55 protein-coding genes, 2 tRNA genes and 1 other RNA gene (1 of these 58 only partly in view) are annotated in these 56,382 nt (G+C 60.3%); 4 read left to right on the top strand and 54 right to left on the bottom strand.

From position 1 onward, the window contains the following. Positions 1-599, top strand: the 3' portion of a protein-coding gene (locus MHM88_RS11445) for an endonuclease/exonuclease/phosphatase family protein (protein WP_239364724.1). It extends 301 nt beyond the left edge of the window; only the last 599 of its 900 coding nucleotides appear in the window; its start codon lies beyond the left edge, outside the window; it ends in the stop codon at positions 597-599. Between the two features lie 10 nt (positions 600-609). On the opposite strand, the gene dddP is transcribed toward MHM88_RS11445, so the two are convergent. After that, positions 610-1,953: a dimethylsulfonioproprionate lyase DddP gene (gene dddP / locus MHM88_RS11440; protein ID WP_239364721.1), complete on the bottom strand. Its 1,344-nt coding sequence runs from the start codon at positions 1,951-1,953 to the stop codon at positions 610-612. Positions 1,954-2,134: 181 nt separating this feature from the next. Between dddP and MHM88_RS11435 the strand changes: the two genes are divergently transcribed. Then, positions 2,135-2,902 carry a DUF3445 domain-containing protein gene (locus MHM88_RS11435; RefSeq protein ID WP_239364718.1) on the top strand — a complete coding sequence of 256 codons (768 nt, stop codon included), beginning with the start codon at positions 2,135-2,137 and terminating at the stop codon, positions 2,900-2,902. Between the two features lie 57 nt (positions 2,903-2,959). Here MHM88_RS11435 and MHM88_RS11430 read toward each other — a convergent pair whose 3' ends face one another. The 5 genes from MHM88_RS11430 to MHM88_RS11410 form a co-directional block, all read right to left on the bottom strand. Further along, entirely contained in the window at positions 2,960-3,964 is a 1,005-nt protein-coding gene (locus MHM88_RS11430; protein WP_239364715.1) for a hypothetical protein, read from the bottom strand. 263 nt (positions 3,965-4,227) lie between these two features. Further along, positions 4,228-5,037 carry a lytic transglycosylase domain-containing protein gene (locus MHM88_RS11425; protein ID WP_239364712.1) on the bottom strand — a complete coding sequence of 270 codons (810 nt, stop codon included), beginning with the start codon at positions 5,035-5,037 and terminating at the stop codon, positions 4,228-4,230. Between the two features lie 88 nt (positions 5,038-5,125). Further along, positions 5,126-6,388 carry an Hsp70 family protein gene (locus MHM88_RS11420; RefSeq protein ID WP_239364708.1) on the bottom strand — a complete coding sequence of 421 codons (1,263 nt, stop codon included), beginning with the start codon at positions 6,386-6,388 and terminating at the stop codon, positions 5,126-5,128. Between the two features lie 354 nt (positions 6,389-6,742). Then, complete coding sequence (glnA, locus tag MHM88_RS11415; protein WP_239319635.1) at positions 6,743-8,149, bottom strand: type I glutamate--ammonia ligase; 1,407 nt, start codon at positions 8,147-8,149, stop codon at positions 6,743-6,745. A gap of 87 nt (positions 8,150-8,236) precedes the next feature. Further along, positions 8,237-8,575, bottom strand: a complete 339-nt coding sequence (locus MHM88_RS11410; protein WP_239319636.1) for a P-II family nitrogen regulator — start codon at positions 8,573-8,575, stop codon at positions 8,237-8,239. 169 nt (positions 8,576-8,744) lie between these two features. Between MHM88_RS11410 and MHM88_RS11405 the strand changes: the two genes are divergently transcribed. Beyond that, on the top strand, positions 8,745-10,406 hold the full coding sequence (locus MHM88_RS11405) for an NAD(P)H-hydrate dehydratase (RefSeq protein WP_239364704.1): 1,662 nt from the start codon (positions 8,745-8,747) through the stop codon (positions 10,404-10,406). Between the two features lie 309 nt (positions 10,407-10,715). Here MHM88_RS11405 and MHM88_RS11400 read toward each other — a convergent pair. The 47 genes from MHM88_RS11400 to MHM88_RS11170 form a co-directional block, all read right to left on the bottom strand. After that, positions 10,716-10,799: transfer RNA gene (locus MHM88_RS11400), tRNA-Leu, on the bottom strand. Positions 10,800-10,859: 60 nt separating this feature from the next. Beyond that, positions 10,860-11,087: a hypothetical protein gene (locus MHM88_RS11395; RefSeq protein ID WP_239364702.1), complete on the bottom strand. Its 228-nt coding sequence runs from the start codon at positions 11,085-11,087 to the stop codon at positions 10,860-10,862. After that, positions 11,084-11,260, bottom strand: coding sequence for a hypothetical protein (locus tag MHM88_RS11390; protein ID WP_239364700.1), 177 nt, complete (start codon positions 11,258-11,260; stop codon positions 11,084-11,086). The genes MHM88_RS11395 and MHM88_RS11390 overlap by 4 nt, the downstream gene beginning before the upstream one ends. Beyond that, a complete protein-coding gene (locus MHM88_RS11385) occupies positions 11,260-11,445 on the bottom strand; it encodes a hypothetical protein (protein WP_239364698.1) in 186 nt (61 codons plus the stop codon). The genes MHM88_RS11390 and MHM88_RS11385 overlap by 1 nt, the downstream gene beginning before the upstream one ends. 1 nt (position 11,446) lies before the next feature. Further along, positions 11,447-11,653 (bottom strand): hypothetical protein, encoded by a 207-nt coding sequence (locus MHM88_RS11380; protein WP_239364696.1) that lies wholly within the window; start codon positions 11,651-11,653, stop codon positions 11,447-11,449. Continuing rightward, the gene (locus tag MHM88_RS11375) at positions 11,653-12,696 is read right to left on the bottom strand and encodes a site-specific integrase (protein ID WP_239364693.1); all 1,044 of its coding nucleotides are present in this window, start codon (positions 12,694-12,696) and stop codon (positions 11,653-11,655) included. Before MHM88_RS11375 ends, MHM88_RS11380 begins: the two co-directional genes overlap by 1 nt. A 74-nt stretch (positions 12,697-12,770) precedes the next feature. Beyond that, positions 12,771-13,109, bottom strand: coding sequence for a MarR family winged helix-turn-helix transcriptional regulator (locus MHM88_RS11370; protein WP_239364690.1), 339 nt, complete (start codon positions 13,107-13,109; stop codon positions 12,771-12,773). Positions 13,110-13,558: 449 nt separating this feature from the next. Further along, the gene (locus tag MHM88_RS11365; protein WP_239364687.1) at positions 13,559-13,951 is read right to left on the bottom strand and encodes a hypothetical protein; all 393 of its coding nucleotides are present in this window, start codon (positions 13,949-13,951) and stop codon (positions 13,559-13,561) included. 10 nt (positions 13,952-13,961) lie between these two features. Beyond that, complete coding sequence (locus MHM88_RS11360) at positions 13,962-14,180, bottom strand: hypothetical protein (protein ID WP_239364684.1); 219 nt, start codon at positions 14,178-14,180, stop codon at positions 13,962-13,964. Positions 14,181-14,296: 116 nt separating this feature from the next. After that, positions 14,297-14,671: a hypothetical protein gene (locus MHM88_RS11355; protein WP_239364681.1), complete on the bottom strand. Its 375-nt coding sequence runs from the start codon at positions 14,669-14,671 to the stop codon at positions 14,297-14,299. Positions 14,672-14,739: 68 nt separating this feature from the next. Next, entirely contained in the window at positions 14,740-14,997 is a 258-nt protein-coding gene (locus MHM88_RS11350) for a hypothetical protein (protein WP_239364678.1), read from the bottom strand. Positions 14,998-15,014: 17 nt separating this feature from the next. After that, positions 15,015-15,092, bottom strand: an RNA gene (locus MHM88_RS11345) — hammerhead ribozyme type II. Positions 15,093-15,101: 9 nt separating this feature from the next. Beyond that, a complete protein-coding gene (locus MHM88_RS11340) occupies positions 15,102-15,914 on the bottom strand; it encodes a hypothetical protein (RefSeq protein WP_239364675.1) in 813 nt (270 codons plus the stop codon). Positions 15,915-15,989: 75 nt separating this feature from the next. After that, entirely contained in the window at positions 15,990-16,166 is a 177-nt protein-coding gene (locus MHM88_RS11335; protein ID WP_239364672.1) for a hypothetical protein, read from the bottom strand. A 1,503-nt stretch (positions 16,167-17,669) separates the two neighbouring features. Beyond that, positions 17,670-19,430 (bottom strand): phage terminase large subunit, encoded by a 1,761-nt coding sequence (gene terL, locus MHM88_RS11330; protein ID WP_239364669.1) that lies wholly within the window; start codon positions 19,428-19,430, stop codon positions 17,670-17,672. Between the two features lie 118 nt (positions 19,431-19,548). Beyond that, positions 19,549-19,791, bottom strand: coding sequence for a hypothetical protein (locus MHM88_RS11325; RefSeq protein WP_239364641.1), 243 nt, complete (start codon positions 19,789-19,791; stop codon positions 19,549-19,551). Beyond that, entirely contained in the window at positions 19,788-19,997 is a 210-nt protein-coding gene (locus tag MHM88_RS11320) for a hypothetical protein (RefSeq protein ID WP_239364638.1), read from the bottom strand. The genes MHM88_RS11325 and MHM88_RS11320 overlap by 4 nt, the downstream gene beginning before the upstream one ends. Before the next feature lie 149 nt (positions 19,998-20,146). After that, positions 20,147-23,449, bottom strand: coding sequence for a phage tail fiber protein (locus tag MHM88_RS11315; protein ID WP_239364635.1), 3,303 nt, complete (start codon positions 23,447-23,449; stop codon positions 20,147-20,149). Positions 23,450-23,509: 60 nt separating this feature from the next. Then, complete coding sequence (locus MHM88_RS11310; RefSeq protein ID WP_239364632.1) at positions 23,510-27,178, bottom strand: hypothetical protein; 3,669 nt, start codon at positions 27,176-27,178, stop codon at positions 23,510-23,512. A 12-nt stretch (positions 27,179-27,190) separates the two neighbouring features. Continuing rightward, on the bottom strand, positions 27,191-29,374 hold the full coding sequence (locus MHM88_RS11305) for a hypothetical protein (RefSeq protein ID WP_239364629.1): 2,184 nt from the start codon (positions 29,372-29,374) through the stop codon (positions 27,191-27,193). Positions 29,375-29,389: 15 nt separating this feature from the next. Beyond that, positions 29,390-29,968, bottom strand: coding sequence for a hypothetical protein (locus tag MHM88_RS11300; protein ID WP_239364615.1), 579 nt, complete (start codon positions 29,966-29,968; stop codon positions 29,390-29,392). Continuing rightward, the gene (locus MHM88_RS11295; protein WP_239364613.1) at positions 29,961-30,416 is read right to left on the bottom strand and encodes a hypothetical protein; all 456 of its coding nucleotides are present in this window, start codon (positions 30,414-30,416) and stop codon (positions 29,961-29,963) included. Before MHM88_RS11295 ends, MHM88_RS11300 begins: the two co-directional genes overlap by 8 nt. Continuing rightward, positions 30,416-32,872: a hypothetical protein gene (locus MHM88_RS11290; protein ID WP_239364610.1), complete on the bottom strand. Its 2,457-nt coding sequence runs from the start codon at positions 32,870-32,872 to the stop codon at positions 30,416-30,418. The genes MHM88_RS11295 and MHM88_RS11290 overlap by 1 nt, the downstream gene beginning before the upstream one ends. Before the next feature lie 13 nt (positions 32,873-32,885). Then, complete coding sequence (locus MHM88_RS11285; protein ID WP_239364608.1) at positions 32,886-33,470, bottom strand: hypothetical protein; 585 nt, start codon at positions 33,468-33,470, stop codon at positions 32,886-32,888. Between the two features lie 76 nt (positions 33,471-33,546). Then, positions 33,547-34,518, bottom strand: a complete 972-nt coding sequence (locus MHM88_RS11280) for a phage capsid protein (RefSeq protein ID WP_239364605.1) — start codon at positions 34,516-34,518, stop codon at positions 33,547-33,549. A 307-nt stretch (positions 34,519-34,825) separates the two neighbouring features. Further along, positions 34,826-35,239 carry a 3TM-type holin gene (locus tag MHM88_RS11275; protein WP_239364603.1) on the bottom strand — a complete coding sequence of 138 codons (414 nt, stop codon included), beginning with the start codon at positions 35,237-35,239 and terminating at the stop codon, positions 34,826-34,828. Between the two features lie 4 nt (positions 35,240-35,243). Then, positions 35,244-36,116 carry a hypothetical protein gene (locus tag MHM88_RS11270; protein WP_239364600.1) on the bottom strand — a complete coding sequence of 291 codons (873 nt, stop codon included), beginning with the start codon at positions 36,114-36,116 and terminating at the stop codon, positions 35,244-35,246. Between the two features lie 2 nt (positions 36,117-36,118). Then, positions 36,119-36,304: a hypothetical protein gene (locus MHM88_RS11265; protein WP_239364597.1), complete on the bottom strand. Its 186-nt coding sequence runs from the start codon at positions 36,302-36,304 to the stop codon at positions 36,119-36,121. Beyond that, a complete protein-coding gene (locus tag MHM88_RS11260) occupies positions 36,304-37,881 on the bottom strand; it encodes a portal protein (protein WP_239364594.1) in 1,578 nt (525 codons plus the stop codon). The genes MHM88_RS11265 and MHM88_RS11260 overlap by 1 nt, the downstream gene beginning before the upstream one ends. An 18-nt stretch (positions 37,882-37,899) precedes the next feature. Next, positions 37,900-38,130 (bottom strand): hypothetical protein, encoded by a 231-nt coding sequence (locus MHM88_RS11255; protein ID WP_239364584.1) that lies wholly within the window; start codon positions 38,128-38,130, stop codon positions 37,900-37,902. Positions 38,131-38,364: 234 nt separating this feature from the next. After that, positions 38,365-40,152: an adenosylcobalamin-dependent ribonucleoside-diphosphate reductase gene (locus tag MHM88_RS11250; RefSeq protein ID WP_239364581.1), complete on the bottom strand. Its 1,788-nt coding sequence runs from the start codon at positions 40,150-40,152 to the stop codon at positions 38,365-38,367. 84 nt (positions 40,153-40,236) lie between these two features. Next, the gene (locus MHM88_RS11245; protein WP_239364567.1) at positions 40,237-40,950 is read right to left on the bottom strand and encodes a DUF3310 domain-containing protein; all 714 of its coding nucleotides are present in this window, start codon (positions 40,948-40,950) and stop codon (positions 40,237-40,239) included. After that, positions 40,932-41,792: a hypothetical protein gene (locus MHM88_RS11240; protein WP_239364565.1), complete on the bottom strand. Its 861-nt coding sequence runs from the start codon at positions 41,790-41,792 to the stop codon at positions 40,932-40,934. Before MHM88_RS11240 ends, MHM88_RS11245 begins: the two co-directional genes overlap by 19 nt. Next, positions 41,782-41,964 carry a hypothetical protein gene (locus tag MHM88_RS11235; protein WP_239364563.1) on the bottom strand — a complete coding sequence of 61 codons (183 nt, stop codon included), beginning with the start codon at positions 41,962-41,964 and terminating at the stop codon, positions 41,782-41,784. The genes MHM88_RS11240 and MHM88_RS11235 overlap by 11 nt, the downstream gene beginning before the upstream one ends. A gap of 409 nt (positions 41,965-42,373) precedes the next feature. Beyond that, entirely contained in the window at positions 42,374-44,362 is a 1,989-nt protein-coding gene (locus MHM88_RS11230; RefSeq protein WP_239364561.1) for a DNA polymerase, read from the bottom strand. A 39-nt stretch (positions 44,363-44,401) separates the two neighbouring features. Next, positions 44,402-44,761 carry a hypothetical protein gene (locus tag MHM88_RS11225; RefSeq protein WP_239364560.1) on the bottom strand — a complete coding sequence of 120 codons (360 nt, stop codon included), beginning with the start codon at positions 44,759-44,761 and terminating at the stop codon, positions 44,402-44,404. 27 nt (positions 44,762-44,788) lie between these two features. After that, on the bottom strand, positions 44,789-46,279 hold the full coding sequence (locus tag MHM88_RS11220) for a toprim domain-containing protein (RefSeq protein ID WP_239364559.1): 1,491 nt from the start codon (positions 46,277-46,279) through the stop codon (positions 44,789-44,791). 167 nt (positions 46,280-46,446) lie between these two features. Continuing rightward, on the bottom strand, positions 46,447-46,698 hold the full coding sequence (locus tag MHM88_RS11215) for a hypothetical protein (protein WP_239364558.1): 252 nt from the start codon (positions 46,696-46,698) through the stop codon (positions 46,447-46,449). A gap of 13 nt (positions 46,699-46,711) precedes the next feature. Further along, positions 46,712-46,975 (bottom strand): hypothetical protein, encoded by a 264-nt coding sequence (locus MHM88_RS11210; protein WP_239364557.1) that lies wholly within the window; start codon positions 46,973-46,975, stop codon positions 46,712-46,714. A gap of 46 nt (positions 46,976-47,021) precedes the next feature. Continuing rightward, entirely contained in the window at positions 47,022-47,504 is a 483-nt protein-coding gene (locus tag MHM88_RS11205) for a helix-turn-helix domain-containing protein (RefSeq protein WP_239364556.1), read from the bottom strand. A 116-nt stretch (positions 47,505-47,620) separates the two neighbouring features. Then, positions 47,621-48,340 (bottom strand): LysM peptidoglycan-binding domain-containing protein, encoded by a 720-nt coding sequence (locus tag MHM88_RS11200; RefSeq protein ID WP_239364555.1) that lies wholly within the window; start codon positions 48,338-48,340, stop codon positions 47,621-47,623. Continuing rightward, positions 48,337-48,789, bottom strand: coding sequence for a hypothetical protein (locus MHM88_RS11195; RefSeq protein WP_239364549.1), 453 nt, complete (start codon positions 48,787-48,789; stop codon positions 48,337-48,339). Before MHM88_RS11195 ends, MHM88_RS11200 begins: the two co-directional genes overlap by 4 nt. An 83-nt stretch (positions 48,790-48,872) precedes the next feature. Next, on the bottom strand, positions 48,873-49,616 hold the full coding sequence (locus MHM88_RS11190; RefSeq protein WP_239364546.1) for a hypothetical protein: 744 nt from the start codon (positions 49,614-49,616) through the stop codon (positions 48,873-48,875). After that, positions 49,603-49,770, bottom strand: coding sequence for a hypothetical protein (locus tag MHM88_RS11185; RefSeq protein ID WP_239364544.1), 168 nt, complete (start codon positions 49,768-49,770; stop codon positions 49,603-49,605). Before MHM88_RS11185 ends, MHM88_RS11190 begins: the two co-directional genes overlap by 14 nt. Next, on the bottom strand, positions 49,767-50,009 hold the full coding sequence (locus MHM88_RS11180) for a hypothetical protein (RefSeq protein WP_239364542.1): 243 nt from the start codon (positions 50,007-50,009) through the stop codon (positions 49,767-49,769). The genes MHM88_RS11185 and MHM88_RS11180 overlap by 4 nt, the downstream gene beginning before the upstream one ends. Then, on the bottom strand, positions 50,006-50,272 hold the full coding sequence (locus MHM88_RS11175) for a hypothetical protein (protein WP_239364540.1): 267 nt from the start codon (positions 50,270-50,272) through the stop codon (positions 50,006-50,008). The genes MHM88_RS11180 and MHM88_RS11175 overlap by 4 nt, the downstream gene beginning before the upstream one ends. Positions 50,273-50,363: 91 nt before the next feature. Beyond that, a complete protein-coding gene (locus MHM88_RS11170) occupies positions 50,364-53,072 on the bottom strand; it encodes a DNA-directed RNA polymerase (protein ID WP_239364539.1) in 2,709 nt (902 codons plus the stop codon). A gap of 572 nt (positions 53,073-53,644) precedes the next feature. On the opposite strand from MHM88_RS11170, the gene MHM88_RS11165 reads away from it, so the two are divergent. After that, positions 53,645-53,721: transfer RNA gene (locus tag MHM88_RS11165), tRNA-Arg, on the top strand. 776 nt (positions 53,722-54,497) lie between these two features. On the opposite strand, the gene MHM88_RS11160 is transcribed toward MHM88_RS11165, so the two are convergent. After that, positions 54,498-56,382 (bottom strand): ATP-binding protein (locus MHM88_RS11160; RefSeq protein WP_239364538.1); only part of this gene is annotated, 1,885 nt, incomplete at its 5' end.

The raw sequence follows: 56,382 nt of genomic DNA, 5'->3' as shown, positions 1-56,382 counted from the left end.
ACGGCAACGAGACCCTGATAGAGGCCATTCGCATCTCAGGCGCGGATATCGTCACGCTGGAGGAAATCTCTCGTGAAAACATGCCGATCCTTGATGATTTGCGGGCCGACTATCCAGTACAGCAGTTCTGCCCGTTTCGCCGGGTCGGAGGTGTCGCGGTGCTGGCGCGCGGTGTCACGGCGACCAACAGGCTTGCCTGTGCAGAGGACCTCGGGCTGGCCGCGATGGAGATCGAGGGGCCAACGGGGCGGTTCTGGGTGGCGGCGCTGCACCTGCCGTGGCCCTGGCCGCATGAGCAGGCAGAGCATGTGGACAGGGTGGTAAAGCGGCTGGAGACCCTCGACGGGCCGGTGATCCTCGCCGGGGATTTCAACGCCGTGGGCTGGTCCCATGCGGTGGCGCAGATCGGTGCGGCAGGCGGCATGGCGCGGGTCGGCCCCTATGCGGCGACATTTGATCTGCCGCCGCTCGATTACCCAATCGGTATTGATCATGTGCTGGCCCCGGGCGGCAAAGGCGAGATCGAGATACAGCCGAAACTCGCCTCTGACCATCACGGGGTTCTGGCCCATCTGCCCTGGCCAAACCCGCCGCAGTGAGGGGCAGACATTATATCTGCCCCATGAGCGCGGGATCAAAGGGGTAGGTGGTCAGGTTCTCATATCCATCCTCGGTTATCAGAACCTGATCTTCGAGCTTGATAGAGAAATCGCCGCCGACCTCGCCCACCAAGGCCTCCACACAGAGCACCATCCCCGGCTCCAGCGCATAGTCAAACGCACCTGCCACCGCCTGATCCGGGTAGGCCACCAAGGGCCATTCGTCACAAAGCCCCACACCATGCATCAGGCAGCCGTATTTCTGCGCCTGATATTTTGCGTCCAGAACATGGGTGCCTGCGGTCAGCTCCGGGATCATCACGCCCGGTTTCAGCATTTCCATATTGGTCATGATGTGTTCATGCGCATGCTGCATCGCATAGATCATGTCCGGGCGCGGCTTTTGATCGCCGATCCACCAACTGCGGGAAATATCGACGCAAATCCCGTAGCTGCCCACCAGATCGGTATCAAAGGAGATGATCTCGTTGCGCTGCGTGATGCGCGGGCCGCATTCCTGAAACCACGGGTTCGTGCGCGGACCGGAGGCCAGCAGCCGCGTCTCGATCCATTCGCCCCCCCGGCGGATGTTCTCCGCATGTAGAACCGCCCAGATGTCATCCTCCGAGGTCTTGCCATCGCCGACATTGGCGCGGGCAAAATCTTCCATCGCCTGCACGGCGGTCTCGCAGGCATGGGACGCACAGCGCATGGCAAGGATCTCGTCCTTGCCCTTGATTGCGCGGGCCTTTTCGGTGACTTCCTCACCTTCCATGACCTCGAACCCTTGCGCCTCAAGTGCGCGCAGCCCGTGCAGCATGACCTTGTCCACCGCGAGGCGCATATTGCCGCCGCCATGTTCGCCGATCAGCACGCGGATCTCATTCGAGAGCGCATCGGCGGCGACATCCACCTTGTCGCCCCGATCAAAGTAGAACAGGTCCGCGCCGGAGCGCTGTTCGCGCACCAATGGGTTGAACGTCGACAGAAACGGCGAGTTCTTGTAGTCCCAAAGCACCATGTAGCCATCCGCGCACAGCAGCAGCGCGCGAAACGGGTTATGGGTGTTCCACAGCTGCATATTGGTGCTGTCGGTGGCGTAGCGGATGTTGAGCGGATCAAACATCAGCAGTCCGCCATAGCCGCGCTCCACGATCGCCTGCGTCAGCCGCTGCCAGCGGTAGTGGCGCATCGCCTCCAGATTGGGCAGCTCCAGCCCTGCCGCCGTCCATTCCGAAAACGCCAGCTGCGTCGGACCAATCTCGATCCGGTCGTTGTCATTGGGGCTGCCGTCGCCCAACACGGACCCGCGGCTGGGGTCGATCTTTCGACGATCCCGAAAGTGTTCGTTCATCTCCGCCTCCCTGGCTCTTTGGCCTCAGCCTGCCGGGGCTTGCGCGGCGTGGCGTTCCCAAATGCGACCCGGAGCATGTCCGTTTTGGCCGAATTGGCGGGACTGGCGTGTTTGAAACAGTGGCTGCGGCCAGAAACTGTACAGTCGTGCACAGTTTCGACAGCGGTGCTATGGCTTGCACATGACAGAGATTCTCCAGACCTCCATTCCCTATAATCCGCTTGCCCCGCGCCCATTGCCCGGCATTCAGCCGCTCAAGCCGGAGGATTGGCTGCGCTTTGACGCCGGGTTTGCCGCGCAAGTGGCAGAGCGGGAGCGGTTGCTGCGCGATCACCCCGATGCGGTATTGGCGATGGATGCGGGGGCCGCACCAGCCGCGCAAGAGTTGCTCGATCATGTGCTGGCGGTGCGCTATGGCGCAGACACTGATGTAGACCACGTCACCCGGCCAGATGGTGTGAAGGTTGCGATCAATCGCGCCCAGCCGATGGAGACCCTTGGCCGGATCGCACAGCAGGATTTCTGTATCCTGGAGAGGCCCGAAGATGGCGATGAACATGTGCTGACGGCGGCTGTATTGTGTTTCCCCGCCAGTTGGACGCTTGCGGAAAAGTTCATGAAACCGCTGCTGGCGATCCACGAGCCAGTCAAAGACTATGACGCGGGGATTGCACGCCGCGTGCAGCGGTTGTTTGACGGGGTGCAGGTGGGGCGGCCGCTCTGGCGTTTCAACGCGCTGTGGTATGCGGACCCAAGCCTGCATCAACCCAGGCTGGAGCGCGATCCACGCGCCACCTCGACGCCGGAGACCGAGCACTACATGCGCAGCGAATTGCAGTCGATCTACCGCCTGCCGCAGAGCCGTGCAGTGGTGTTTTCGATCCACACCACCGTGATGCGTCGCGCCGATGTGCTGCAACAGTGGCAGGCGGTGGCGGGCGCCACATAATATAAAACCCCGCAACACGAATGTGTTACGGGGCGTATCTCAGGTGTGTGCAACCGGTCAGTATAGCGCGGCGTGCACCAGGCCGGAGGATTGCAGGAACATCAACAGGGCCATGACCGCCAGCATCTGCACGCTGAATCGCATGTCGCCGCCGCGCACCAGATTGACCGCAGCCGCAGTGATGCCAAGCGGCAGGGCGAGCAGGGTCATCACCAGCGTCAGCACCCAGGCCGACGTGGTATTGGCGGTCCATCCGCGCTTTGACAGCGAGGTGCCCAGCTTGCGACAGGCGTTGCCCAGATGCCGGGCCGGGCGGGGACCATCGCGGCGCTCGATGATCCGGTCGCAGGCTTCGGTCAGGCTGCCAAAGGTTTCCTCCACCGGGGCAAACCGCTGCGGGCTTCCGGGCTGGGCCGTCGTATGGGGCGCGGCCGGTGCGGCGGTACTCTCCGACGTCCCTTGGCGTGCGGCGTAGGTGTCATAGGCGCGGATCGGCTGTGCCAGATCGGTCTCCTCGGGCGTTGGCTGAGGCACGGCTGTGGCGTTTGGATCGGTGATCGGCAGCTGAATGTCCCGCACAGACACATCCTCCGCGGGCTCAGCGGTCTCGGCGGCAAAGGCCGAGAGAAACGCGTCGCGGTCCAGAATGACCGCCGTATCCAGCCATTCGACAGAGCTGGCGTCCAGCTGCGACAACAGCGCTTGCAGGCTGCGGGCCAGCAGCATTTCGGTCAGTTCGGCATCGGTGCGCTCCGGGAACCGGGGCGTGAAGGTCACATCAAGCTGGCAGCGACAGGCCACGCCATCGCTCTGACGCATGGGCGCAGGGCTGCGGCGGTGTCGCAGGTCGACGATATAGTGATCGCATTCCAGCGTGACGCGATGGGCGCGTTTGGCGTGGAACTGATCGACCTCGTGACCAAATTCCTCAAGCGTTTGCACGACCAGAGTGCAGGCGGTGGACAGGGCCGTCTCATCCCGTTCGGAAAAGCCCAGCTTGCCGCGAAAGGCCGTGGCGGACACATTCTGTGTAATCTGATCCAGCACCGTGAAATCCTCCATCGGTTGTGTTCCCAACCAATGTAGAGGCCGAACACGCAGAAAATTGGGCGTATCCGCCGGTTTTTGAATATTTCCCGGGGCTTCGGTCGCGATATTTCGTCAATCAAAAAGTTTTAATAAAAACAGAGGGATATGGATTTAGCGGCGCGATGCGGGCTGAAAATGCGTCGAAATACTGGCGGCGCACGGCCATATTGATGCCGCAGCTTTTACAATCCCGCGACCGGCGCGTTGATTGTTTTTAACCCTTTGCGGAGACTCGATCAGCCGTCGATCTGCCGCCCCATGATCGCCAGCGATTGCTGATAGACCGTGGCGGCGTTCCATTGTTTCAGGACTTTGTAGTTGGGCTCGCCCGGCTGATAGCCACGGCCCGGACGCCAGCCTTTCTTGCGCAGGAAATAAGCGGTGGAGGCCAGGGCGTCCCCCATGTCATAGAAATCCACCCGCCCGTCGCGGTTCCAGTCCTGACCGTAGTTCAGCGCGTTGCCGGGCAGGAACTGCGTATGCCCCAGCTCTCCGTGTTTGGCGCCCTTGGTCGCCATGGTGATCGCACCCTGATCCACCAGCTTTAGCGCGCCAATGGCGTGGGGCTCAAAAAACTCCGAACGGCGGCAATCATAGGTCAGGGTCACGATGGACGAGACCACCTGACTGTCGCCCATATAATTGCCAAAGGCGGTTTCCATGCCGTGAATGGCAATAAGCAACCCTGCGGGCACGCCATATTTGCGCTCCAGAGATGCAAAAAACGCGGCATTGCGGGCCTTGTGCTTGCGCCCCTGTGCGACGATGGTCGTGGCCCCGCGCACCTGCATGAATTTTTCCAGACTGTATTTAAAGCTCTTCTGGTTGCGATCCGCTGCGATGGTGCCGGTGGCATAACGCGTCTGCGCCAGTGCATTGAGCCCCGCCTGACGGACGCCCGCGCGTTTGGCGGTGCGGGCAAACTCCGCTTTCCACGCCTCAAACCCCGCAGAGGTATTACCGCAACTGGCCGCAAGACCGGTGATTGGGGTTGCGATGGTAAGGCTGGCGGCAAGGCCCAGGGCCGCAAAACGGGAAAACAGCATGAAAGAACCCTCTGAAACTGGCGGATGTCCAAGGGAAACTTACGCGGCAGAGGCCGGGCTTTCACCCCCTTTTTACGGGGAGCTTTGCTCAGAAGGCGGCATCCTGCGCAGCCAGCGCCAGCCCATCGGCCACAGCCGTCATTGCGCGCTCTGTCTCGATCTCTGCGGTGGGGCAGAGATCCTGAAGCGCGGCACGCACCGCCATCAGCAACGCAGACCCGCCCACCATGACGCAGCGGTTGACGTCGCCGGGGGACACGCCGGCCAGGCGCAGGGTCTCGGTTGCCTCATCCTGAATGGCCTGCACCATCTGCGTCAGCGACTGTTCAAGCGCGGCGCGGGGCAGGGCGGCGGAGAGGCCAGGCTCGACAATGCGCAGATCGATCTGCGCGGTCTCCTCGGTGGCGCAATTGGCGCGGATCTTCCCGGCCTCAGTCGCAAAGGCCAGATCATGGCCCAGCTCATCCTCCAGCACTTGCAGCAGACGGTTCAGCCCGCTGGAATCTTCGGCGTTCTGCGCCAGATCGCGCGCCGCGCGGCGGGTGTCGGGCCCATAGAGGAAGGGGATCATCTGCCATGTGGCGAGATCATTGAAGATCCGATTGGGCGCCGGCAGGCTGCCCCCGCCAAAGCTGTTACGGATCATCGCACCACGCCCCAGATGCGGCATCACATGGTCAATGCTGATCTGGCGGTCAAAATCGGTGCCGCCCAGACGCAGGCCGTGGCTTGCGAGGATACGCGTGCCGCCGCTGTCGTCCTGCTCAAAGCAGGTGAAGTCCGATGTACCACCGCCGATATCCACCACAAGACCGATGCCCGGATGCGGACGGGCGGCACGAAGGGCGGCTTCGGGTTCATACATGAACTGCACATCCTGAAACCCGGCCTTTTGATAACAATGGCGCAGGTCTTCTTCGGCGCGGGCATTGCGGGCCTCGTCCCTGGAGTGAAATTTTACCGGCCGCCCCGAAAGCGCATGGGTGAACTCCAGTCGTGTTGCCGTCTCGGCGCGGGTTTTCACTTCGCGCAGGAAATGCGCAATGACATCGGAGAAATCCATCATCTCACCGCCCAAGCGGCGCTTTTCATAAAGGAGCGAGGTGCCCAGCAGGCTCTTGAGTGCACGCATGAACCGGCCCTCGTCGCCCTCAATCAGGGCGCGGGTGGCGCTGCGTCCGATCCGGCGTGCCTTGGTATCGCTGTCAAAGAATACGGCGGTGGGCAGCGTGGTTTCGCCCGGCTCCAGTTCCACGAGCCAGGGGCGGCCCGCCACCGTCACCCCGGCGGCGGAATTCGAGGTGCCAAAGTCGATGCCAAGCGTGGTCGGGGCGGGGGAGATCTGTGTCATGGGGCGGCTCTCATGCGGCTCAAGGCGGGCAGACCTACAGGACCGGGAGCAGGGGCTCAACAGGAAATACCGGGGGACCAACAGGAAGATATGCGCGGAAAAGAAAGGGCGCCCCCTGGGAGGGTAAGGCGCCCCTGCCACAACAACTGGCCCATATGCGGGACACATCCGTGACGTATGAGTCGTCGAGCCACCCCCAACAGGTGCGGCTCGTCCTCAGACTGGCGTATATTAACTGACCAGTCAATAAACAAACCTGCGACACAGCGACAGATACGGCGCTCAGTGGTGGCATCGACGAAAAAAGGCGCCCCCGAAGGGACGCCCTGATAACACGCTGCTTCGAACCGCGGATCAGCAGCTGTAGTACAGCTGGTATTCCACCGGGTGCGGGGTGTGCTCGTAGGCTTCGACTTCTTCCATCTTGAGGTCGATGTAGCCTTCGATCTGGTCCTTGGTGAACACGTCGCCCTGGAGCAGGAAGTCGTGATCGGAGGCCAGTGCTTCCAGCGCTTCGCGCAGGGAGCCGCAAACGGTCGGGATGTCGGCCAGTTCCTCTGCGGGCAGATCGTAGAGGTTTTTGTCCATGGCTTCGCCCGGATCGATCTTGTTCTTGATGCCGTCCAGGCCGGCCATCAGCAGGGCTGCAAACGCCAGGTAGGGGTTTGCGGCCGGATCGGGGAAGCGGGCCTCGACGCGCTTTGCCTTCGGGGATTCGGTCCACGGGATACGCACGCAGCCGGAGCGGTTACGGGCGGAATAGGCGCGCAGAACCGGAGCTTCGAAGCCGGGGATCAGGCGCTTGTAGGAGTTGGTGGCCGGGTTGGTGAAGGCATTCAGCGTCTTGGCATGCTTCAGGATGCCGCCGATGAAGTACAGCGCCTCGTCGGAGAGATCCGCGTATTTGTCACCTGCAAAGAGCGGCTTGCCGTCTTTCCAGATCGACATGTTCACATGCATGCCGGTGCCGTTGTCGCCGGCGATCGGCTTGGGCATGAAGGTGGCGGATTTGCCGTAGGCGTGGGCCACATTGTGGATCACGTATTTGTACTTTTGCAGCTCGTCGGCCTGTTTGGTCAGGCTGTCGAAGATCAGGCCCAGCTCGTGCTGGCAGGACGCCACCTCGTGGTGGTGCTTGTCGACTTTCATGCCCAGACGCTTCATGGTGGAGAGCATCTCGGAGCGCAGGTCTTGTGCTTCGTCGATCGGGTTCACCGGGAAGTAGCCGCCCTTGACGCCCGGACGGTGGCCCATGTTGCCGGTCTCGAATTCCGCATCGGAGTTCCAGGAGGCGTCGGTTGCGTCGACCTCATAGGACACTTTGTTGATGGTGTTGGAGAACCGCACATCATCAAAGAGGAAGAATTCCGCTTCCGGGCCCATGTAGGCCACATCGCCGATGCCGGAGGCCTTCAGATAGGCTTCGGCTTTTTCGGCGGTGCCGCGCGGGTCGCGCTCATAGGCTTCGCCGGTGTCGGGCTCGACCACGGAGCAGTGAATGCAGATGGTTTTTTCCGCGTAGAAGGGATCCACATAGGCGGAGTTGGTGTCCGGGATCAGCTTCATGTCGGAGGCTTCGATGGATTTCCAGCCTGCGATGGAGGAACCGTCGAACATGAAGCCTTCTTCGAGGAAGTCTTCGTCGACCTGATCCGACATCAGGGTCACGTGCTGAAGCTTGCCACGCGGGTCGGTGAAGCGGATGTCGACATAATCTGCCTCTTCATCCTTGATCAGCTTGAGAACTGCGTCCTTGCTCATTTGAAGTTCTTCCTCCGTCAGAAAACTTGGGTATTTCGGGTGTTGGGTGATCTGCGGTGCGGGATATTGCGCCGCATTGGTGTTCGGTTAGAGGGCGTCGGAGCCGGATTCGCCGGTCCGGATGCGAACCGCCTGTTCGATCGGGCTGACAAAGATCTTGCCGTCACCGATCTTGTCGGTCTTGGCCGCGGCGACGATGGCCTCGATGGCGGCGTCGACCTGATCGTCGTCCAGCACCACTTCGATCTTCACCTTGGGCAGAAAGTCGACCACATATTCCGCACCGCGATAGAGTTCCGTATGACCTTTCTGGCGGCCAAAACCCTTGACCTCGATGACAGAGAGACCCTGAACGCCAACGTCCTGTAGCGCTTCCTTCACCTCGTCCAGCTTGAACGGCTTGATGATGGCTTCGATCTTTTTCATGTCCGGGCTCCTCGCAACCTTGTCGACTGTGGTCAGATCATTTTCAACTGATCGCCACAATGTGTAAGCTGAAGCGCCTGCTGCCGAAATGTGCAGTTTTCCGATGGTGTGATGAAAATTTGGGCCATGCGATTAATTATTGGGCATTCGTGAATCGAAGGGGTGCGGAATGACCGAATTGCTGACCGCAGCGCAGATGCGTGAGATCGAAAAAAGCGCCATCGACAGCGGCGCGGTGACCGGGCTGGCGCTGATGGAGCGCGCCGGTGCGGGCGTGGTAGAGGCGATTTTCGAGACCTGGCCGGAGCTGGGCGATGAGGCTGCGCCGGATGGGGGCGCTGCCCCCCGGCCTGCGGCCGTCCCCCGAGATATTTCGGAAAAGCTGAAGCGGGCTGTGGTGCTCTGTGGTCCGGGCAACAATGGTGGCGATGGTTTTGTGGTGGCGCGGCTGCTGAAGGCACGCGGTTGGGACGTCACGGTGTTTCTCTATGGCGATGCTGCGGTGCTGCCACCGGATGCACGGGCGAATTATGCGCGCTGGCTGGAGATGGGGGAGGTCATGGCGTTATCCGCGGAAACGTTTGAGGGGGATCAGATCTGGCCCTCGACAGATCTGGTGGTGGATGCGCTCTTTGGCACCGGGTTGACGCGTGCTGTGGATCTGCCGCTGGTCGCGTTGGACGCAGTGCCTGCGGTGGGACAGGCGCCTCAGGTGGTGGCAGTCGATCTGCCCTCGGGGCTTTGCGGTGACAGCGGGCGCGTGATCGGAGAGGCTGCGGTGCCGGCCGGTCTCACGGTTACATTTCATTCACGGAAGCTGGGACATGTGTTGGCGGAGGGGCCGCAGCACTGTGGGAGCGTGGTGGTCAAGGACATCGGGCTGGCGCCCGTTTCGGAGGTCGGAGGCCAATCGCGTCAGGCCTTGGTCGCGCTGCACGGGGACAAGCGGATTGGCCGATATCTGTGTCGCGCGGCGGAGGCTTCTTCACCCTATCTGCAAAAACAGGCTGACGAGCATAAGTATCACCATGGTCATGCGTTGATCCTGTCCGGTGGCGCGGGACAAACCGGCGCGGCGCGGTTGGCGGCGCGGGGCGCGCTGCGGATCGGCGCGGGGCTGGTCACGCTGGGTGTTCCGCCTGCGGCACAGATGGAGGTCGCGTGTCAGATCACATCCCTGATGCTCACCCGGATTGACGGGGCAGGGGCGCTGACGGCGGTTCTGGAAGACAGCCGCATCTCCGCGCTGTGCCTGGGGCCGGGGCTTGGGCTGGACCGGGCGCGTCGCCTTGTGCCGGCGGCACTTGCGGCAGGGCGCGCGACGGTACTGGATGCCGATGCGCTAACGGCCTTTGCCGAGGCGCCTGAAGCGCTGTTCGAGGCACTTCATCCGGCCTGCGTTCTGACCCCGCATGGGGGAGAGTTTTCGAGGCTCTTTCCCGATATCGCCGAAAAGCTTGCCCAGCCCGCCACAGTCGGTCCGGCCTATTCAAAGGTGGACGCCACCCGGGAAGCCGCCCGTCGCGCCGGCTGCACGGTTCTGTTCAAAGGGGCCGACACCGTGATTGCGAATGAAACCGGCATGTGTTCGGTCAATGTCGCCAGTGGGGATCGCGCAGCACCCTGGCTTGCGACGGCCGGTGCGGGGGATGTGCTGGCGGGGTTCATCGCGGGGCTTTTGGCGCGCAGCTTCGACCCGCATGATGCAGCCGCGACAGCCGCGCGGCTACATGTGGACTGCGCGCGCAGCTTTGGCCCCGGGCTCATCGCCGAGGATCTGCCGGACCAATTGCCCCAGGTGCTGCGGGGCCTTCAGGCCCAGCCGGGGTGACGCCTGTGTCTCTCCCCGGTGCGCGCGGGGCTGCAATGGTGAGGCTCGCTCCCTGACGGCCCAGGTCCCGATGCCAGCCCGCAGAAGGACACAAAGCGCGGTCTGATTATGCGGAGTTTGAATGGGGGAATGGTGCGGGTGAAGGGACTTGAACCCCCACGCCTTGCGGCGCCAGAACCTAAATCTGGCGGGTGAAAGCTAACCCATTGAAAAACAAAGGTTCCACTGTCAGTGTTGCGGGGAATTTGGGCCTGTTGCCGCAACATCTGCAACAGCTCCGCAACAAACTTGGGAAGGTAGAGTGGGTACTGGTGCGGGTGGAGGGACTCGAACCCCCACGCCATGGGCGCTTGGACCTAAACCAAGTGCGTCTACCAATTCCGCCACACCCGCACTGGGCTGCTGATACTCGACCAAAACAGGCAGTGCAAGAGCGACGTGTAATGGTGGCACTTAATAGGGCCATCCACATTTCCGGCACTGACGCCCGCGCTCCATCAATGCGGCGCAGGACCAGCAGGACATGGTTGTACGCCCCGCCCCCGGCAGGTACTCGGCCTGCTTGCGAGCTTCCCAGCCCGCGTTGAAGGCCCGCAGTGTAGAGGCATCCTCGGTCGTGGTGGCGAACTTGTGGAACGCTCTGTCCCGCGCCTCGTACTGCTTGGCGGTGGTGGTGGTCACCCCTTGTCTCCTTTCGCATTTCCAAAGTGCTGCATGAGCGCAGCGTGTAGCTCGTCAGCCTTGATCAGCAGGAGCGGGTTGCCGTCTGGCCCGTAGACCTTGAGGTATCCTTCCTCATCGACGCCCTCGATCTCGCCGCCGAAGGTCTCGACCAGTTTCCATGGGTTGTTCATCAGCCTTCTCCTTTGCGGCTTCCCGTGTCCTCCACGGCGGCGATCAGTTCCCTCAAGTCACTGACCTTGACGTGCTTGTTGTAGTAGGGGTCTGAGGTCTTTTCATCGGAAAGCTCGACCCACAGCTCCCCGTCCTCGGTGTACACGTCAGCGTGGGCAGTGCCGAACGACATTTCCAGATCCATGTCAGTCTTCTCCTTCCAGCTTCGCCAGCTTGCGGTTCACGGCCTTCATCTTCTGCCGTGTTGCGGTCAAGGCCTTACGCAGGCTCTCGTGCTGCGCCTGCAGGACCATCCGGTCCCATGCCTTGGTCCCCTTGAGAGGCTTCAGCGCCTCGTGTTCAGCGATGATGTCGCCTAGGGCGTCCATCGTGTAGCCGTAAACTGTGGTCATTAGCCTTCTCCTTCCAGCGCTTTGGCTGCGTTCATGATGTCTTGAGGGTACAGGTGCGCGTACCGCATGGTCGTGGTGATGCTGCTGTGCCCCAGCCATTGCTGCACCGTGGGCAGGGAGACCCCGGCCTTGACCAGACGCGATGCGCAGGTGTGGCGGCACACATGCAGGACGAAGTCATTGTCGTCAGCCAGCCCGAGGTGCATCCTTGCGCGGTCCCAGAGGTGACGCACGTCGCTCACAGACAGGTCGAAGCACGTTGCGCCTGTCATGCGATCCTGCAGCGCACCCCGGCAAGCCTTGGTCATGGCGACAGACCGGATCTTGCCGTTCTTTGTGCCCTTGCCCTCGGTGCCGTACACCATGATCACCCCAGACTTGAGGTCCACGTCGACAGGGCGAAGGTTCATCAGCTCACCCCGGCGCATCCCGGTCTCGATCAAGACCATGACGAACGCGGCCATGTCGTCCCGCCCGATCTGGATGAAGAACTGGTAGAGCGCCGTCTCCTCGTCCTTGGTGATGAAGCGTATCCGGCTGACCCGCTCCTTGCGCTGCATGGGCATCTTAGGAAGGGCGTCGAGGCCCCCGTATTCAATGGCCAGCTTGAGAACCTTGGACAGGGCCGAGACCTTGCGGTTGATTGTGCTGTCGCTATTCGACCGCGCCTCGCAGTCATGCAACCACGCATCGATCAGGTCACGATTAATGGCCTCGAGCTTCACGTCAGGCCCCATGAATTTGATGGCGTCCTGCACGTTCAGTGTGGCCTGCTTCTCGTAGCTGCAGCCTCTCCAGCCCTCAGGCTTGGGCAGGGACAGCACCTTGTCCAGCGCCTGCTGCAGTGTCCACCCGGCGGCGTTGGCGCGTGTCGCCTTGATCTCCTTCCCGGTCGTCAGTGCCTCAGTCAGCTCGGACTTCTTGGCCATAGCCTCGTGCAGTGTGGCCACAGTGGCCGTCTTGCGCTTTCCTTGGTGGGTCACGTCCACAAAGTACTTGGCCCCGCGTTTGCGGATGCCTCTGGGAAGCTCGTGCGTTGCCATTGGCTGTCTCCTTTGTTCTCTCATGTCGGCTCTTGCGTCTAGGTTGTGCGCTGGGCGTTGCTGATGCCGCCGAGTCACTCCATCAGGTCTTCGAGTTCTGCGATCACGGTGCGCCCTTTGGGCGTCAGGATGCAGCGGACGCGGCGCGGGTCATCGTCGTCAGGACGCGTCTCGATCCAGTCCAGAGACCCTGCTTGTCCCCTTACCGCCTTCTTCCCCATGTGGGCCAGAGTTCGGGCAACAGTTGACTGCGTGTGGCCCGTTGCGGTCACGATTTCTTTGACCAATGCGCCCTCGGAACCTTTCCGCGACACGTGCAGCAGCACCTGCAGGCGCGTCATGTTCATTTCGAGGTCGTACTTCTTGAGGTGGCTCGCGACCCTCATAAGCTTCATCAGCGATTGCTTCGACATTAAACCGTTCCTTTTTAATACCATGCGGCGTGGTATAGTACATCTCGAAGCTCCAAGCCCCAAGCATATACTCACCCACACCCACCCTATGGGCGGTTGGCCACCCATGCAGCTTAAACGGGTAGCAGGCAACCGAAAATTCCCCTAGGTAGTTTCGTATTCGCATTTAGTCTCCTGTAATCCGCACATAGTCCTGCGGTGCTGTTCGTCGTCCTGCTCAGTGCCGGGAATCTCCCTCCCGGAGCCGTAGCGGCGCGAGGGTTTCACACGCCATTAGTGGATCACAACCCCCGCAGCCCCGCTCAATTTGGGCAATTATGAGGCAGCGTTTGCGATCTGCGCCGCACGTCTCGCGCCCCTCTGTTTCCGCCCTTCACGACGCAACCGCCGCATGTTCTTCTGCGCTTCCCGCTCTGTGATCATGACCCCCATGAGTTTGACTTTGGGCATCACACAGGCCCCCCAAGGCGCTCGCTCAGGATCTCGACCGGGTAGGCGTTCACCAGCTCGAAGCCCTCGCCGTCGAAGACTGCAGGCGCAGGCACCTTGCATACAGGCAGGCCGCGCTTGGTGCATTGGTGCTTGCACCAGAACCCGTCCCGCTGGGTGCCTTCCGCGTCCCACATGTCGAACTGCAGGGTCTCGGGGTGGTTCTTGGCGAGGTAGCCCATGACGGTGTCATAACCGGGCGGCACAGGGCTGACGTATGCGTCAATGTCGATTTCGCGGGTCAGCTCCCGGATCTTCTGGACGGCTTGCGTCTGTGTCTCAGCTCCGAGCATCCCCCATAGCTGCCGCAGTGATGCTGCGGTGATCTGGTGCGCGGTCGTGCGGTCGTGCATGGTCATCGGTTCAAACCCTCTCTCTTGCTACTTGAGCGCCAAAGGTGACGCGTGTGATTGTGTCCCGGCCTGCCCGGTGGCTGTCGCCCCAGAGCGTGGTCCCCAGCAGCTCATCGCGGCCTAGGTCTTTCTTGCAAACGGTCCTGAGAACCCCCGCCAGCAGCACAGTGTCCCCGGCGCGGAGGTGACCGAGCGTGACCTGCTCGGTCTTGTCAGGTGGTAAGTCCATGTGTGGTCTCCTTTCGTGAGGGCGTGTCAGGTGCATCAATCAGCGCACAGCAAAACGGCCCCTAGTGAGGTGCTAGAGGCCGCTTAGGCGATGGGCTGTGTTTTCAGGTGGTCGGCTTAGGTGCGGTGCAGGCGCACGTCCCCGTCAGGCCCATGCGACAGGCGGAAGCGGATTGGCTTGTCGTCTTCCTCGATCAGGCGCGGCCACGTTGCGAGGTCATTGCCTTGGATCGACCAATACCGGCCACCGTCCTCGTCAGGGGACAGCCAGCTCGCAGGGATCGACCCGAGGTCGCCGTCGAGCGGATACCCACGGCACCAGACCACATTGCCCGAAGCGTTGTTGTTGACAGTGTCAGGGCGCTCATTGCGTGTGCGCAGTTCCATCAGGCAGCCGTATGCGTTGACCTTGTCCCCGATACGCAGGGCGCTGGACGGCACCAGTTCATAGGTGTCACCGTCGATCTTGATCTGGTGGTATTTGCTGGTCATTGCTGGAACTCCGCAGGCAGTGTTTCGGGTTGATTGTCGAGTAGGTCGTCGAAGTGGTCAAGCATGGCTCACACTCCCTCGATAGCGGTGATCAGGGCCGAAAGATCGCGACCGCCCATCAGTGACAGGGTAGCTTCCCCCAAGACGTCGCTGTGCTTCTTCCTGAGGTGCCTGCGCATCACTACGCGATCTTGTGCGGCTTCAATGGCCCCTGCAGGGATCAGCAGGGCGCGGCCTGACTCGATGTCGGCGTGGTACTTGGGAAACAGCGCCTCCCGGTCATATCCGAGCGTTTCAACGGTGTGCTGGTGGTGGTGGTGTGCCATGGTGCAAACTCCTGATTTCTTGGCTTGTCTCATCAGTGACTAGGGAGCCACCCCAGCCAGACACTGCCCCGACTACGCGGGCCAGTGTTTCGACCTTGCATAGATCAGCGCACAACAAAGCCTGAGCGATCCGCCTTTGCGTCGCCTTTGGCCTTGAGTGCCACGATGCACCCCTTGGGATCTGCAGGGCGGTAGTCATGGGCGTCACCGTCGGTGGCCTGCATGATCTCACCACAGACCAGCATAGCGCCTTCCGCCAGTGCGGCCTTGTAGCGCTCCGGCGATGCGACCACGGCGACGTTCCCGCCCGCCACCAGCACCCGGCCCACATCGCCGTCGTTGTCCTCAGTCTTGCTGAATGTCAGGTGATAGTTGACCGGCATCTGACCTCGAGCGTGTGCCAATGCCCGCTTGGTGATCTTGGTGTAGTCATAGAACTGCACCCCGTCGAAGTGGTCCATCAGGTTCACGTCCTGCCCGTCGACATTGATCGTGCGGCGTTCCCATGGGAGGTCCGAGGTGGCGTTAAGGCGCACCCCGCATTCCATGCCCAGCTTTGCCGCCTTGGCAGCGTGTGCCGCGATCTCAAACGCCAGCACAGCCATGAAGGCATCCCGCGCCGTGAAATAAGCCCGCGTCTTGGCGACCCGGCTGGCCTCTTTGCCCGCCATGTAGGCAGGGTTCCCGGCGGTGTGCAGGCAGGCAGCGGCGCAGCCCTTGGAGGCTTGGGCGCATGTCTGGAAGCCCGACAGGTTGAACGGTGCGAGGTGGAGAGGCGCGGTCAGCACGTCGACCTTGCCATTCTTGGCAACCTTGGGATTGCTCTCAGGCTTTGCCAGCAGGCCAGCGGTGTTGAACCCTTGGGCTTTCAGCTCACGCAGCGCGGCGGCTTTGCTCTTGAAACCGTTGATGATCATGGGTCGCTCCTTTGGTGATCGTGTGAGGATTTATCAATGCCAGCCACCTTGCATAGTAGCAGGCACAGGAAAGCCTCAGGCCTCGTCCAGCTCCGCCGCTAGGGCGTGGCGCTGGCAATCCGCGAACCCGGCTAGGGCTTGCTCCAGCGTGTCGCAGGACTGGACCTCCAGTCCGTACCGGACGTTGAAGCAAAAATTGGTCTGGATGACGGCGATATCGTTGACCGTGTCGTGGGCAATGAATTTCAGCATGGGTTGCTCCTTTGGTTGGTGTTTCGCTGTTGCTGCAGCTCATCAGTAGACCGTGTGCGCATCGCTGTGATAGCCACTGCGCATAGGTCTAGACACCATCCAGAGGCGGCGGTATGTGCCATTGCCCGTTCCGCCCCTAACTGGACGGATAGACCCCTGTTGAGCCGATAAGGATGCACGGTGCCACGCTACGTTTCCCGCGTCGAAGATCGACCCCTCTCCCATTGTTGCGCCTGTCGGTCTGTTGCGCTTTATCGCCGGATGGGTTGAGCGTCCCGGCCCCGGTTGGCGTTGTCTTGCTGCCGTCCGATGATTTGAAACCTATCGATAGCCACCCTGCATTGCAACCCACTAAATCACAATCTGCTGCAGAAAAGTCATAAGTAGCTGTTTTAACAGTAAACTTTACCCGTCTATTGTTGCGGATGCATTGCTAAGACCAGCCATTGCGCATTGGTCCTAGGGAGGCAGGAGGCGACTGTGGCCTGCCATGGTGCCCCCGGTGATTTGCTCAGGTCGGACCCATGTGTGCAGTTCGCGTGGTGTAGCTCAGGCGGGCGCGTGTGCGAGCGTGTGCAGGCGCGTGGCGTGGCGGCTCTGGTGGTGCTTAGGTGAGCTTAGGTGAGCTTAGGTGAAAGCGCATAAAGGCAGATGTAATGAACGTGCGAAGGAGGTCGCGCAGTCGGCGCATGGTCGGCACAGGTCGGCCTAGGCGGGCGAAAGCACCCCTGCAGCACCGCGTGTTAGATCCTCAATCTGGCGCGAACACCAGTAAAACAAGGGCTTTGCGCAGGTATGTTGCAGCACCTGTTGCGCGGCGTTGCGCCGAGGCGATCTCAGGCCACCCCCCATGCCCCCCTCTACGCTATGGGGGGAAACCGCGAATAGCGCTATAGCGATAAGGCGCTCACATTTTTGACCCCTAAACATTCCTAGGTCTCCCCATCAGCCATCCCATGTCAATCACAGGACCATGCCCACAGGAGCCACACAGGGCCACTCAGGAGTCCGTAGAGGCTCTCCGAGGAGTGGTCACCGCCGGGAGACACTGAAGCCTCTCACAGGTCCACACAGAGGCTCTCAGGTGAGGGCTTGTGTTATGCCTTAGGGAGGTCATCCTCGTCAGAGGGGACCGAGCTAAGGCGGGACGGCGTGAAGTTGAAGTCGCCATGGCGTCGGCGACCCTCATTACCGCACGGGCAGCATGAGCTGCTAGAGGGTCTCCTACACCTCGTCGAGGAGGGGAGACGCCATAGCAAGTCACGATAGGGGAACAGGTCGAGGGTCTCCCCCACGAGGAGGAGGCACCACAGACCTCTTAGGCTTCCACCTAAGTGTGGACTATAGCTTTACCCATTGAGTGTGGGCTTGAGCTGTATCCATAGATGCCCCCCTTACCCCCCAAAGTGCTGGAGTAAGAGGGGCTGATGAGCGAGAGCTTGAGCTTGCAGTTGCCATCAGAGAGGCCCCACAGGAGTGTTCTTCCTGCAATGGTGGAACCTATCAGTCGAAGCCTCCCATGAGGGCTGCTTTCATGGCCTGCTCAGGTGTGCCCCCGAGGGCCAGCACGTCGATGGAGATACCATGCTCTCCGTGCCACAGGGACAGCTCCGCGTCTTGGAGTTGCTCCTGCCGCTGGTCCATCTTGTCCTCTTCATCTTGGCCCATCTGCTCGACCCAGTAGGCCACTGCCATCGCAAGGGCGTCCAGTCGGTCATCATAGGCCAGAGCGCCACGGTCTTTCGTGATGCGTGACATCTGGTACATGAGCTGGCGCTTGAGTGCCTGCTCCGGCGGGTAGTGCTTGGTGCTGTCGGCGTCCTTCTGGATGGCACCGATGTCCATGATCAGACGGTGCTGGTTCATGACAGGCTCGAGGACGTCGATGATCCGGCGCTCCTTCTGCGTGTTGTGGCGCACCTCCTCGACCGTCATCGAGTAGCCTACCTTCTTGAGGAAGGGCGTGAACAGCCGCGTGAACATGCCGTCACCGAAGTTGCTTTCGATGATGCCGTAGTTGCATTTGTTCCTCTTGGCGACCTGCGCCAGTTCCTCCATGACCGTGTCGTCGTAGCCGCCCTGCATACCTCCAGCCTCAGTGACATAGAGGAAGCCGTTGAGCATCTTGACGACTGCATAGGTCGTCTCGTCCTTGCCTCGGCCCGAGGGGTCAATGGCCAGCACCGATCCTTCGTAGGCGATCCAGTCCCCGAGCATCGCAGCGGGCCGGTGGTAGCGGTCGCCGTTCAGGCCGACGCAGGTCAGCTCCTTGAGGATGTATTGAGGATCACCAGACCACACGATGTTCTCGGGGGCTTGGGCATTGTTGATACCTGTGACGATCAAGTCCGCCAGCTTGAGCGGGTACTTGTCTTGGTCAGACAGGGAGGTGTCGAGCATGAACTGCAGGGCGAAGCCTGATCGGCCATAGGAGGCCTCGCGCTCCATGAGATCCTCGTCATCGAAGCGGGCACTGTCTGTCGGGTCACCTGCCGACAAGTGGCCCATGTCGATCTGCTCCACGATCTTGGGAGAGATCCGAGACCCGTAGGCCGTCTTCATGACCTTCACTGTGGGCACACGGGCGGGCCAGATGCGCACCTCGTAGCCGCGCTGTGGCAGCTCGTTGTACAGGCTTTCCTCTGTCTGCGGGGTGCCGAGGTATTTCACCATGCCGCCGGGCTTGAGGACAGCGTCGAACTCCTTTACGCGCTCTGCCAGCTTGTCCCGCATCGACTGGGTCTCCGAGTTGTTCGGGACTTCCACGTCATCCGCGATGATCTCGTCAGCACGCCCACCTGTGAGCTGGCCGAAGATGCCCACGGATTTCACCGAGGGGCTGTGGTCGGCGCGGGCAGGGCCAACATCGAAGGCGATCTTGGACTGACGCTGGTCGGCTTGAGGCATGAGGTGCTGGAGCAGGGGCATCTCGTTGATGAGACGCAGGGTGAACGTGGAGAACTGGTCCGCACGTTCCTTGGAGGCCGAGACCACCATGATCTTCCGCTGGGGGTTCCTAAGCAGCCGCCAGCACACATAGGCCGACGTGATCCAGCTCTTACCGACGCCCCGGAAGGCTTCGATGATCAGGCGGCGCGGGCCACCTTGCAGGTATGAGGCGATGTCGTACTGGACCCACGTAGGGTCAGGTAGCATCAGGTGCCGCCAGACGAGGATCAGGAAGTACCGGAAGTCTTCAAAGACACGCCAGTCCTTCTCTGGGTACTCGCCGCGCCACCAGCGCTTGTCGTTGTACTGTTTCATTGTGGTTTCCTTTAGCCACTGTGCATAGCTGTGAGCGTCAGGAAGCCCTCCCATGAGTGTTTACCCATGAGAGAGCATCGAGGCTCTGAGTGAAGCTCTCAGCGGCTGTGTGAGGCTATCAGCCCCTGCCGTAGATCGGGGTGATCTTGCCGTCGTCGAGATCTTCAGGGAGATCGTCAGCGAGGCTCTTGAGCTTGGGGTCCGACGCGCCGTCCGAATTGATGCCGTTGTCCTTGAGGAACTGGCGGATCACGTTGAGATCGGACGCGGTCAGGTCGTCGCTCTCGAGTCGCTTCTGCATGGCCTCCGCCATCTTGCCGTGGAGGGACGCCAGTAGTTCTTCAGTTGCCCTGCTCGTCATGAGGGGATTACTCCTGTCTTCAATAGGACACCGATCACGGCACCGCCGAGACCTGAGCCTGCGCCCACGAAGCCGACACGTTTCCACATGCCCTTCTCGAGGACACGGATGCGGGTCTCGTGGTCGTCTGTGGTTTCCTTCTGGGTGGCATTGGCTGCGAGGAGAAGGTCGATCTTGCCTTCTAGCCTCCCCAGAGATTGGGACATGTATGGCCTCCACCCAGTATCTTTCAGTGGCCCCGCTTCGACGGCGGGATCGTTGTTTCTTTGGTCATTCATTTTCAGGGTTCCAGTAGGAGTAGTGAGGGTGCCGAGCAGGCTGCGCAAGGGATCTCCCCCTGCACAGCCGCCCGCGTTCAGTGCATACGGAGGAGTTCAACAGCGGCGTAGTTCCGCACGTTGGACGACGTCGCACCGCCGGTAGCGTTCAATTTGAAAGCCATGGTCTCACCTGCTTTCGCGGTGACGAGAGTGCCGCTCCCCCCTGCGGAGGGGACGGAAAATGTGGAGTTGTCGTTGTAAGCCAGTGCCAGCCACGTCTCGACCCCACCGAAGTCGGACGTTCCGTTGCCTTCGACCAGCTTGACGTAGTTGGTCCCGTCGTTTGGCTCGTAGGACATCTGGCAAGAGACCCAGTAAACGCCGCTGACAGGGAAGGTGATCACGCCCGAGGAGTAGCTCGTGGGGGCGGACTGCATATCGACATGCGCCCATTGGATGACGCTATCGTCCCCATGGGCAGGGGTTCCCCGGAGCTTGATGCGCCACTCAGGCTCTGGGACGCTTCCCCAGGCAATCTGCTCGGCCCCGTAGAGAAGGGAGGGGTCATCCACAAAGCTGACCTTAGCGGCCATGAGCTGGGTAACCGTGTCGAATTTGTTGGGGATGTTGGAGTTGCTCTCCCGGTTCCAGAAGCAAGCCGCTGTGAGTCCGTTAGACCCCCACCGGGTGATCGACGGCACCCCGACGCCAGCGCCGCCGTTGGTCAGCGTCTGGTTGTTGTAGTCAGCGTGATCGAGTGGGATGATCTGGAATGCATTGGCACCTGCCGAGAAAGCACCAGAAACCGACGCGCGGAGGAGGGCGAGTGTACGGGAACCACGCGAACCATCGCCATTGCGGTCAAGAGTGCCAGCGGCCACCAGCTCGTCCCCGAGGCGGGCAATGGAAATTGGGCTGTCCTCGAAGACACCGAGGGGAAGGTCCGTGAGCGCGACGCTCCCGAGGTTCGTGTCGCCGTTGGGGGTTGACCAGAAGGCCGCAGGGGTCGTCTGGCCGGAGTTGTGGTCTTGGGTCCGCACAAACCCGCAGAGCTTGTCGCTGTCGGGGAAGGTTTGGACAGTCACCTCACTCAGCTGGGAGCCAGCGCCGGGGATCTCCTGCACCCACTGCACATCACCCTTGTTGTTGTTGTCCACGATGTTCCGAACCTTGGCGACTGCTGCGTTGTAGGGGCCACCCGAAACGCCAACATAGAAGTCACCTCGCGAGGCGAAGTCGGCGCTCTCATTTGCCCCCGGCCCGTCATGCCACATGGAAATGCCATGCACGAGGACCGGCTCACCGGACACGCCTGCCGCATGGGCAAGCTCATCACCTAGCGTCCGTCCGCCGTCGAAGGTGATATGGAACCAATCGGTTTCAAGCACATTCATCTCAAACGTGCCGCTGTGGTTGAACGCGCCCGTGAAGTTAGAGGGTGCACGGAACTCGAAACGGTTGGCAGAGCGGAATGAGACCCTTTCGGTTCTGTTGAGGTTATGCCCGCCGAGGTTGGAAGGCAGGCCGTGGAAGGACACTTCGACGTCCTCGTACAGCATCAGAGGGACTTTGTTCGCGAGGGCAGACGGCGTGTAGAAACGGAAGCGGTCGTCCCCAGCGCCTACGTTCTCAAGCTCGATAAGCTCAACACGCTGGGCCAGTTGGCGTCCGTACAGGCGGAACTTGCCTTGGTCTGCGCCCCCGCTCTCGTTGCGGACGATGATCATCTGGAAGCCGCCATATACGCGATGGCCCCAGACTGTGCAGGGGTAGCCCAGATCAACCACCTCGCGTGTCCACGAGATGCCGTCCCGGCTGCGCATGATGACCACACGGGCGCTGCCGTCATCGATCCCGTGATTGTTGTTCTCGGTGAAGGCCACGAAACCTTCGCGCATCCCGTCGTCCCAGCAGGCATTGTCCTGTGCCCACGTACTGTTACACATGCCGTGCGTGAGGGCGGTGGTGGTCTTGTGCATGGTCCCCTTGGCGGGGAAGCACACGTCAGCTTGGCCCATGTAGTCCACGACCTTCCAGAAGCCGTTCCGGGCCTGCATCGAAGGAAGTTCCGTGACCGGGTATGTGCGGCCTTTGAGGTCGACCTCCTTCCCTTCGAACCACCCGGCCATTGTCCCCAGCTTGGCGGAGTTGAGGGTGGCATCGGCACGGTCCTCCGAGACGCCATAGGCGGCTGCTGTGTCCAGTACCGGCTGGTACACCCCCTCGGCATTTGCTTTGGCTTTGTATTCGCCCGTCGACCAAGTCCAGTTCAGAGCGATCTCGCCGTTGAAGTAGTGGAGCTGACCGCCGCTCTCCCCGTCGGAATGGTTGTTGGCGATCAATGCCTTCCCGCCGGTCGAGCCGAAGGCTACTTCGTCATTGTCCCTCTCGAAAATAGCGCGTGTGTTCGCTGCGGATGTGCCCTTCACATGCAGCGCGGCGCGAGCTGAGAAGTTGTTCCCGCTGTCGATGTCAAGGCCAAGGCGTCCCGCCATGGTATCGCCGCTCTTTGCCACTTTATCAGCGGCCACGGCCTGATCGCGGGCTTCTTCCGCTTCTGTCTTTGCAGTCTGGGCCGCTGACTTTGCGGCGTCAGCCTCATCCGCTTTCGTGTGCGCTGTGGAAGCGCTGGCGGACGCCTTGGCCGCGTGGTGCTTGGCCGAGTATTTCCCAGACTCGACGGTGGCGTCTTCGGCCTTGTCTGCCCAGTCCTGAGCTTTGTCACGGGCGGTCTCCGCCTCTGTGCGTGCAGTCTCAGCCCCAACCCGAGCGGACCCTGCGGCGGCGGAGGAAGCACCGGCCTCAGATGCCTTTGTCGTGGCTGTCGACGCGCTGTCGGATGCCTCAACAGCTTTGGACGCGGCTGTCGACGCGCTGTCGGATGCCTCAACAGATTTCTCGGCGGCGGTTTCCTTGGCCGCCACTGCGTTATCTTTCGCGTCGATGGCCGATTGAAGTTGGGACGACATCGCGGTCTCGGCCCACTGCTTGCTCACCGCGTCCTGCGGGGCGTCAGGGTCAGACACATTCTTGATACGACGTCCTTGGGTGTCCCAAGTATTGTCGGTGTCCAACTGGAGCGTACCTGTCACGCCGTCTTCGCTCTCCTCGCTCAGGTACAAGGCCTGTGAGGTGATGCGGTCGAGACTGCCTTCGGTGAGGTTCTCGCCGTTCTGGAAATCGACCATGGGTGTGCGCTGTGTGCGCCGCTCCAGCCGGACGACAGAACCCTGAGAAGGTGCGGTGTCGAACTCGACTGAGGCATCCGTGACGAAGGTGAAGTCGGTGGCCATGCCGTCAACAAAGGCGTTGACGTGGTATCGGGCAAGGTAGGGGAAAGGGATGCTGAAGGTCCGTGTGGTACCGTCCCCTACATAGGTGGTATAGGATTGTGCCATATGAAAATAGCCCACCCGTTTGCACGGGCAGGCCTCCTTTGTCTTTGGTGTTTTTCGGTGTTAGTCGGCTAGGTCAGTGATGCCTGTGAGCATTGACCTCTGGTTTTGCTGCGCCTCTCGGGCAGCATCGCCGATCTTCGCCCGCAGTTCAGGGAACCGCTGCAACAGCTCTTGCTGGGCAAGCTGCCGATATGCAGTTGTGATCCGGCGGACGGCCTTGATGCGCGGGTCCATAGAAGGATCGCTGAAGTTGGGCGCACGTTCGCGGTTGACGTCATAGGATTTGTTCTGGAACAGCCGCCCCAGTTCCTGATACATCGTGCGCCGTGTCCCCGGTGCGCGGACCTTCCCGTGCAGCTCGAGGTAGACCTCATACTGGTCAGGGGTCAGGTCCACACCTTTGATCTTCCGGGTAGGAGCTGAGAGACCGAACTCAAGGTTGGCCAGCTCGTCTAGGACAGGGTCTTTCTTCCACTCACCTTCGTAGATCGGGTTCACGGAAGCAAAGGCTTCTCCTAATGGTGTCACCATATCCTTACCCCACCCTTTCGGGTAGGTGATGGGTTCCCCGGTGATCCACGAGCGCCGCGCCGGGAGGTCTTGCGAATGCCCCGGAACAGTGTTCTTCACCGCGTTCAGGATAGACTGCATCTCCCAGAAGGACGCATTGGGATCTCCCTTGGTGTCCCGCATGGCGTCATCTCCAAATTTCCGACCTTCCCGCGCGAGGGAGCTGTAGGGCAAGAAGCTCGTGGTGAGGCTTTGGAGATAGGACTCGCCCCGAATTTCAGGGTTGGCGAAGGCATCCACAGCATCAGTCAAGCCGCTCAGCCACGTCTTGGAAGCGAGGTTGTTTGCGATAGCTGCGAACCCGGCCACTGCCACCTTCTTCGCCTCTTCCTCGCCGACCTGTCCGCTGATGTCAGCGAAGTCAGCAGCGATGCCGAAGAACATCGCGAAGGGGTCCAGTCGCTCGTAGGAGACGTACTTGTCCCCCACCTTGACGCTGTACGGCCTCCAGCCTGTCTCCATGAGGAGGGACTTCTGCGCGGGATCGACGGGGCCGGAGCCTGTGATCTTGCCCTCGAGTGCAGCAGTGACTGCGGTGCCCCAGAGCATTGACCCTGTTGCCAGCTTGCCTTTCGCCTGCGCGACCCGTGAAGGGTCTCCGCTGTTCAGGTCATCCATCATGTTCTTGCTGGCCCGGTGGAGGAGGGGGGTCCGTTGGGCAGCGGCGACGATGAGGTTCGTCGGTGTCCTCACGAATGGCAGGATGGTCTTCAAGTACGGGTGCTTGTTGGTCATGTCCTGCACGGAGCGAGGCATACTGCCCTTGCGCAGCTCGTTGGTGAACGTGGCTTCACGGGCATAGTCGATGCTTTCTTTGGACACCGCTTGACCTTGGCTGCCCACGCCTGCCTTCATGCGGTCTGCGACCCACTTGGCGGCGTCTTTCTTTGCGACCTGACCGTTGGCGACCAGCTCAGACACCTGTGTCTGCAGGCGAGCTTGCAGGTTGGACCTGTAGTTGATCTGCTTGAAGAACTCGTCGCTTGTCAGAAGCGCCCGCGAGGGCATCCTGATCACCGAACCCAGACCGTTCACGAGGTTCCGCACATACGGGTTTTCGCTCTGTGACTGGATGGCGCGGAAGTCGGCACCATTGGCCTCAAGGATTGCAGCCTCAGGGTCTAGGATGCCCCGGCCCCTCTTGAACGCCATGCCAGCGAACTTGGTGGCGTCCTTGAGAGCCGCAGCGATCCCGACGTACTGGCGAGCGCCCTCACGCATCCGCGCAGGGTCAAGGCGCATGGCCCCGCCCAAGATCTTCTCACCGGGCAGCAGGAAGGCCTGAATGCCATTGGAGATGTTGTTGATGACGTGGGTGCGTGGGCCAGACAGGAGGCCGTTGATGCGTACCTCATTGACCACACCCCAGAAGGTCGTGGGGTTCCGGTCAGCCGTGACACGCATGGTGCCCCGGACGCCGTTGCCCGCCTGCTTGTTCAGCATGATCTCATCAGCCAGCTTACGCACTGCATCGCGCCCGCCCGCTTGATCGACCTGATCGAGGAGCTGCTTGGTGATGTCGGACTGCGCCAGTTGATTTCCTGTGACCACATCAGAAGTGATGATGCGCCCCGAGGCCGTCGTCTGAGCGGCACCTGTGATGACCGACTTGAGATTGCCAGAGACCTCGATCACCCGCGATTGCAGGCGGACCATCTTGGCGTAGTCAGCGTCGGACGCATTGCCTTCGCTGATCTTGTAGGCGAGGTTCTCGACTTCCCGCGCGAGGCTCTGGACGAGCTGCTTGCCAGCGATGACGACGCCTTGCTGCTTCTTCATACCCTTCGCCATGTTGGCCAGAGAGGCGTCAATGACTTCCGGGGACACGTCGATGCTGTCCGCGAGGAACCCGCGAGCGTCTTCGTTCATCTTGTCGAATGTGGTCCTGTCCTGCAGGGCGCTCTCGGGGATAGCGTCCGACGCCATGTTGAGGTAGTCCAGCGTGGACACGTCGGCGTCCATCTTGTCAAAGTTGAAGAGGGAACCTGTAAGGTGCCGATTGGGATCAGGCATTGACCCAGCCTTGACCATGCCGACCTCGTTGTCGATTGCCTCTTGGAACGCCTTGACGTCCACAGGCTTCTGGGGCTGCAGCCGGGTTTCCGTCTGCGCGTCGGCATTGGACCGCGTGACAGGCGCGGGGGCAGGCTCTGAGGCCTGCACCGGAGCTTCAGGGGTTTTCCCCTCGCGGCCATTCACCACCACCTTCTCTGGCCCTGCAGGTGCGTCCTTGGACATGTTGGGGTCAGTGGTGCTGTCAAAGAGGTCGAGCTGTCCCTCATCGGCGAGTTCCTCCACGGCGTCGTTCATGACCTCTGCGGCCTTCTCCGGCCCCTGATCTTGACGCACCTTCTTGGCCCGCTTGAATGCGGAGGCGAGGCGGAACAGCCCATCAGCAGCCACGCCGAGGCCCAAGCCCTCGATAGCGTTCTTCAGCTTCCCCTCCAGAACACTGTCGTCCTCGTCCGCAGACAAGTATTCAGTGATCGGATCAGCAAGTCCGGTGTTTTCCCGCAGGAAATCGGAGAAACGCTCTTCGTGTGCGTCGAATGCGATGACATCGGCCACTGCACCTTGGCCCATTGCCTTGGCGGCAGCGCCTGTCTTGGTGGCCGCTTTCACGCTCTTCAGCGCTTTCCCGGCGACACCGTAGCCCGCGAGGAACTGAGTGACGCCGCGTGTGAGGCCCCCAGCGACGGTCTCGTTGTCGGGAACCTCAGGTAGTTTCAGGGTTTCGCCAATGAGGTCTCGCGTTTGCCACTCAGGGACATCGTCGCGGCCCATGACTTCCTCTTCAGTGAGCCACTCGAAGCCGTCGTCCTTGGTGTAGTAGACGTCGTGGCCTCCGGTTATCGCATTCCCTATGCTCTCGCCTGCCCACTGGATCGTCTCGCCCACTTCTTGGACGCCGTCACGAGCGCCCCCGACGACGCCTACCGCGATGTCCTCGAGGGAGCGAGAGACCCAGCCTTGCTCATGGGGTTCTGGGGAGACCCCGTCGCGGATCATCTGTTGGCGCTTCTCCCCGAGGGACAGTTGCACATCAACATCCGCAGGGGCAGCATTATCAGCCGCCCCCTCTTGAGGTTGCGCAGGCACAGGAGCCATGAACGTGGTGCCGTCTGGCCGTGTGATCTCCTGCATTTTCATGTCTGCCATGTCATTTCCTTATTAAAATGGGTTCCACCACGACCCTTCAAGCTGGCGCTCAGAGCCTGTGGACCTGATGTACTCTTCGGGGGTCATCCCTGCCGTTTCGGCGGAGAGCCTGATGTCGTCTTCGGAGAGGTGTGCGAGAGGGTCTTCGACTCCCTGTGTCGCGGTTGCGCCTTGCTGCGTGGCTGGATCGCTGTCGAGCTGTGTCGGCGTGTCGGAGCCTTGCGCTGCTTCGCGCGAGTTGATGTTCATGTAGGCCTCGTCGCGGAGGACTTCGCGCTGCATCTTGCGGACATACTGACGGACCTGCGCTTTGGAGGCAGAGGGGTTCTGCTCGAGGAACACGAGAAGGTTGTCCGTCATCTCCATCTCAGCTTCGTTGGCCACCTCCCGTCCACTGACGATCACGTTGCCAAAGACGTCCTTCATCTCCGAGCGCTCGCGTATGATCGACGTCGCGTTCCCGAACCAGTTCTGGACCTGAGGATCGCGCAGCATACCGCCGATCTCTTCGGACTGGTCGAGGTCTGTGTAGAGGGCGTCTGCCTCCGAAGACGTCCATGCGCCATTCACGACCCCTTCAACGATCCGCTGGGAGGCTTCATCTTTAGGGATGCCGTCGAAGATGTCCTTGCGCAGCAGAGTGTACGCCAAGTGGTCGGTGTGGACCTGCCGCTCCTCGCCTTGGAGCTGCTCCTGCAGGTTGTGCATGGTACGTGCCAGCTCCCCTTCGCCGAGCGCAATTGCCTCCTCAATGAGGGGCCGGTGGTCCGCAAACGGGTCTTCCATGATCTCCCGGAAGCCCGTGGCTGTCAGGTCGCGGCGGCGTTCCGCCCGCTGCTGGTCCTCTCGCGTCTTCTCACGCTGCTCGGTCTCCCATAGTTCATCATCGATCTCTTCTTTGGTTTCGGTGATCTTCTCTTTGACCCAGCTAATGTTCCCGAGGATGCCGTTGCCGGTGGAGATCTCCCCAACAGCGTCAAGGATCGCTTTGTTGCCAGTGGCCTTGGCTTGGGCGACGAGGCTGTCCACAAGTGTCTCATTGACAGTTTTCGGGGACACGCCGTTGGCGATTGCCTCGTCGGCTTGGAGCTGCATGTCCGCCGCCGCGCTTCCCGCGAACTTCCTGTAGTAGGCGCTTAGGGACGTTCCATTGCTGTCAGCGGTGTTGCCATTGGCCCCGCCCGTCTCGGCGAACTCCATCATGCCGGTCTTGCCGCCCAAGTGCGCAACAGCTCGAAGGCCGTCGAGGGAGTAACCTTGGGAGAGGTAACCATTCTCCGAGATCAGTTTGTCGATGTCCTGCACATGCCACACGTTGACTTTGCGCTGGAGAGCCTCGTCCTGGGCGAATTCGGCGACCGTGATGTCAGTGCCGTGGGCGGAATTATAGTCATCGAGGCGGTCCTGACCGAACTGCAGCCAGCCGCCGTAGCCCTCGGGGTTGATCACGGAGGAGTCGCCAGAGCTTTCGCTCATTGTCATCTTGGCGATCCACTCCTCAGCAGAGGACGCGCCGTCCCCAGCACCTGCGGCGAGGAGACCAATGTTGGCCGAGAACTCGTCAGTGAACGCAGCCACACGGGCTTTCGCCCGGTAGGTCATGTGCTTGCCTAGGATGGCCTCTTGGGACTGTGCGGCGCGGGGCGCGAACACCTCTGCCGCAATGATGGGGTCGATCCTGTCCACCCCGCCGCTCTCGGCATAGGCCTGTGTCTGCTCCTGCGTCCACCGCCGCACAGCCTCAGGATCATCGATGGACTTGATGCCGCCGACGTCCCGCTCCCACTGCATGGACAGGTGGTTATTCAGGCCGAGGCCCAAGCGTTTCGCCTTGGCTTTCACTAGCCCCCTCTGGAAGTGCGGGGAGGCACCCACGAGGGCTTCTGCGTTGTTGGTGCCCATCTGCTGGTCGCGCTTGCGGACCTGCGAGATGATGCCTTTCCAGCCCTCACGGTTCTTGTTCAGGCTGATCGCGGGGTCGATGCTGTCGGCTGCGTTGACGCCTTCTGCCTCCTCGGTCGCCACGTTGTGCTGGTGCTGTGTCTTGATCGCGCCCTGCAGCTTCGGGTTGATGCGCGATAGGCTCTCTGCGAGTTGGCTCCACCCGTCAGTGTTCTCCATCGCAGGGGTGACGTAGCGGTCCACTGGGGAGGCCACGGCAGACAGTGAAGCTGCCGGGAAGATACGTTGTGCCATGGGTGGCTCCTTTGATTATATTGTGAATTCCCCAGTGAAGGGGTCGCGCACTGCGAAGTCCTGATAGGTGTTCAGGCCGGTGGCGGCGAAGTTCCCCAGTGTCATCGCGAGGCTGGGCTTGGCTTTGATCTGGGACTGCGCTTGGTTGACGCGGCCCTCCGCTTGCGCCTGCAGCCCTTCACGGGTCCGGTCGATCTGGTCGATCTGGAACCCTAGCTGCTGCATCTGGCTGTCGGAGTAGTTGAGGTACTGCCGCTCGTAGTCGTCCATGAGGGCGTCAACAGACAGGCCAGCGCTTTCGCTTGTGGCGTTGGCGGTTGCAGCGGCTGCCTTGGATTTCTTCTGGGCGTCCAATCGGCGCAGCGCAGTCGCCTTGCGCTCCTGATCCTCACGCGAATTCAGATCCCGGCCCTGCGCAAGCATCGACTCGATAGCGGAGTTCTGTGCGTTCTCAGCGTACACCTCAGAGGCCTCTGCCTGCTTGCTCTGCGCGACGTATCCTGCGCCTGCTGTGAGTGCTGAGACCCCCAACGAAGCGGCCATCAACGTCTTTGTTGACATCGCCGCAAGAGCAGCGGTGACAGGCTCACACATGGTTCTGCTTCCTTTTGAATGGGATGACGGGTATTTGTTCCACGCCATAGTTTTCGATTTGGTCCCCCAGCTCGAAGCCGAGGTGGCGGATGAGGCGCTGGTGTAGAGTATTGCGGGCGTCGACTACGTTTGTCAGATCGCCGTACTTCCTCTGCATGGCACCCAGCCACTTGTGCCCCTCGGTGAGAAGCTCGCGCTTGTTCTTGGAGATCTCAGGGGAACTGATCATCCATACCGCGCCTCGATCCCCGTGGCGGACCACCCCGGCAATCGTCACAATGCCCCCGGATTTACCGATGCCTGTCATGCAGTCGCTGGAGTGGAAAAGCCCGACGCTCAGGGCTTCTAGGACGGAGAGGCCAGAGATACTCTGGACCTCCCTTTTGTCCGCCTCACGCACGGTGGGGGCGAACTTCATGATGTCCTCTGGAATGGTGGGTCTAAACATTATGCCCTCGATTTGTTGCGGGTGTAGCGCCCCTCCCACTCTGCTGCCGTGAATGCGCTGGGGAGGAACGTGTCGTTCACTAGGCGCACCTCCACCGCGTCGGCGCGTGACTTGACGCCGAATGAGACGACATCCGACCGCAAAGGGAGCTTGCCAATGACTGCGCTTGGGTATCCTAGGGTGAAGCCTGAGAAGTGCTTGGTCCGAGGTGCGCGTCCTCGAGATGTCACCACGGCACGGAAGTAGCCCGTATCCTTCACATGGACGTACCAGCGCAGCACCTGCAGCCGACCTGCGAGAGCGGAGGCCACGCCTCCGTTCCCTGAGCTTGTCTTGATGACTGCTTGGGAGAAGGAGTACTCGTGGCTGTACAGGATGCCGAGGAAGACCTTGGTGTTCGTGTAGTCCCCCAAGACCGTGATGACGTACTGACCGCCCACGACCTCGCCTCCTGTCACGTTGACACTCTGCCCAGCAGGTCGGTCACTGGTCCCCCCGGCATCTCGGGTCACCACTGTCACCTCGGACGCGCCGGGAACATACGGCAGGGTCATGGTGGTCCGGTTGGTGCGGATGTCGTAGCTCACGTCCGTCAGGTCGGCCTCGCTGATGCGCCGGTCGAGCCTGTACACGAAGTCCTCGCCCTCATCTGCGCCCCCCGATGCGACGTTGAGCGTTTCGAGGTACACCCCATCTGGGTAGTCAATTAGGAGCAGGCACTCATCCTTGATGAAGTCCACGTTTTGTATCGAGGCGTCAGGAGGGAATGACCACCGAGACCAGCTCGACTGGAGCTTCTTTGTGCCTTGCCAGTGGTGCTTGTAGACGTAGAGCTTGCTCCTGTCGTCGTCGGATAGGAGCGTGACAACGTCGGCTGTTGGGGACGATGCCATTCGCACAGTTGTCGCGGGAATGTACTTGGGAACATGCTCGGTAATGTCCGCCGCGTCCGTCTCATCGGAGTCCCCGAGGACATAGTATTCAAGGACACCGGCCCAGTCCCCACGGTTGACCGCGAAGAACAGGGTACGACCTGAAGCAACAGGGGAAGCGAAGCCGCTGCTGGAATAGTTGCTCAACTGCTTGACGCCCGGTGGTTTGGAGGCCAGCAGGAACTCAGCGTCGATGACGTACTGCACCTGATCTGAGAACAGGAGGATTTTCTGGTTGAACGCAACTGCGTATTGCAGATTGGCCACCTGAGTTCCTGTGGTGGACACGTCGATACGCCCGTCGTCCAGCACTTGCAGGACAGTTGTGGGCATGAAGTTGAAGAACTCGCCTGCCTCGGACATGATCACGTTATCCCCGGAGAGGAAGCACAGGCGGCGTCGGTCGAAGTAGACGTCGTTGATTACCCCACCCACGAAGGAGGGGAACGGGGCGCTCGCGGCGTCACCGGCCACTCGATCAGACCACTCTGCCTCGCGCAGCTCAAAGCTGCCGTCAGGCATACGCACAAGGACGTGAGGCATGGTGCTGGGGTCGATCTTATACTCCACAGCCGGTGCCACTGTCTCTTCCCACACACCGTCACCGTAGGTGTCAGAGTCGTTGTCTGGCACAAACTTGAGGTAGTACTCGTCGAAGGCCGACTCGTCGTCGCCTGTCACAGCCACCACATAGTCGCGGCGGGCGACCACAGGGAGGTCAGTGAACCTCTGGACCTTGTCGCGGATTGCGTCGGTGTGGCTGTTGCCTTGATCGTCCGTAACGTCGATGCGGTACGGCCCGCCGTCTTTTCGCTTCAGGTACAGCACAGGCGGTGCCTCGACGACTTCGTAGTCATCGGGGTCATACGCAGACCCCCCATCCGAGGGCGGGGGAAAAGTTGGCGTGGCGTTTGGGTCGTCCGGCACACCGGAGCGGAGCTGGCGAGCGAGCGCGGCCACAACACTGTCGATGCTCAGGTCAGCGTTGGCTACTCCCGTGTCGGGGGTCGTGGCCGTCGCCACAACTTCACCGTCCACAGTGATCTTATAGGTCACGTCGTAGTCGGAGGATTTGATGAAAATCAAAGTCCCGTTATCGTTCTCAGGGGACTTATCGGGGAGGGTCGCCACTTCGACATTCCTGTTCACGAAGAACGTGAAGTCTGCCACAGTGATCGCACGGAAGTCTGTGAAGGGTGTGTCCGATGCGATGTAGTCCGTCCCGTCTGGGTACGCCACAGTCTTCTCGTCCCCCTCGAGGTCATAGACCTTAACCGACCTATCCTCAGCGATCACGATGTACTCTTCGTCTGCGTCCCTGTTGATCGTGTGGATGTGCGCACCCGCAGCCGAGCCGTCCCTGATCTTTGCGAGGTGCCGCGTCGGTGGCCGCTTGACGTTACCTTCAAGGAGTGAGGACAGGGCGTTCTCCTGTGCTTCCCCTTGCGAGGACATGCGCATCGTCACGGCCTGCTGGCTGACGCCGTTCATCAGGTTGGGAAGTTGTTCTGAAATGAGGGGCATTGGGAGGGTTCCTTTACCGAAGGTGGCTGAACTCCGGTGTGTCCCTGAGCATGTTCAGGTCTTGGTCGTCGGAGTGTTGTTCAATGAAAGTCCACCGCGCCCTCAGTTCGTCGGCTTCTGAGAACCTGTGCAGGTCGTTGGAACCCGCTTGGGTGTCCTGAAACTTTCGACATGCGCGGTAGGTGATGTAGTAGCGGGCGGCCTCGGGCAGCTCCTCAAAGGGCAGGCCGAAGATGATCTTTGCCTTCAAGCCCCGGTCCAATTTGTAGGTGTGCCCCTTACGGTCGTACACACGACGGCCCCGAACCACAGGCTCGCTGCCTCCGCAGGTGCGCCAATCGAAGTCCACGTTCAGCGCGTTGGAGGGGACATGGATTTCCCCGTCGACATTGACAGGTAGGGGGTAGTCATACTCGGTGTTGAATATCCAACCCTCAAGCTGGACAGCGTTGCTGATCTCCGAGAGTGTTCCAGTGGCGTCCGGGACGTCCAAGCCGTAGTCATCGATCAGGGAAGACACGGGCGACTCTCCGATTCCCCGGAGCATCTGGTTCACAGCTTCAAGCTCAGTCGTTGGTGTGGGATTTTGAACTGCCATAGGGCCTCTCATTTGCGAAAAAAAAGGGGACCAACGCGGTTAAGCATCAGTCCCCTTGGGAGTTTATTTCCAGCCGTCAGGCGACAGGGCCGGTTGCCAGCTCGATGGAGCACTCAGGGCGCAGAACGCCGTGGCCCATCGCGTACTTGCCGACCATGAGAGTACCTTGGTACATGATCTCGAAGTCGGAGCCGGATTTCTGCATCGCGAGGTCCATCAGCTTCACGGTGCCCGCAGCAGCCTTCTGGAAGACCAGACCTGCGGTGGTGGAGAAGTCACCCGAGTAGTCGTTGCGCTCGCCGGAAGCGGAAGTGACAACGCCGGACGGGATGTTGTTGGACTTGTGGATTTCGATGCCGGCGACCTGCGGCAGAGTTGCCGAGGCGTAGCTGCCGTTGCCGCCCCAGTCGCGGTTCAGGTTGTCCTTGTTCTGCACCAGCAGGTAGTACTGAGCAGGCTTGAAGGTCGCATAGCGCTCACCTTCCCAGACGTCCTTCTCGTCGAAGGTCTGAGCAGCGGTGAACAGCAGGTTGGACAGGACAGTGCCGTCCGTCTTGGCGTCGGCATGGGTCAGCCGCGAGCCGCCGGGGAGGTCGTCGATCTTGTTGGAGGAGCGAGCTGCCAGAGCAATCACGCGAGCAACCTTCTGGTCGAACTCACGGGACAGAGCCGCGCCGAGCTGCTTGGAGTATTCCGAGCGGACATCGTAGTGGTTCTTCGCTTCTTCAAGGTCGTCGATGAAGACGTCGGAGATCAGCTTGTCATCGATCTTGATGATGGTCTCGTTGTGCTTCACCTTGTTGTCACCGAGGATCGGAGTACCTGCGGTGTGGTAACGCGCGTTGGCTTTACCAGTGTGGTTGAAGGACGCCGACTTGCCCTGCGAGATGGTGCGCACTTGGTGCATCGGCATGAACACGTTCATTTCGTTGAATGCAGTCAGGACTTCGCCTGTGAACTGCTTCATGAACAGTGCGTTTGCTTCGGTCTGGTCGGCGGGCGTGGCAGCATTGACCACACCCAGTTGGGAGATAATAGCGTCAGCCATTGTGGTGCCTCATGTGTGTTGATTTTCAGGGATTGCGTCCTTTGATCCACACTCGCTGCCACAGGGGTGTCCTCCGCAGAGGGCCAAGTTTGCTTGTGTATTTCTGAAGGTTGCCAGCTCGTCTAAGGAGACGATGGTGGCTGCTGAAATCATACGTTCATGAGGTGATCCCTAGGAGGACCAACGGAGTTCTAGTCCATTGATCCTCGTCGGGGGTCGGTTGTGGTTGTTTTGTATTCCGACCTCACTAGCCGGATGCACGTTGCTTAGTGCAATGGTGGCACTTAATTGCCCGAGGTGGCCCACGCTACTCGCGGGCGACCCCTTTCGCTTTTTCGTAGGAACGCATACTGCCCAGTCCCAGCATCCCGAGGAGGATCGGGCCGAGGGTCGTCCAGTCCAGCTCAGGCAGTCCGCCGAGATCCACATGCTCCCCGGTGAAGGCCGAGTAGTAGACGACGAAGCTGTGGACGAGGGGCAGGACGATGAAGCTGAGGACAAGCGCGAACACGCACGTCCACCCTACAGCAGGTCGCCAGCCGGAAACGAACACGCTCTTGTGCTGGGCCTCCTTGGCGTTCACCTCCATCTGGCCGACCTTGCCTCGGTGAGCCAGCTCCAGCAGCTTTAGCTTCGCCGCGCTGCGCTCTTCCTCGGTGGTGAACAGTTCGTCGATAAGGGGGACGATGCCCCCCAAGATTTTTGACACGCCATCAACCATGGGATCACCGGGTCGCAAAGATTTCGGAGGATGCGATCTTGGCGGCGACCTTGTCGCGGAACACCTGAGACGTCTTGTACTCAGGCTTGGCCATGTCTTCGAGCATCTCAGCCTCGGTGGAATACCCTTGGCCTGCCTTCGGAGTGCTGCCCCCAGAGTTCATCTCACCCTCGACGCCGATCTCTTTCAGATAGCTGTCACGCGCCGCTTCCACAGCGGCCTTGGCTTTTCCGAAATCGCCGCTGGAGACTGCCTCGTTGTAGGCCTGCGCCTCTGCCACGGTGAAGCTGTTGGCAATGTGCTTCTGGATCTCCGCGAACTGGGCATCACCGCCTGCAGCTTCCTTGATCTGGGTGACCTGAGCCTCGGCGGCGGAGTCAGCGTTGCCTTGGGATGCTTGGATGCCACGGAAGTAGCTCTCGACCATGGCGCGGGGGAACCCTGCTTTCTCGAAAGCGTCGAAGCTGTCATCGGTCAGGGTGCCGTTGTTGTCCGTGAACTCTTTCTTGATGTCGTCCAAGTTCAGGTCGGCCTTCTTGAGCGCCTCAGTGACCACGGGGCCATAGGGGTTCTCTTCGGTGTCTCCCTCGCCACCTGCGGCTTTCTCTTCCGTCGCGTTGCTGTCGGCGTCGGCGGCGGCATCAGTTGCATTGGTGTCTTCATCAGCAGGCGGCTGCTGGGACTGCTGCCCCAGCTTCTTCTCAAGTTCCTTGTACGCCGCTTCGAGCGCCTCTTGGCCCTTGAACTTGCCTGCCAGAAGCTCACCCTCACCGCCCGCTGCGGAGGTGTCGGCCACATAGGTCTCGGCCTCGCCGCCTTGGGTGATGGTGACGCCGCTCAAGTCCTGCGCGTTGCCTTGGGTGTCTTCATTGGCCATGATCAGTAGTCCTCGCGCTTGATTCCGTTGGCTTGCATGACGACTTCCTTTTCACGGACAGCCGTCGACAGTTCGCCGGGGTTGCTGGGTTTCGCCTTGGGGGCGGCTTTGGCGGCCGCCTTTTGGGCGGTCTTCGGTGCCGCCTTGGGGGCGGCTTTGTCTTCCGCCTTGGGGGTGTCTTCAGCCATTAAACGGCTCCTTCTGGGGTTGGTTGGGGTTGCTGGCCAGCCTGCTTCTGCACGACGCCGCCGACCTGTTTGAGGACTTCGGGGCCGAACTGCTGGACCATCGCTGCCTGCTGATCTTCCTTCCGCTTCGCTTCGCGGACCTCAGGATCGACCAACAGGTTCTCCGTCTCGATGCCATCAGACACGGCCAGCCGGTCAGCCAGCTCGTCGAGGTCGATGTAGTCCCCGAGGCGCTCCTTGCCGACCACGTTGGCCATTGTCTCGGCGTACCGCATCAGCTTGTCACGGTCGTGCCCGCGTCCCAGCGCAGCAAAGCCGGTGACGATCACAGGCTCGACGATGCTAGGGAGCTTCGGGATCTCCGCCGCCTTCCGCATGAGGTGCATCCGGCGCTTGACGTAAGGAAGCTGGAAGTCCTTCGACAGGATCGAGTAGATGCCGCCCAAGCTGTCATCCAGCTCCTGAGCGACAAAGCGCACTTCCTCTGCCGTCACACGTTCCGCGTCCCGCAGGACTTCGGAGTTAATCATGAAGGCAAAGGCCAAGCGGCTTTCCAGCGACTTGATCATGTTCTCGGCGACACGCAGGTCGGCACTCTTGTCGAGGCGCAGCGCGGTCACGTCGTTGGCATCGCCGGACTTCACCGCGTTATTGTCGGCAGTCGCGATCACTCGGGGGTTGGTGCTGCCGTTAGGGCGCACAAGCCAGATGACCTTGGACGAGGCCACCGCAGCGTCACGAACTGCCTTGGTCAGAACCTCGAGGCTCTCAAGGTCGCCCATGTACATCTCGACATATCCACGCCCATAGTTCTCGCCGTCGACACGCATGAAGCGCAGGGCAAGCCAAGGGTTCGCGGACTCTGGCACGTCGCTGGAAGTTCCGGGCACTGTCTGCCCTTCGACCTCTTGGTGCCATTTAACACGTCCGTCAGCCACTGTTATGTGGGTGTAGACAGGCACGGTCTTCTCTGCGGACGGGCCGCCGCCTGTGCCTGAGGAGGCGATGAGTGCCCGTGCTTCCTTGGACATCGTCGCAGGTGCCATCTGCTCACAGATGACGCATTCGAGAATGTTGCCCTGGGGATCACGGACGACGACGTATTTGTTCAGGTCGTAGATCCGAGCGCCAGTGTCAGACACGAACATCAGCACGTTGCCTACGACGATCAAGTGTTTCAAGGCTTCGTAGACCGCAGTCACGTCGCCTGTGTTCTCGATCTTACGGACCACGCCGCGTTCGATCACGGCGAGTCCTTTTTTGACCTCAGTCTCCTCATCGCCCTTTCCCTCTTGTTTCAGCTTGAGGGTGTTCACGTTGAGCTTGAAGAACGGGGTGTTCATCGGGAGCAGCGATAGTGTCATCTTGGACGCCAGTGTGTTGGTCCCGCGAGCGCCGAGGCTCTGGGTTGGGTCTTTGATGTCGGCGTTGTCTGTGGGGTTCTTGTCCCGCATGAATAGCGTGGGCAACGTCAGCCTCGCTGCTTTGTCCCCACGGCGCACGAAGTGGTCGCGATCAGACACGAGCTGGGCATAGCGAGCTGCAGCCGACCCCGTATTATCTTTGGTGTCGGTCATATGGTTGTCTTTCGTCTCTTAGAACATCCGCGCAAGGAGGCTGCCGAAGCCGCCGCTGCCACTTTCGTCAGGGACGTTCAGGTCCACTCGCAGTCGGTCGATGCCCGAAGGAGCGTTGGTTCCGTTGGAGGCGCTCTGTGTCCGCGACTTGGTGCCCTCAGACTTGATGCTCTCTGCTGTCTTGGCGGCGGGCGGCGGCGCTTTTGGAACGGGCTTGGGGGATGGTTCGGGGATGTCAGGTCCGCACATCTGGGTACTCCTGCTGGTCATGAGCGACCGCGCGTAAGTGCCGGACCACCTCCTGCCTTCCGAATGCTCGGTGCGGGTTGATGTCGTCTGGGTTCTCAGCGCGGTCGGGGAATGCGGCCTCAAGGTAATCCAAGAGGCTGTCGTCGAGCGGGGGGCAACGGATGTCCATTGCTCTCCTCCTTTGGAATGGTGTCACTTAAAGGGGGGAAGAGGAGGCCCTGAGGCCTTCCTCTGTCACTCGCAGGTCTTCTTCCCGGTCGCGGGGTCGAAGGTGCATGATGCGCCATCTGCGAACTCAGGCGTCTCTTCAGGCGGCTCGGGACGCTCAACCAAACTGGCCCACTTGGCTTTGATGCGCTGCCAGAGTGTGGGCTTGGGCTGGTCTTCTTCGGATGCGCTCAGGATGCCGAAGCGTTTGCCTGCCATGCGGAATGTCGTGCAGCCTTTGGCCCCGCCGCGCCACGCCTCGATGTAGACTTCCTTGAACTCGTCATAGGTCACGTCGTCGCCGATGTTGCACGTCTTGGAGCAGGCGCTGTCGACCCATTTCTGGAAGACATTGAGCATACCGACGTGTTCGAGTGGGGTCAGCTCGTTGGCTGTGCGCCCCTTTACGCCGAACACCCGATAGCCATAGTCCGTCACGGTCTCGACCTTCTGCTGGCCATGGGTGGTGCGGACGATGCGGTCGTGGGAGTGCATGAACGGCGGCTCGATGCCGGAGCTGACATTGTCTGCCGCGAGGGAGATAGACCCGGTCGGCGCAATGGATGTCAGATGCGAGTTGCGGATGCCGTGGCGGGCGATCAGGTTGAACACGTCGCTATCCAACCTGCCGATGTACTCGCCATGGAGGTAGCTCTCGTCATACAGGGGAAACGCACCCTTCTCTCCAGCGAGTAGAGCTGAGGCCCTGTAGCACTCATTGGCGAAGCGCTGCATTACCATGTCGCAGAACTCGATGGCTTCGGCGGTCCCATACGGGTGACCGATGGCTTCCAGCGCGTTCGCCACGCCCATCGCCCCGAGGCCCATGCGGCGCTTGGCCTTGGCCTCTGCCTCTTGTTCAGGCAGCGGGTAGATAGTGCGGTCGATCACATTGTCCATCGCGCGGACGACTGCGTGGATGTCCCTCAGGAGCTGGGGCAGATCAAAGCCGTAGCCCCCGCCTTCCTTGGTGAACACATACGCTGCCCAATTGAAGCTACCGAGGAGGCAGGCACCAAAGGGGGGCAGGGGCTGTTCGCCGCAGGGGTTCGTGGCCGCGATGGTCTCGCAATAGTAGAGGTTGTTCATCTGGTTGATGCGGTCGATGAAGAGGACGCCGGGTTCTGCCCAGTCCCATGTCATCGCCATGATCTCGTCCCACAGGTCGCGGGCTTTGACGGTCGCGTAGACCTCACCATCGAACTCCAAGTTGAAGTCCTCGTCATCCAGCACGGCGTACATGAAGGCGTCCGTGATACCGACGCTCATGTTGAACTGGGTCAGCACATCGTTGTTCGCCTTGGCGTGGATGAACTTGCGGATGTCAGGGTGCCACACAGGCATGACTGCCATCTGCGCACCACGGCGGTCGCCCGCACTGGCCACGGTCTTGCATGTGGAATTGTAGACCTCCATGAAGGACAGCGGGCCAGACGCATGTGTCTGCATGGTAGTCACATCCGCGCCTTGTGGCCGGATCGTGCCGAAGTTGTACCCGATGCCGCCACCCTTCTGCATGGTAAGGGCGGCTTCGGTGTTCCTCTTCATGATGCCAACCATGCTGTCCGGGATAGTGCCCGAGACAAAGCAGTTGAAGGCTGTGGTGCTGCGGAAGTTACCGGCGGCGGACTGGATGCGGCCTGCCGGGATGAAGCGCCGGTTCAGGAGGATGTCCAGAAGGCCCGCTTCGTGGTCGGGGTCGTCGGCCAGAGCATGTGCAATGCGGCGCATGGCGTCCTCAAAGCTCTCGCCGGGGAGTCGATGTTTCGAAGCGCCGATCTCCTCAGAGATTAGCAGCTCGGGTCCGTAGTTCATGAGATGTTTCCTCAGACAAAAAGCCCCCTGCAGTTGCGCAGAGGGCCTTTGTTCACTTGTTGTTGTTGTTGGAGGGTGACCGCCTCAGACGAACAGAGGTTCGCCCTTGATCATGCGGATGCGCTTCTGGGCGATGTCGATGCCCTTCTGCAGATCCTTGATCTCGCTCTCTTCCGAGGTCATGCCGGGGTAAAGCTTGTGGCCAGCGCGGCAGGTGTACTTGACGATGTTCCAGACGTGGCCTTCCAGCCGGTTGCGCATGGCAAACTCCAGAGGCTGGATCTCAAAGCGGGCATAGTGTGCCGGGTTGGCGACGATGTCCTCTTCTTCCTCTTCCACCTCAGCAGGCTCCGGCACTTCGGTGCCCGTCTGGTCGTCATTGGCGAGGACGAAGCGGGACGTGCTGGCGAAATCGACCGATCCACCATTGTCTGTCATCAGACCACTGCAGGTGGTGTCGTACCGTTCGCCTTTGGTGAAGATCACAGATTTGCCGTCGTTGTCATCAACACACAGATAGGTATTCCCGAGGGTCAGGCCCCCCGCGTCACGCAGTTGCCGCACGGTCATCGGAACCATCCCCGCCCGCTCGATCAGGTAGAAGGTGTCCATGCTCGGGTCCAACGTGTCTGCGACCCCGCGCGGCTTGCCCGTTTTGATGTCGGTGCCAGCGCCCACTTCGACGTCGTGTTTCAGGAGCCGCGTGACAGGGTGGGCAGTCTTCTTGGCACCCCATGTGATGATGTCGCCCACAAGGAGATCCTCAAAGGCGATGGTTTTCAGGTTGCTGGTGTCCATAGGATCACTTCCTTGTTCTTGAAATCATAGTCGGATGAGCGGAGGATGCGGGCCACTCGGGCCTGCCTGAGGGCTTCTTCTTCGCCTAGTCCCGCAGCCGCATAGTGGGAGACCACAGCTTCCCAGAGGTCGTCGCATTCGACTTCCTTGTAGCGGGTCTCAGTCTCGCCTTTGCGCGGCCCGCGTTTCAGCTCGTGCTGGTACGGGACTTTCTTGAGACGATCTTTGACGATCTTCTCGGCAATGGTGGCACCTATGCCGGGACACCCGCCGTAGCCATCTGTCACATCCCCCATGAGGGTCTGCAGCATGTGGAACTCATCGGCCTCCTCTTCGGAGATCTTGAGGATGTCGAATGCCCCGACCAGCTCGGCCCCGTCTGCGTCAACCACGGCCTTGGTGCGGACGTAGTTGCAGGGGATCGTCTTCATGTCCTTGTCGATGGACACGATGATCTTCTCCCCGGAGCCTCGGGTCGCGAGGATGCCCATGACGTCGTCCCCTTCGAGGCCGGGGCGCATGACAGCATCGCGGTTCTCGATCAGCCACTCCTTGAGGTGGAACAGGATCAGAGGCTTCTTCGTCGTCTTCCGGTGGGTCTTGTAGGTCGGCAGCACGTCCAGCCGGAAGTTGGCCTTGGGGTCAGTCAAGCAAAGGACCACCTTGTCGGCGTCCAACTTTTCCTTGATGTCCTCGACCATGGTGTCCACGCGCTGCCATACAGCGTCGAACTCAACGTGCCACGTCCAGAAGCCCGGCTCCCACTCAATGGCGGTCTCGAGCGCTGATGCGGCCTGATAGGCAAGGACGTCGGCGTCGATCAGGAGTGTCCTATTGGCCATCGCTGGCCTCCTCGCCCTCCTCAGGTGCGTTGATCGTTACCGGGGTCGTGTCGACAGCGTTGCCTTGCGCGGCCAGCGCCAGTGCCGGTGTCTTGTAGACCTTGAAACGCCGGGTGCCGCCGAGGATTGCGCAGCCGCTGCTGTCGAGAGGGATGTGTCCAATGATCTTCATCGGGTTTCTCCATGTGTTGTGTAAGGGGAGGGAGGCTCACCGCTCCCTGAACTGCGCAAACTGGCAGGAGTTTTCTTGTGGCTTGAGAGTGATGTCGTCCCGGCTGCCGAGGGCCGATGCAGGGATCAGCCAGAGGCGGTGCGTGTGAACGACCGCGAGGATGTCATAGCGGTCAGCCGGATTGAGTGCATTGGTGGCACCTAACCTGCGGACGCGCACAGTGTCGGTCCCAGTCTCGCTCGCTTTGACTTGGACGCGCTTGGCCCCGTGGGAGGTTTGGACCATGAGATCCACCCAGCCCGCCTGTGCCACGGGGAAGAACACAGGCCAGCCTTGGGAGAGAAAGAAGGAGGCGACAAGGTGTTCCCCTGCCGCCCCGAGATAGTGTGATGGTACTGAGCCAGCGTGGTCAGTGGGTCTCGGCCCAGTTCCCCCCGTGCTTGTAGTCAGCGGCGAGAGGACACCGGAACCCCAGAGCTTCACCGGCTTCACGCATAGCTTCTTGTGCTGTTCTTCCGACAACGTCTTCTAGTCCTTTCCTGACGAGGGTCTGAACCTCATCGTGGACGTGCGCGACGATCCTGAAGTCCCGGCCAGAGACCAGTCCTTGCTCGATCAGCTTGTCGTAAAAGAGGATCGTCGCGACCTTGACTGCGATGGCACCAGCGGACTGCAGCAGGGTGTTGAGGGCTGCGTGTGCGGAGCGGACGTGCATTGCGCCGCCGTCGATGCTGATGATCTTGCCGTCTTGTTTCTTGATTTGCGCGGCGATGGTTTCTTTGAGCCGCTTGAGTGCAGGGGTGCGCTTGAGGAACGTGTTGATGAGCTGCTGCCCAGCCTTGCGTTTCGCTGCGGAGCTGCCTGTGGGGTTTACGATCTCACCGATGGTCTCGGCCCCGGCCCCGTAGAGGAAGGCGTAGATGAAGCGCTTGGCGATCTTGTTGCGCCAGTACGCATGTTCCTCGTTGTGTTCGTCGTACTCCTGCCCGTCGAGCTTGCCGCCAGACAGCGCCTGAGCGTGGGTCCAGTGGATGTCTCCGTCGAGGACGATGTTCGTGTAGGCCCCGCCGTCGAAGTAGTTCATGTAGTGGGCAAAGCACCGCAGCTCTAGGCCGCTCGCGTCCCACCCCAGAAGGCTCCAGCCGTCCGGTGCGTACATCAGCTCGCGGAAGTCCTTGCCGAAGGGGACGTTGATCGCGGGGAGCTGTGCCATGTTTGGCTTGCTGTGGGTGCATCGTCGCGTCACCGCGCCATTGGTCATGACTTGGCCGTGGATGGTGCCGGTCTTCCCATAGGGGATGAGACCCTTGCCGCCCTTGCCTTCGAGCATCCCGAGCCGCTTATCCAGCAGGAAGTATTCCGCCAGCATCTTGGCCTCAGGGTACTTGAGCGCCTTTAAGACCTTCTCATCGATTACAGGTTGGCCTGTCTCCGTGTACGCCTTGGGCTTCCACCCGTACTTCTCCTTGAGCCACCTTGCGATGTGCTGCCGGGAGCTTGGGTTGAACACGACCTCCTTGCGCTTCAGGACAGGCTGGCCTTTGACGTACCCCAGCTTGCTGTTGTTCACCTTGGGGATGAACTCTGTGACGTCCTCCTTGGGCGGGAAGGCATCGGCGAGCTGCGCAGTCAGCTCCATGTGACGGCGCATGAGGCGGCGCTGCAGGTCTGCGGCTTTGACCTGATGGAATGGGAACCCGTTGCGCTCCATCTCCGCGAGGATGATCGCGAAGTCTCGCTCGATCTCGATAGCCTTCTCGGCATACCGAAGGTTCTTGGACCGGCACTTCTGCAGGAGCTTGCGCCCCGCCACGACGTCTTGGTCGCAGTAGAGCTGCATGTCGATGTTCCAGTGCGCCCAAGGGTCGAGGCCTTTCGCCTTCATCTCCTTGGAGTAGTCCCCCTTCCACTCGCCGAGGCGGTAGCCCCACGCTTCGAGGCCGTGCGAGCCAATGAGCTGGCCGGGGAACTGGGTCTTGAGGTGTTCATGCACCCACTTGGCGGGGTCTTCCTCGTCCGCTGGAACCTGTTTGAAGGCTTTCTTCTTGAGGGCCTTGCGGAGCGCGAAGTCCTGTTCCTTGATCTCAGGCCAAATGAGGCGCGAGAGGATCAGGGTGTCGATGATCTGGTCGCGGCGTAGGTGGAACCACGGCTTGATCTTCTGGATGGCCGGGATGTCGAACTTGATCCCGTTGTGGAAGGTCACCGTGTCCGCACTCATGAGGAGCTTGAGACCTTCGTCGATTGACAGGACAGTGAAGCCCTCTGGGTGGGTGAACGGGTGATCCGTACAGGACCACTGCTCCCCGGTCTCTACGTCAATGAGACACAGGGAGTGGATGGTGGTCATTTGTTCCAGAAGGCCGTCACTCTCGATGTCAGCTACCAATTCAAACATTGGAGCCTCCTGTGGTGAGAGTGTTGGGGGCGTGGGGGATCAGTAGAAGTCGCTGTGGTCGCGGCGATAGAACGCCTCACGAGACCCCTCACCGGGCAGGCAGTAGCGGTCGAGCTTCATCAGATCCTCGAGCTTCGCATCCGTGGTCATGTACGCTTCCTCTCGGATGGTCCGAGCGAACTGCCCTTGCTCGACGACTTGGCGCTTCCATTCGATACGGAAGTCGATCTTGGTCACCGAATTGCGGACTGGCATGTCAAACGGCGCGGGCAGCGGAGCGGATCTCGGGCTATCCATTAAGGCCACGCTGTAGACGTCCCCTCGGATTACCTCGGTCACCTTGAGGGTGCCCAAGAGACGGTTGCTGTTCTTGCTGTCGTAGACTTCGATGTCAGGCATATTGATTGCCACCTTGCATAGCTGTGGTTAAAAAGGGTCGTCGTCATCCCCGCCGAAGGGGTTGTCGTCGAGGTCGGACCAGTCTTTCTCGATGAGGCGTCCGGTGCTGTGTTCGTAGCCCATCGGGAATGTCTTCCCTGTGGACTGCCCGGTGACCCGGTCCTTGAGGCAGCGCAGTGTTGTGGTCGTGCGCTCGATCTCGTCTTCGGCCTGCTGGTTTCTCTCCAGACCGAACATGTGGTGACACCAGTAGCCAATGGCTCTGCTGCCTTTGAAGTGGCGGATCATGACACGCCCGCCTTCCTCGTGGGGCTTTCCCTCAGGGGTCGCGAGGTGGCTGATGATCAGCACCCAGATGTCCAGCTCCTTCACGAGACCGCCCAAGCGGGCCATGATATCCTCCAGAGCTTTACGCTCGTCCTGCTCGGATGCAGCCAGAGCTGTCAGGTGATCGAGGTAGAAGATGCGTGTGCCTTCGCTGTGGTAGAGGAACCGGATGAAGTCCTCGATCTTGTCGTAGTCCGCGCTGCCGAAGTGGTCGTACAGGGAGATACGGTCGTCGGCCTCGAGCTTGTCCAAGGCACCGGACAGCTCTTCATGCGTCCACTCGTTGGTCTCAGGATCTGAGGGGATGTGGAACTTACGCCCGACGTTCTTGCCTGCCAGCCGTCGCCCGGTTTCCTCGGGCTGCTGCTCCAGCATGATCACGCCCACTGGGAGACCCAGCACGGTGACGTCGTAGTCGATCTGCTGCGTGATGTAGTCGGTCTTGCCCACACCCGTGCCCGCCCCGAGAGCGTCCAGCTCACCGAAGCGTCGGCCATAGGTGGCTGCCGTCAGACCTTCGTGCCACCAAGGCATCCCCACAACGGGGTCTGTCATGATGCGCTCACGCAGGCTGGAGAGCTTCACCAGATTGTCTGGCCGGTACTCCTTGGCACCGAAGATGGCGTCGATGATCTCAGGGCCACGCTCGGCCAGAAGCATCTCATTCGCATCCTTGAGAGGGAGCGATGCGATCTTGGCTTTCCCGTGGCGGAACAGGCGGGCGCACTCTTTGGAGGCTTCGATGCCGTCCTCGTCCATGTCGAACATCAGGACCACTTCGTCGGCCATCTCGCACCATGCGAGCTGTTCAGCGATGTCCTTCTTGGCCCCGCCAGCGCCGCGCTTGACGGACACTACGGCCCAGCGATTGCGGCTGGAGTTGATCACCTGCCAGACAGACATGGCGTCGATCTCGCCTTCGGTGATGATGAGCTTCGACGGGCCGTCGCGCATCGCCTGCTGCCCGAATAGGCCAGCGGCTTTCTGGTCCCCGATCCACGGGAACTCCTTGCCCTTCAGGCGGATGTGCTGGGCCACGGCCCCGCCTTCAGGGACATGGTACGTGGCGCAGTGGCACCTCTTTCCGTTCAGCTTGGACAGGCTGTAGTCAAACTTACGGCATGTTTCCTCAGTCAGCCCGCGCACCGGGATCGCCTTGTATTCCCCACGGGGGATCAAGTCTTCGGACATGGGCTTCCTCTTCCGTGTCTTGGGCAGGCCTTCGCCCCCATCGCCGGGGACGTAGGCTTCGCATTTGTGGCAGTACTGGTGGCCGTCCGAGTACAGGCTGTTGGCGTCGGACGAGCCGCAAGTGTTGCAGGGGATGTGTTCAAGGAACTCGGACTCGTCCTCGGCCATCAGGCGATGAACCGTTCGATCCGGTTGGCCATCTCAGCGGCGCGTTCTGCTTCCGCCGAGCGCTCATCCGCTTCGGCTGCAACTGAGTTCGCGGCGAGGCGCATGGATGCGGCCTTGTCGTTGAGCTTCGCGCCTTCTGCGGTCGCTTCGTCGGTCAGCTTGCGGAGCTGTGCCGCCTGCTTGGAGAAGCTGGAGAGGATGCTGCTTACGGACTTGCGACGGCCAAGGGCCACGAGGATGATGTTGAGCATTGGTTTCACTTTCTCAGTTGGAGGGTTTGTCGAAGCACTGCATGGTGCTGGTGGCGTCCGTGAAGGTCAGGACACAGGTCACGTCTTCATTGGATTCTGGGGTGAACTCGTAGACGCGGACGTCGAGGCCGAGGGTCTCAACGCGGTACGCGCTGTCGGCCTCCTTGGGGGCGAGCTGGCCGTTCTTGTACGCAGACCAAAGGCCCGCGTCGGCACTTGCCATGGGCAGCAGGAGGGCGAGGCTGGACAGCGCCGCGACGATGGCGATCTTCTTCATGGGGAAGCTTTCAGTTGTGGGTGGGTTGAGCGATGGTGGGCCTTAATCAGGCTGCCAAGGCGTACCGGGTGTAGCGCTTGCCGGTGATCGGGTGGACCTTGCGGTCGCGGACCACGCGGTAGCCTTCCTCTTCGATGTCGCAGACGCGGCGGGCCAGAGTGGCCGAGGTGATGCCATAGTCGTCCATCGCCTCACGGGCGGAGATCGACCCGGCGCGGCGCATGTGCTGGCACACGGTGCGGGCTTGGACACTCAGGTTCCCGAAGACTGGCTTCTTCGGTTCAGCCTGGGGGGCCTCTTCAGGTTCGAAGGCTTTCTCCTGATCGGCGACGACCTGCTGGAGGAACGCGATGATCTGCTTGGTCTGGCTCAGGTTGAGGTCCAGATCCCCGCCGCCGTGCTTCGAGCGCCGCACCACGACACCGCCTTTGAGGGACGGAATGTGAGCGGTGGTTTCGCCCGCACTCTCGATTGTGATGGAGCCAAAGATAGTGGAGCAGCAGTCTTCCAGAGTGAGAGAATGTGTCATGTGGGTTGTCCTTCTTTTCCAGTTGTCGGATGCGCTATGGGCAGCGCTTGAACGAAAAAGCCCCCAACGGAATGAACCGAAGGGGGCGATGGTGCCTGCTTGAGGAATGGTGGCACTTAATGCCGGAGGCGCAGTTTCTGGCCGGGGATAATGAGGTCCGAGGTCAGCTTGTTCAGCCCCTCGAGGGAGTGCAGGGGGACGCCTGTCGCGTTGGAGATACCCCAGAGGGTGTCGCCGTCCTGCACGGTGTAGGTCTTGTGGACGCGGAGGGTCTTGTCCCGGTCAGCCATGGCGGCGGCGCTGGGCGCGAAGTTGCGGCGGGTGCCGTCTTCGACCTTGCCGCGCATCCACGTCTGCACCGAGAAGCATGGGCAGGCCTTGGGCGCTGCGTTGGTCCGCTTGATCAGGTCGCGGTGGCCGATGACGTTCTCGCGGGGGATGTTGAAGTGCGCCATTGCAGCCGTGATGTACTGCGCCAGCACCTCAAGCTGCCCGGTGGTGAAGTTGTCCTCGGGGGTGCGCCCGTCTTCCTTCACCCCGCCAGCCATGGAGACGCTAAGGCAGCGCTCGTTCCATCCGGGGCCGCACCCGCCAACGTGGGCACCTGTGCGCTTGTAGGGGCGCGTCCGGTGGCCAGTGGTCTCGTGCTGCAGCTCAGCGGAGCGGGTGATGATTGCGTTGTAGCCGTTCCCTGTCCATCCCTTTCGGCGGTGCAGACGATCTACCCAGAGGGCGTCGGCGTCGGTCATGCTCGGAGGGGTCGCCATGGCGTGGACGATCAGGTGGTCGTACTTGCCCTCGGGGATGCCGGAGGGGAATGTGATTTCTGGGGTCATTTCAGGCCTGCCTTTTGCAGTGCCTCGATTGAGCGGGGGTTCGTTGCCTCCCAGACCCAATCCTCGGGGACGCGCTTGTGGGCGTAGCGGAAGCCGTGCTTCTCGCACCAGTCCGCGTAGGTGGTCAGGGACTTCTTGGCAATGCGGGTCTTGGGGTTGCTGAACACGAACCGAATGTCGAGGTCGGGGTGTTCCTTCTGGATCAGCAGGTGCTTCTGCCGGTCCTTGGTTTCAAAGCGGCCCTTGGTCTCGATGATGATGCCATTGGGCTGCACGAAGTCGGGGGTGTATCGGGCGCTGCGGGCCGGGACGGTGTAGCGGATGAGGTCTTGCTCGTACTCCACGGAGACGCCGAGCTGTTCGTACTCAGCCGCCACCTCTTGCTCCAGCCCCGAGCGGTATCCTGCCGCGATTGCGCGTTGGCGCGGCGTCAGTTTCTTCTTGGGCATGGGGATGCCTTTCTCCAAACGCAAAAAGGGGAGCAGCCGTAGCTACCCCCCTTGGCGTCTGTTGTTGCTTGTTTCAGGTCAGATCAGAACGGGATCTCATCGTCGTCGAGGTCTTGGCCACCGTCGTCTTGGTCATCGCCATCGTCACCGTCCAAGTCGCCATCGTCATCGGCGTCGTCGACGTTGCCCTCGTACTCCTCCAGATCGTCAGCGTCGAAGTCGCTGTCCTCGTCTGCGCCGAAGGGATCTTCGGTCGAGCCGCCAGTGGACAGTTGGCTGATCTGGATCTCGTTCAGGTAGAGGCCGAGGAAGACTGCCGCGTCCTTGGGGATGAAGACCGGGTTGGTCGCGAATGCGATCTTGCCAATGGTGCCGCCGTAGACCAGAGGGCGCTTCTTCATCGGGATGATCTGGCCCTTGCCGTCACGGAACGGGACCGTGCGCTTCGAGGTCTTGCCGGTCTTGTTGTCGGTGAACTCGGCCTTGGTCTTGAACTTGAACTCGACGCGGCCAGTGGGTTCACCGTCTTCGTCCAGCTCGTCGTCGTAGAAGTCGTTGACCTCAGGCTCGGAGATCTTGCGCTTCTTCCAGCTTGCCTTGGTCTTCGCCGGGGCTTCGTCCATCTTCTCGACACCGGCCTCACGGGCGGCTTCGAGCAGCGGCTCCAGCTTCTTGATCAGCGGGGCAGCGTCTTCCTTGTCGAGGACAAGGGTGACCTTGTACATCGGGTCGCCGCCGAAGCGTTCAGCGCCTTTGTGGTCCGGGGAGTTCAGGTGTGCGAATTTGAAGACACCCTTGGGTGTTACGATTTGATCACGCTTTGCCATTGCGGGCGTTCCTTTCGAGTTCCTCGATGTTCACACCTGCCGCGTCGAGGGCGGCGTAGATGTCGAGGGGGATGGGTTGATGGTTTGCGGCTGCGGCTTTCGCGGCCTTGATCATGTTGCTGAGGCGGCGGCGGCGGAGTGAGCTGAACATCATTCGGGCCACCACTGGCTGCGCCCTCCGTCTTTGTCCGCAGAGAACGTCCAGCAAACGGCCATGAGGACGCCAAGCGCCGTGGCAACACGGAGCGCCGTAAGGACGCCAGCCCACGCCGGAACGGCCCAAGCGGCGAATGCGCCAAGGGCGACCAATCCAATGGCTCCGATGTTGAAGATGGCGACGAAGAGAAGCAGGCCCTGCGATAGGGTTTTGAGGAAGCTGAGTGAAGTCTTCATACCTCATTCTCCATGTACATGCGGACAGCCGCGAACTCGGGGCGCTTGCCCGCTTGGTCGTTCATGAGGTTGTCGGTGATGGTGAAGGCGTCCTGCGCTGGCACACCGAAGCGTTCGATCATCAGCTTGAAGGTCGCCGTGATGGCGATGAGTTGCAGGTGCGGCGGGAGATCTTGGACCGCATCGATCACACGCATGGTGCTTGTGGCGCTCTCGGTGGCGGGAGCCATGCCCATGAGATCACGGTTGAAACGGCTGGCCATTTCATTCCTTTCCAGTTGTCGGAGTTTGATTGAGCAATGGTGGCACCTAATGATGCCGACCATGCATTGCAGTAAGTCGACCTTGCATAGATCAGGCGAAAAAAAAGTCGGACTCCCGCACCGAAGTGACGTCGAGGTCACCTTTGGATGGTACAGGCTTCACGTCTTTCGCCTTGGCGGGGTCGACCTGAACGAGGATCTGCTGGCGGAAGTCTTCCAGCACGTCCTTGTCGTGGTAGAGGTCGACGAAGGCCTCACGAAGGCAGGCCGCGAGCTTGTCCGTGTTGGCTGCATGTGTCCCGAAGCTGTCGTGGATCATGGCGAAGTGGTGGATGCCATAGGTCACGGCGAGGTCGGTGGACATGACGAGGTGTGTCGCGTCGAGGGAGTGGACGAAGTTGGGGCTGATGGCATTGGCCATGCGGCGCTTGTCCAGCTTGTCTTCCTCCTTCTGCAGCGACAGCTTCACCACAGTGTCGCCCAGCTTGGTCTTCACACGGCGCGAGGACGTGTTCTTGTAGACCTGCATGACAGGGAAACCCGAGGGCGTCTGCCAGTACACAGGAAGCTCCTCCTTAGCGACCACCTTGGCGCACCCTTGGAGCCAGTCCATAGCAGCACGAGCCGCCACGACGACCTGAGAGATTGCATCCCAGATCAGCTTGGACATGTACTGGGTCGCCTTGAAGATCTGAGCCTTCGGCCAAGGGCTGTCATAGCCTTCCTCAAGACGTTCCTTGAGCCATGTCTCAGTGTACTCGCGGCACGAATACTGGGTCGACCCATAGGGCAACGTCATGACCTGACGCTTCGTCGTCTTCCTGTTCGGGAACAACGAGAGCCAGCCTTTGGCGTAGCCCTCTATAGTGTGGTCTATAGTATCATCTATAGCTTCCCTCTCCTCGTCGTCGAGGAGGTCTTCATCCATAGTGTGGTCTATAGTAGGGGACACCTGTGGAATGGTGGCACCCAAACCTTTGGCGTCCTTTTCAAGCTGCTCGACCACCCGGTCACACACTGCCTGATAGATGTCCGCAGGCTTATCCTGAGGTGTCAGGTTCACAGCAGCACCGCCAACAGGGTCTCGCAGCATTGCGGAGAAGTGCTGGATGCCTGAGCAGCTACCGTCCAGAGCGACAGGGAGGTGCGACACGAAGCCGTAGCCCTCGTCAATGAACTGCGCCCACTCCATGCAGAAAGCGAGGAACTGCCACGGCTTGTCCGCTTGCATCCACCAGATGTTGTCCAGAGGCGCAGCCGCGCTGTCCATGATCTCCTGTGCATGGTCTTCGACCCACTGGATGCGCTCCTCCAGCTCCTCCTTGTCGAAGCCAAAGGTGTTGGCCCCGTGGATCGCCAGCCAGCCAGCGGCCACACCGTCGTCGATGGCCATGCCGTCAGCGAAGTGGATGAGACCCTTGGTCAGGTCCGCGCCCTGCGGGTTGAAGCTTGGGATCGCATAGACCCGGCCACGGAAGTCGAGCTGGTACGGGAAATACATCACGTCGAGATCCACGAACATGGACGCCACCTTGAGCGTCTTGGCTGTCACCATGCGCTTGCTGCGGAGGCTCACGTTGCGGCTGTGCGCCTCGAATGCCAGCTTGCGCCACTCGCGCACCGTCTTCTCCCCCTTGGTCTCCACCGCGCGGCCCTGTTCGATGTCCTCGGCAGTCTGCGGGGCCTCCTCGATGTCGTCGAAGCAGTCGTGCTGGTTGCTGTCCTTGGTCAGGAGCTTGGGCAGCGGCACCGCTTGCCCGCACTCAGGGCAGGGGACGTACTGCGTATCCTCCCGAGACGGCAGGGCGCTCGCCTCAGTGGCTTCCTCCCACATCTGCTGGGCGACCTCATAGATCGAGGCGTTGATGCGCCAGCGGGTGGACTGCAGGGCGTTGATGGACGAGTACACGGCAGGCATCTCATCCTTCCGGTCGGCCATCTCGGTCAGGTAGTTGTTGTTGTTCGATTTGACCAAGGCGTTGCGCCCCTGTGCGTCCTGCGTCAGGTAGCCGCCGTTGAACGGGTCGGTCCACTCCAGCGGCTCAACAGCCATCGGCATGTGCGACGGTGCCAGCAGCTCGGACTTGGCGTTCTCGTTCTCGATCCACTCCAGCAGCTTGGCGGTGGGCTGCAGAACCTTCACGGTGTCGCGGCGGCTGGCGATCTCCTCGCCCACCATGACGTACCCTGTGCCGAGGACGTAGTCGATCAGCAGCATCCCGAGGTGCAGCTTGTCCTGCTCAGGCCATGCGACCCACTGGTCCTCACTGTAGCGTTTCTCGAAGCCGCCCATGCTGGCACGTTTGCGGCCATAGGTGGTGGCCAGCTTGACCTTCTCCATGCCCCGGTCATAGCGGTACTTGTTGTTTTTCTTAAACTCGGTGAAGCGGACCTCGTCTTCGATCCGGCCCCCGATGTTCACGGCCACACGCTGGAGGAGCTGGCGCTTGCCTGTGAGGCTGTCGATCACGCACCGCATGGCGATGAAGGCGGCGACGTCAGACTTGGTCTGGGACAGGTATTTGACCGCGCTGTGCCGACGCCCCGGCTTGCCCGAGGATGCCTTCTCCACGAACGCGTCGATCTCGGCGGCGATGGTATCCACCGACCGGGCGATTAGGGTCTGGCCGTAGCGCGTGGCGCTCTCGTTCCCTTTCTCGCGGGCCTTCTCGATCTGCTTGCGGATCTGGTCACGGCCCATGGTCACCATGCGCTCTTCCATGCCCAGCTCAATGGCCAGCATCTCGTCGCCGTATGTTGCGGCAAGCTCGGTGATCGGGCGGCGTGTCTCGATTGTCATGTGCAGCATCTCCTGTGTTCTGCAACACCCGGCAACATTTGTTGCGGCGGGGAAATATCTAATGCCACTACGCATAGGTGTGGCCAAAAGAAAAACCCAACGCCTAAACGTCAGGTTTTACAGTGTTTTGAGGATTGTTTGCCACCTTGCACAGGTAGCGGAGTGGAACCTAAATCTGGTGCGTCTACCAATTCCGCCACACCCGCACAGCGACAGGAGACACCCGTCGCGGAGCTGGTGATTATCAGAGCTTCTTTGTGGATGCGAGAGGAATTCTCGCCTTGCAAGACAGAAAATGGCGGATTTCGCAGTGCGGCTCTTTGGGTGAAGGCTAGGCGCGCGGAACCATCGCGCGTCAGAGCAAACGTGGCAGGTGTAAGCGCCGCGGGGGGCTGACCTCGTAAAGTTCTTGAGCATTGCGCGCGTTTCTCCGGAGGCGGAACTGGCTAGGTCGCACAAGAGCACAGGGGGGCACGAATGGAAGTTTTTATTCGGGGCGGGCAAAAAACTTACGAGATGCTGCGTTTTGGCCTTGCACCTCGACGCGGTGGCCAATAAACCCCGCCCTCAGTGGACCGATAGCTCAGCTGGATAGAGTACTTGACTACGAATCAAGGGGTCGGGGGTTCGAATCCTCCTCGGTCCGCCACTTTTCAAATTGTTGAACGTCAGACGAAATTGACCTAGGCGTCATAAACTGACCCAATCCGCTGTTTTTGCCGTGTGGCTTGTTGCGTTGATCTGACCTTCCTTTTGGAAAATCAGGGCTGATTTGCAGGATCAGTCGGCGCAGCCGCCTGTTCCTGCTGATCTGCCACGTGGCGAACGCGGGAGGGGGCGAGGCAATGCTATTCGACCGGGTTGGTGCGGCCCGCAGGCGCAGCCGAGGACACGGCCCGGTCTAATCGAATTGCCCGAGGGGGAGGGTAGCACCCTCTCCCTGACGGCCAGGGGGCGTTTGGCTTGTCCAAATCCCGCTGGCCCACAAAACAGAAGCGGCGGGGCCATCAGCCCCGCCTCCGTGTTGCGGTCATTCAATTTTGAAAACTGAGTTCACAGGTTTGGGACAATGCGGCCACTCGTATGTTCGGAGGCAAGGACCGCAGTCAGCCCAAACTCGACATTCACGCAAGGCGCGGCGAAGTCTCTGCTGCAAGCGCGAAAAGCTCCCCGAAAGCCGCCGTTCAGCAGGCGGTGGCGGACCTGCCTGATGCTGCATCAGGCACGAGTGACCGCGAAGCGCAGAAAGCGACCTTTACAAAGTAGTAGCAACCAGTCGGGCCCGCAGACGTGACCGGCCCTAAGCTGACCTTCGCACTAGGCCCATCGGATGACCGGTCCAGCATTTTAGTATGTACTCGGCAACCAAGATCAAGTGGTTGTTTGTTGTAACGGTAACATCGTTCTTTGCAGGTATGGCCCATATCAAGATGGAAGGTCCGATACCTCCTGCCAAATCTGTTCATCACATTGACTCTGTAAACTCAAGATTTTCGCGGCCAAAGGTTTTTTCGCAATATTGGGGATATACAAGAATCCATGGCGACCCTTATCTACACTAAGCAGCCCTTCTCTTTGAAGAATTTTTAGAATTTCCTTTGTGTTTTTATGCCTATCAACTTGCCCAAGGCCACGAAGCAAAGCTTCTTCTTGGCGCCCCCGGCCTGGTTGGAAAAACGTTTTATGCAAAATAACACATAGAATTCTTTGTGGGGCGCTAAGCTTAAAGTTTTTAATACTCGCTACGTTGCCGGCATCGTCGAAGGATGTGATTTCACAGCCAGACACCCAAGAGGGAACGCCAGCCTCGTTTGGAACCCCGAGTATCTCGGCGATAATAGAATTTCGAATTTCAACACCTTCGACCTCATAATCCGCAAGCTGAAGTCTATGGAAGATACATGAGTCGAAAGTAATATTCTTGTAGTGAGATAGCGTCATGTCTAGAAAGCGAATTTCAGCGCCCGAAATCTGAACATTGCTGCCGTCTACTTCTTCGGCATCCGAAAATCCAAGAGCGGCAATTATGTCAGCTGCTAGTATCGAGTTTTCCCTATCCGCAGCTCTCTTAGCGAGAGCGACAGCGGACTTATCATTCATTTGTTCTGATAGTGCTCTTCCTGCCACCGACAGACCGAGAGTATCGAGCGAGTTAATCCAGCGAGTTTCCGAAAGGTCTTCATCCTGAAATGATATATAGTCCGCAAGGTCACTACTCCTGAAACCATCAACGAGGTATTTATCGACAAACCTTCTATCTCGGGAGTCATAAGATATCCGCCCCAAACCCGGGAGCTTTTGAAGTAAAACCGCGTCCTCTTCGGCGGGCTCGTAACCGCGCACCGCCTTATACGCAGACTTTAGGCTTTCCAGAGTTACTGGTTCAACATCTCTGGGAAAATGACGACTTTCCCGGCCCAATCTCTTTAGAATCGCTAAAATGGTAGCTGCTTCGAAGTTTGCATTAATCCTTGCCTCTCTTTGACATATTAGCGTTGAGATATAGGACCATAGCTCAGCTTGGCCGCTTGCCTGATCTAGTCTTATTTTAGATATGTCCCCCTGCAGTTCAATAAGGATTTGATAGAGTAGCGGCCTCTTAGGTAACCACTCAGGCATATCCATTTCGATCTCAAAGGCCTTCAATAAATTCGATATCTCTTCGGTGCTGAATTCCTCGCGACACTCCAAGTGCAGGAACTTTGAATTATTTACACCAACTGAATCTAACAACTCACTATCTGAATTAAAATAGTGCTCTCGACCCGTAATAATCGTGCTGTGCGCCTTCCCGACAATTTCCCTAATCGGCTTTAAGGTGCGGCGCCGAATGTCGCGGAGTTTCTGTGGATCATCGCTCCATTGCGTGCCACCCATCTCGTCGAAGCCGTCAAGCAGCAAAATCAACTTTCCACTATTCAAAAGTCGAATTGCTGATTCTGCCTGACCATCTAACCCCAGTCCTTCGAGATGTGCACGAACAATTTGGTTTGCAGACGCTAACGCACCCACATCTCTGAGATCAATAGACAGAAAGTTGATTTCACTTCTTGCATCAAGAGCTTCAAAGACTTCCTTGCAGCAGCGGCTCTTCCCACTCCCAAATGTTCCAGTTAGGACAACGTTAAATCCTTGCACCAAATAGTCGCAAATGTCTGAAATTTGGTAGGACTTTGATCTAACCTTGTCGTCATAGGCGACAGGAATGAATTGGGGTGCCCCCACTGAAGTGGTCCACCTTTTGGGATAGGAATATCCCGTTTTCAGGAGGACGACGAGATGGCAGGCAAACGAGAGAAGCCCGAGGACA

Origin of the sequence: Epibacterium sp. MM17-32, from assembly GCF_022348205.1 — a bacterium.
Lineage (GTDB): Bacteria > Pseudomonadota > Alphaproteobacteria > Rhodobacterales > Rhodobacteraceae > Epibacterium.
This window is presented reverse-complemented; position numbering and strand designations above follow the sequence as displayed.

Coding starts and splice junctions, on each gene's coding strand:
- dddP (WP_239364721.1), bottom strand. CDS start 1,953: ATGAACGAACACTTTCGGGATCGTCGAAAGATCGACCCCAGCCGCGGG.
- MHM88_RS11435 (WP_239364718.1), top strand. CDS start 2,135: ATGACAGAGATTCTCCAGACCTCCATTCCCTATAATCCGCTTGCCCCG.
- MHM88_RS11430 (WP_239364715.1), bottom strand. CDS start 3,964: ATGGAGGATTTCACGGTGCTGGATCAGATTACACAGAATGTGTCCGCC.
- MHM88_RS11425 (WP_239364712.1), bottom strand. CDS start 5,037: ATGCTGTTTTCCCGTTTTGCGGCCCTGGGCCTTGCCGCCAGCCTTACC.
- MHM88_RS11420 (WP_239364708.1), bottom strand. CDS start 6,388: ATGACACAGATCTCCCCCGCCCCGACCACGCTTGGCATCGACTTTGGC.
- glnA (WP_239319635.1), bottom strand. CDS start 8,149: ATGAGCAAGGACGCAGTTCTCAAGCTGATCAAGGATGAAGAGGCAGAT.
- MHM88_RS11410 (WP_239319636.1), bottom strand. CDS start 8,575: ATGAAAAAGATCGAAGCCATCATCAAGCCGTTCAAGCTGGACGAGGTG.
- MHM88_RS11405 (WP_239364704.1), top strand. CDS start 8,745: ATGACCGAATTGCTGACCGCAGCGCAGATGCGTGAGATCGAAAAAAGC.
- MHM88_RS11390 (WP_239364700.1), bottom strand. CDS start 11,260: ATGAACAACCCATGGAAACTGGTCGAGACCTTCGGCGGCGAGATCGAG.
- MHM88_RS11385 (WP_239364698.1), bottom strand. CDS start 11,445: ATGGATCTGGAAATGTCGTTCGGCACTGCCCACGCTGACGTGTACACC.
- MHM88_RS11380 (WP_239364696.1), bottom strand. CDS start 11,653: ATGACCACAGTTTACGGCTACACGATGGACGCCCTAGGCGACATCATC.
- MHM88_RS11375 (WP_239364693.1), bottom strand. CDS start 12,696: ATGGCAACGCACGAGCTTCCCAGAGGCATCCGCAAACGCGGGGCCAAG.
- MHM88_RS11370 (WP_239364690.1), bottom strand. CDS start 13,109: ATGTCGAAGCAATCGCTGATGAAGCTTATGAGGGTCGCGAGCCACCTC.
- MHM88_RS11365 (WP_239364687.1), bottom strand. CDS start 13,951: ATGCACGACCGCACGACCGCGCACCAGATCACCGCAGCATCACTGCGG.
- MHM88_RS11360 (WP_239364684.1), bottom strand. CDS start 14,180: ATGGACTTACCACCTGACAAGACCGAGCAGGTCACGCTCGGTCACCTC.
- MHM88_RS11355 (WP_239364681.1), bottom strand. CDS start 14,671: ATGACCAGCAAATACCACCAGATCAAGATCGACGGTGACACCTATGAA.
- MHM88_RS11350 (WP_239364678.1), bottom strand. CDS start 14,997: ATGGCACACCACCACCACCAGCACACCGTTGAAACGCTCGGATATGAC.
- MHM88_RS11340 (WP_239364675.1), bottom strand. CDS start 15,914: ATGATCATCAACGGTTTCAAGAGCAAAGCCGCCGCGCTGCGTGAGCTG.
- MHM88_RS11335 (WP_239364672.1), bottom strand. CDS start 16,166: ATGCTGAAATTCATTGCCCACGACACGGTCAACGATATCGCCGTCATC.
- terL (WP_239364669.1), bottom strand. CDS start 19,430: ATGAAACAGTACAACGACAAGCGCTGGTGGCGCGGCGAGTACCCAGAG.
- MHM88_RS11325 (WP_239364641.1), bottom strand. CDS start 19,791: ATGACGAGCAGGGCAACTGAAGAACTACTGGCGTCCCTCCACGGCAAG.
- MHM88_RS11320 (WP_239364638.1), bottom strand. CDS start 19,997: ATGTCCCAATCTCTGGGGAGGCTAGAAGGCAAGATCGACCTTCTCCTC.
- MHM88_RS11315 (WP_239364635.1), bottom strand. CDS start 23,449: ATGGCACAATCCTATACCACCTATGTAGGGGACGGTACCACACGGACC.
- MHM88_RS11310 (WP_239364632.1), bottom strand. CDS start 27,178: ATGGCAGACATGAAAATGCAGGAGATCACACGGCCAGACGGCACCACG.
- MHM88_RS11305 (WP_239364629.1), bottom strand. CDS start 29,374: ATGGCACAACGTATCTTCCCGGCAGCTTCACTGTCTGCCGTGGCCTCC.
- MHM88_RS11300 (WP_239364615.1), bottom strand. CDS start 29,968: ATGTGTGAGCCTGTCACCGCTGCTCTTGCGGCGATGTCAACAAAGACG.
- MHM88_RS11295 (WP_239364613.1), bottom strand. CDS start 30,416: ATGTTTAGACCCACCATTCCAGAGGACATCATGAAGTTCGCCCCCACC.
- MHM88_RS11290 (WP_239364610.1), bottom strand. CDS start 32,872: ATGCCCCTCATTTCAGAACAACTTCCCAACCTGATGAACGGCGTCAGC.
- MHM88_RS11285 (WP_239364608.1), bottom strand. CDS start 33,470: ATGGCAGTTCAAAATCCCACACCAACGACTGAGCTTGAAGCTGTGAAC.
- MHM88_RS11280 (WP_239364605.1), bottom strand. CDS start 34,518: ATGGCTGACGCTATTATCTCCCAACTGGGTGTGGTCAATGCTGCCACG.
- MHM88_RS11275 (WP_239364603.1), bottom strand. CDS start 35,239: ATGGTTGATGGCGTGTCAAAAATCTTGGGGGGCATCGTCCCCCTTATC.
- MHM88_RS11270 (WP_239364600.1), bottom strand. CDS start 36,116: ATGGCCAATGAAGACACCCAAGGCAACGCGCAGGACTTGAGCGGCGTC.
- MHM88_RS11265 (WP_239364597.1), bottom strand. CDS start 36,304: ATGGCTGAAGACACCCCCAAGGCGGAAGACAAAGCCGCCCCCAAGGCG.
- MHM88_RS11260 (WP_239364594.1), bottom strand. CDS start 37,881: ATGACCGACACCAAAGATAATACGGGGTCGGCTGCAGCTCGCTATGCC.
- MHM88_RS11255 (WP_239364584.1), bottom strand. CDS start 38,130: ATGTGCGGACCTGACATCCCCGAACCATCCCCCAAGCCCGTTCCAAAA.
- MHM88_RS11250 (WP_239364581.1), bottom strand. CDS start 40,152: ATGAACTACGGACCCGAGCTGCTAATCTCTGAGGAGATCGGCGCTTCG.
- MHM88_RS11245 (WP_239364567.1), bottom strand. CDS start 40,950: ATGGACACCAGCAACCTGAAAACCATCGCCTTTGAGGATCTCCTTGTG.
- MHM88_RS11240 (WP_239364565.1), bottom strand. CDS start 41,792: ATGGCCAATAGGACACTCCTGATCGACGCCGACGTCCTTGCCTATCAG.
- MHM88_RS11235 (WP_239364563.1), bottom strand. CDS start 41,964: ATGAAGATCATTGGACACATCCCTCTCGACAGCAGCGGCTGCGCAATC.
- MHM88_RS11230 (WP_239364561.1), bottom strand. CDS start 44,362: ATGTTTGAATTGGTAGCTGACATCGAGAGTGACGGCCTTCTGGAACAA.
- MHM88_RS11225 (WP_239364560.1), bottom strand. CDS start 44,761: ATGCCTGACATCGAAGTCTACGACAGCAAGAACAGCAACCGTCTCTTG.
- MHM88_RS11220 (WP_239364559.1), bottom strand. CDS start 46,279: ATGTCCGAAGACTTGATCCCCCGTGGGGAATACAAGGCGATCCCGGTG.
- MHM88_RS11215 (WP_239364558.1), bottom strand. CDS start 46,698: ATGCTCAACATCATCCTCGTGGCCCTTGGCCGTCGCAAGTCCGTAAGC.
- MHM88_RS11210 (WP_239364557.1), bottom strand. CDS start 46,975: ATGAAGAAGATCGCCATCGTCGCGGCGCTGTCCAGCCTCGCCCTCCTG.
- MHM88_RS11205 (WP_239364556.1), bottom strand. CDS start 47,504: ATGACACATTCTCTCACTCTGGAAGACTGCTGCTCCACTATCTTTGGC.
- MHM88_RS11200 (WP_239364555.1), bottom strand. CDS start 48,340: ATGACCCCAGAAATCACATTCCCCTCCGGCATCCCCGAGGGCAAGTAC.
- MHM88_RS11195 (WP_239364549.1), bottom strand. CDS start 48,789: ATGCCCAAGAAGAAACTGACGCCGCGCCAACGCGCAATCGCGGCAGGA.
- MHM88_RS11190 (WP_239364546.1), bottom strand. CDS start 49,616: ATGGCAAAGCGTGATCAAATCGTAACACCCAAGGGTGTCTTCAAATTC.
- MHM88_RS11185 (WP_239364544.1), bottom strand. CDS start 49,770: ATGATGTTCAGCTCACTCCGCCGCCGCCGCCTCAGCAACATGATCAAG.
- MHM88_RS11180 (WP_239364542.1), bottom strand. CDS start 50,009: ATGAAGACTTCACTCAGCTTCCTCAAAACCCTATCGCAGGGCCTGCTT.
- MHM88_RS11175 (WP_239364540.1), bottom strand. CDS start 50,272: ATGGCCAGCCGTTTCAACCGTGATCTCATGGGCATGGCTCCCGCCACC.
- MHM88_RS11170 (WP_239364539.1), bottom strand. CDS start 53,072: ATGACAATCGAGACACGCCGCCCGATCACCGAGCTTGCCGCAACATAC.